Source organism: Devosia sp. Leaf64 (genome assembly GCF_001421945.1).
In the GTDB taxonomy this organism is placed as follows: Bacteria; Pseudomonadota; Alphaproteobacteria; order Rhizobiales; family Devosiaceae; genus Devosia.
In genome coordinates, this window is record NZ_LMLO01000007.1 from 1 (window position 1) to 56,504 (window position 56,504).

General features: G+C 61.2%; 53 protein-coding genes (1 of these 53 running past the window's edge). 28 read left to right on the forward strand and 25 right to left on the reverse strand.

Going from position 1 to position 56,504, the window contains the following annotated elements:
- Positions 1-124: 124 nt before the first annotated feature.
- Positions 125-478, reverse strand: coding sequence for a hypothetical protein (locus ASE94_RS04880; protein ID WP_061908243.1), 354 nt, complete (start codon positions 476-478; stop codon positions 125-127).
- 163 nt (positions 479-641) lie between these two features.
- Here ASE94_RS04880 and ASE94_RS04885 point away from each other — a divergent pair, with 163 nt between their 5' ends.
- The 15 genes from ASE94_RS04885 to ASE94_RS04955 all read left to right on the forward strand — a co-directional run bounded on the left by ASE94_RS04885 (position 642) and on the right by ASE94_RS04955 (position 18,328).
- Positions 642-1,232 carry a hypothetical protein gene (locus ASE94_RS04885; protein WP_061908242.1) on the forward strand — a complete coding sequence of 197 codons (591 nt, stop codon included), beginning with the start codon at positions 642-644 and terminating at the stop codon, positions 1,230-1,232.
- 229 nt (positions 1,233-1,461) lie between these two features.
- A complete protein-coding gene (locus tag ASE94_RS04890; protein ID WP_061908241.1) occupies positions 1,462-2,304 on the forward strand; it encodes a protein-glutamate O-methyltransferase CheR in 843 nt (280 codons plus the stop codon).
- Positions 2,301-3,347: a chemotaxis response regulator protein-glutamate methylesterase gene (locus tag ASE94_RS04895; protein WP_062629443.1), complete on the forward strand. Its 1,047-nt coding sequence runs from the start codon at positions 2,301-2,303 to the stop codon at positions 3,345-3,347. Before ASE94_RS04890 ends, ASE94_RS04895 begins: the two co-directional genes overlap by 4 nt.
- A 106-nt stretch (positions 3,348-3,453) precedes the next feature.
- Complete coding sequence (locus tag ASE94_RS04900; RefSeq protein ID WP_061908239.1) at positions 3,454-3,843, forward strand: response regulator; 390 nt, start codon at positions 3,454-3,456, stop codon at positions 3,841-3,843.
- A 224-nt stretch (positions 3,844-4,067) separates the two neighbouring features.
- Complete coding sequence (locus tag ASE94_RS21445) at positions 4,068-6,575, forward strand: methyl-accepting chemotaxis protein (protein WP_156351869.1); 2,508 nt, start codon at positions 4,068-4,070, stop codon at positions 6,573-6,575.
- Positions 6,576-6,721: 146 nt separating this feature from the next.
- A complete protein-coding gene (locus ASE94_RS04910; protein WP_062629445.1) occupies positions 6,722-8,767 on the forward strand; it encodes a methyl-accepting chemotaxis protein in 2,046 nt (681 codons plus the stop codon).
- A 565-nt stretch (positions 8,768-9,332) separates the two neighbouring features.
- Positions 9,333-10,970, forward strand: a complete 1,638-nt coding sequence (locus tag ASE94_RS04915) for a methyl-accepting chemotaxis protein (RefSeq protein WP_062629446.1) — start codon at positions 9,333-9,335, stop codon at positions 10,968-10,970.
- A gap of 126 nt (positions 10,971-11,096) precedes the next feature.
- On the forward strand, positions 11,097-12,692 hold the full coding sequence (locus tag ASE94_RS04920; protein ID WP_062629447.1) for a globin-coupled sensor protein: 1,596 nt from the start codon (positions 11,097-11,099) through the stop codon (positions 12,690-12,692).
- Positions 12,693-12,749: 57 nt separating this feature from the next.
- The gene (locus tag ASE94_RS04925; RefSeq protein WP_062629448.1) at positions 12,750-13,133 is read left to right on the forward strand and encodes a methylglyoxal synthase; all 384 of its coding nucleotides are present in this window, start codon (positions 12,750-12,752) and stop codon (positions 13,131-13,133) included.
- 156 nt (positions 13,134-13,289) lie between these two features.
- Positions 13,290-14,072 (forward strand): ABC transporter ATP-binding protein, encoded by a 783-nt coding sequence (locus ASE94_RS04930; RefSeq protein ID WP_062629556.1) that lies wholly within the window; start codon positions 13,290-13,292, stop codon positions 14,070-14,072.
- Entirely contained in the window at positions 14,072-14,776 is a 705-nt protein-coding gene (locus ASE94_RS04935; RefSeq protein WP_061908233.1) for an ABC transporter ATP-binding protein, read from the forward strand. The genes ASE94_RS04930 and ASE94_RS04935 overlap by 1 nt, the downstream gene beginning before the upstream one ends.
- Positions 14,777-14,779: 3 nt before the next feature.
- Complete coding sequence (locus ASE94_RS04940) at positions 14,780-15,784, forward strand: branched-chain amino acid ABC transporter permease (protein ID WP_062629449.1); 1,005 nt, start codon at positions 14,780-14,782, stop codon at positions 15,782-15,784.
- Complete coding sequence (locus tag ASE94_RS04945) at positions 15,781-17,070, forward strand: branched-chain amino acid ABC transporter permease (protein WP_062629450.1); 1,290 nt, start codon at positions 15,781-15,783, stop codon at positions 17,068-17,070. Before ASE94_RS04940 ends, ASE94_RS04945 begins: the two co-directional genes overlap by 4 nt.
- 68 nt (positions 17,071-17,138) lie before the next feature.
- A complete protein-coding gene (locus ASE94_RS04950) occupies positions 17,139-17,669 on the forward strand; it encodes an MbcA/ParS/Xre antitoxin family protein (RefSeq protein WP_062629451.1) in 531 nt (176 codons plus the stop codon).
- A 2-nt stretch (positions 17,670-17,671) separates the two neighbouring features.
- Complete coding sequence (locus ASE94_RS04955; protein ID WP_062629452.1) at positions 17,672-18,328, forward strand: RES family NAD+ phosphorylase; 657 nt, start codon at positions 17,672-17,674, stop codon at positions 18,326-18,328.
- 238 nt (positions 18,329-18,566) lie between these two features.
- On the opposite strand, the gene ASE94_RS04960 is transcribed toward ASE94_RS04955, so the two are convergent.
- Positions 18,567-19,763, reverse strand: coding sequence for an ABC transporter substrate-binding protein (locus tag ASE94_RS04960; RefSeq protein WP_061908228.1), 1,197 nt, complete (start codon positions 19,761-19,763; stop codon positions 18,567-18,569).
- Positions 19,764-19,985: 222 nt separating this feature from the next.
- Here ASE94_RS04960 and ASE94_RS04965 point away from each other — a divergent pair, with 222 nt between their 5' ends.
- Positions 19,986-21,032 carry a glycine betaine ABC transporter substrate-binding protein gene (locus tag ASE94_RS04965; protein WP_062629453.1) on the forward strand — a complete coding sequence of 349 codons (1,047 nt, stop codon included), beginning with the start codon at positions 19,986-19,988 and terminating at the stop codon, positions 21,030-21,032.
- Between the two features lie 177 nt (positions 21,033-21,209).
- Positions 21,210-22,745, forward strand: a complete 1,536-nt coding sequence (locus tag ASE94_RS04970) for a bifunctional diguanylate cyclase/phosphodiesterase (protein ID WP_162236045.1) — start codon at positions 21,210-21,212, stop codon at positions 22,743-22,745.
- A 30-nt stretch (positions 22,746-22,775) separates the two neighbouring features.
- Here the strand turns inward: ASE94_RS04970 and proX are convergent, their stop codons facing one another.
- The 3 genes from proX to ASE94_RS04985 form a co-directional block, all read right to left on the reverse strand.
- Positions 22,776-23,792 carry a glycine betaine/L-proline ABC transporter substrate-binding protein ProX gene (gene proX / locus ASE94_RS04975; protein WP_062629455.1) on the reverse strand — a complete coding sequence of 339 codons (1,017 nt, stop codon included), beginning with the start codon at positions 23,790-23,792 and terminating at the stop codon, positions 22,776-22,778.
- Between the two features lie 87 nt (positions 23,793-23,879).
- On the reverse strand, positions 23,880-24,806 hold the full coding sequence (locus tag ASE94_RS04980) for a proline/glycine betaine ABC transporter permease (RefSeq protein WP_062629456.1): 927 nt from the start codon (positions 24,804-24,806) through the stop codon (positions 23,880-23,882).
- Between the two features lie 76 nt (positions 24,807-24,882).
- Positions 24,883-26,130, reverse strand: a complete 1,248-nt coding sequence (locus ASE94_RS04985) for a glycine betaine/L-proline ABC transporter ATP-binding protein (RefSeq protein WP_062629457.1) — start codon at positions 26,128-26,130, stop codon at positions 24,883-24,885.
- A gap of 376 nt (positions 26,131-26,506) precedes the next feature.
- Here ASE94_RS04985 and ASE94_RS04990 point away from each other — a divergent pair, with 376 nt between their 5' ends.
- From ASE94_RS04990 to ASE94_RS05005, 4 genes are all read left to right on the forward strand, one after another.
- Entirely contained in the window at positions 26,507-26,923 is a 417-nt protein-coding gene (locus ASE94_RS04990) for a TIGR01244 family sulfur transferase (RefSeq protein WP_061908222.1), read from the forward strand.
- Positions 26,924-27,032: 109 nt separating this feature from the next.
- A complete protein-coding gene (pyc, locus tag ASE94_RS04995) occupies positions 27,033-30,473 on the forward strand; it encodes a pyruvate carboxylase (protein ID WP_062629458.1) in 3,441 nt (1,146 codons plus the stop codon).
- Between the two features lie 452 nt (positions 30,474-30,925).
- Positions 30,926-32,689, forward strand: coding sequence for an ABC transporter ATP-binding protein (locus ASE94_RS05000; RefSeq protein ID WP_244483979.1), 1,764 nt, complete (start codon positions 30,926-30,928; stop codon positions 32,687-32,689).
- Positions 32,686-34,584 carry an ABC transporter ATP-binding protein gene (locus ASE94_RS05005; RefSeq protein ID WP_062629460.1) on the forward strand — a complete coding sequence of 633 codons (1,899 nt, stop codon included), beginning with the start codon at positions 32,686-32,688 and terminating at the stop codon, positions 34,582-34,584. The genes ASE94_RS05000 and ASE94_RS05005 overlap by 4 nt, the downstream gene beginning before the upstream one ends.
- Before the next feature lie 40 nt (positions 34,585-34,624).
- On the opposite strand, the gene ASE94_RS05010 is transcribed toward ASE94_RS05005, so the two are convergent.
- A complete protein-coding gene (locus tag ASE94_RS05010) occupies positions 34,625-34,924 on the reverse strand; it encodes a DUF1232 domain-containing protein (protein ID WP_061908218.1) in 300 nt (99 codons plus the stop codon).
- Positions 34,925-34,974: 50 nt separating this feature from the next.
- The gene (locus tag ASE94_RS05015; protein ID WP_062629462.1) at positions 34,975-35,940 is read right to left on the reverse strand and encodes an arabinan endo-1,5-alpha-L-arabinosidase; all 966 of its coding nucleotides are present in this window, start codon (positions 35,938-35,940) and stop codon (positions 34,975-34,977) included.
- A gap of 79 nt (positions 35,941-36,019) precedes the next feature.
- Between ASE94_RS05015 and ispG the strand changes: the two genes are divergently transcribed.
- Positions 36,020-37,261: a flavodoxin-dependent (E)-4-hydroxy-3-methylbut-2-enyl-diphosphate synthase gene (ispG, locus tag ASE94_RS05020; RefSeq protein WP_062629463.1), complete on the forward strand. Its 1,242-nt coding sequence runs from the start codon at positions 36,020-36,022 to the stop codon at positions 37,259-37,261.
- Positions 37,262-37,347: 86 nt separating this feature from the next.
- On the opposite strand, the gene ASE94_RS05025 is transcribed toward ispG, so the two are convergent.
- The 5 genes from ASE94_RS05025 to ASE94_RS05045 form a co-directional block, all read right to left on the reverse strand.
- A complete protein-coding gene (locus tag ASE94_RS05025; protein WP_062629464.1) occupies positions 37,348-37,776 on the reverse strand; it encodes a PACE efflux transporter in 429 nt (142 codons plus the stop codon).
- A gap of 105 nt (positions 37,777-37,881) precedes the next feature.
- The gene (locus ASE94_RS05030) at positions 37,882-38,532 is read right to left on the reverse strand and encodes a 50S ribosomal protein L11 methyltransferase (protein WP_244483973.1); all 651 of its coding nucleotides are present in this window, start codon (positions 38,530-38,532) and stop codon (positions 37,882-37,884) included.
- A complete protein-coding gene (locus ASE94_RS05035) occupies positions 38,514-38,981 on the reverse strand; it encodes a YbaK/EbsC family protein (protein WP_062629466.1) in 468 nt (155 codons plus the stop codon). Before ASE94_RS05035 ends, ASE94_RS05030 begins: the two co-directional genes overlap by 19 nt.
- Positions 38,982-38,992: 11 nt before the next feature.
- The gene (locus ASE94_RS05040) at positions 38,993-39,625 is read right to left on the reverse strand and encodes an MOSC domain-containing protein (RefSeq protein ID WP_062629467.1); all 633 of its coding nucleotides are present in this window, start codon (positions 39,623-39,625) and stop codon (positions 38,993-38,995) included.
- Positions 39,626-39,628: 3 nt separating this feature from the next.
- A complete protein-coding gene (locus ASE94_RS05045) occupies positions 39,629-40,531 on the reverse strand; it encodes a polyprenyl synthetase family protein (RefSeq protein WP_062629468.1) in 903 nt (300 codons plus the stop codon).
- A gap of 116 nt (positions 40,532-40,647) precedes the next feature.
- On the opposite strand from ASE94_RS05045, the gene ASE94_RS05050 reads away from it, so the two are divergent.
- Positions 40,648-41,325, forward strand: a complete 678-nt coding sequence (locus ASE94_RS05050) for a transglycosylase domain-containing protein (protein ID WP_244483974.1) — start codon at positions 40,648-40,650, stop codon at positions 41,323-41,325.
- Here the strand turns inward: ASE94_RS05050 and ASE94_RS05055 are convergent.
- The 3 genes from ASE94_RS05055 to ASE94_RS05065 form a co-directional block, all read right to left on the reverse strand.
- Positions 41,322-42,293 carry a prephenate/arogenate dehydrogenase family protein gene (locus ASE94_RS05055; RefSeq protein WP_062629470.1) on the reverse strand — a complete coding sequence of 324 codons (972 nt, stop codon included), beginning with the start codon at positions 42,291-42,293 and terminating at the stop codon, positions 41,322-41,324. The genes ASE94_RS05050 and ASE94_RS05055 overlap by 4 nt on opposite strands.
- Entirely contained in the window at positions 42,290-43,384 is a 1,095-nt protein-coding gene (hisC, locus tag ASE94_RS05060) for a histidinol-phosphate transaminase (RefSeq protein ID WP_062629471.1), read from the reverse strand. The genes ASE94_RS05055 and hisC overlap by 4 nt, the downstream gene beginning before the upstream one ends.
- A gap of 414 nt (positions 43,385-43,798) precedes the next feature.
- Positions 43,799-44,533 carry a class I SAM-dependent methyltransferase gene (locus ASE94_RS05065; RefSeq protein ID WP_062629472.1) on the reverse strand — a complete coding sequence of 245 codons (735 nt, stop codon included), beginning with the start codon at positions 44,531-44,533 and terminating at the stop codon, positions 43,799-43,801.
- Between the two features lie 115 nt (positions 44,534-44,648).
- Between ASE94_RS05065 and gloB the strand changes: the two genes are divergently transcribed.
- Together gloB and ASE94_RS05075 are read left to right on the forward strand one after the other, a co-directional pair.
- Complete coding sequence (gene gloB, locus ASE94_RS05070; protein ID WP_062629473.1) at positions 44,649-45,416, forward strand: hydroxyacylglutathione hydrolase; 768 nt, start codon at positions 44,649-44,651, stop codon at positions 45,414-45,416.
- Between the two features lie 141 nt (positions 45,417-45,557).
- Positions 45,558-45,809, forward strand: a complete 252-nt coding sequence (locus ASE94_RS05075; RefSeq protein ID WP_156351875.1) for a hypothetical protein — start codon at positions 45,558-45,560, stop codon at positions 45,807-45,809.
- A 130-nt stretch (positions 45,810-45,939) separates the two neighbouring features.
- On the opposite strand, the gene ASE94_RS05080 is transcribed toward ASE94_RS05075, so the two are convergent.
- The 3 genes from ASE94_RS05080 to ASE94_RS05090 form a co-directional block, all read right to left on the reverse strand.
- Positions 45,940-46,392, reverse strand: coding sequence for a hypothetical protein (locus ASE94_RS05080; RefSeq protein ID WP_244483975.1), 453 nt, complete (start codon positions 46,390-46,392; stop codon positions 45,940-45,942).
- Positions 46,393-46,463: 71 nt separating this feature from the next.
- Positions 46,464-46,832, reverse strand: coding sequence for a response regulator (locus ASE94_RS05085; protein ID WP_062629475.1), 369 nt, complete (start codon positions 46,830-46,832; stop codon positions 46,464-46,466).
- Positions 46,832-48,850, reverse strand: a complete 2,019-nt coding sequence (locus tag ASE94_RS05090; protein WP_162236046.1) for a GAF domain-containing protein — start codon at positions 48,848-48,850, stop codon at positions 46,832-46,834. Before ASE94_RS05090 ends, ASE94_RS05085 begins: the two co-directional genes overlap by 1 nt.
- A 209-nt stretch (positions 48,851-49,059) precedes the next feature.
- Between ASE94_RS05090 and ASE94_RS05095 the strand changes: the two genes are divergently transcribed.
- A complete protein-coding gene (locus ASE94_RS05095) occupies positions 49,060-49,539 on the forward strand; it encodes a VOC family protein (RefSeq protein WP_062629477.1) in 480 nt (159 codons plus the stop codon).
- An 87-nt stretch (positions 49,540-49,626) separates the two neighbouring features.
- Here ASE94_RS05095 and ASE94_RS05100 read toward each other — a convergent pair whose 3' ends face one another.
- From ASE94_RS05100 to rpmF, 3 genes are all read right to left on the reverse strand, one after another.
- Entirely contained in the window at positions 49,627-50,055 is a 429-nt protein-coding gene (locus ASE94_RS05100; protein WP_062629478.1) for a nitroreductase/quinone reductase family protein, read from the reverse strand.
- Between the two features lie 115 nt (positions 50,056-50,170).
- Positions 50,171-51,571 carry a class II fumarate hydratase gene (gene fumC / locus ASE94_RS05105; RefSeq protein WP_062629479.1) on the reverse strand — a complete coding sequence of 467 codons (1,401 nt, stop codon included), beginning with the start codon at positions 51,569-51,571 and terminating at the stop codon, positions 50,171-50,173.
- Between the two features lie 129 nt (positions 51,572-51,700).
- Positions 51,701-51,880, reverse strand: coding sequence for a 50S ribosomal protein L32 (gene rpmF, locus ASE94_RS05110; protein ID WP_061908829.1), 180 nt, complete (start codon positions 51,878-51,880; stop codon positions 51,701-51,703).
- Positions 51,881-52,073: 193 nt separating this feature from the next.
- Between rpmF and ASE94_RS05115 the strand changes: the two genes are divergently transcribed.
- Positions 52,074-52,475, forward strand: coding sequence for a hypothetical protein (locus tag ASE94_RS05115; protein WP_082460953.1), 402 nt, complete (start codon positions 52,074-52,076; stop codon positions 52,473-52,475).
- 16 nt (positions 52,476-52,491) lie between these two features.
- On the opposite strand, the gene ASE94_RS05120 is transcribed toward ASE94_RS05115, so the two are convergent.
- Positions 52,492-53,463 (reverse strand): DUF2125 domain-containing protein, encoded by a 972-nt coding sequence (locus ASE94_RS05120; RefSeq protein WP_062629481.1) that lies wholly within the window; start codon positions 53,461-53,463, stop codon positions 52,492-52,494.
- 265 nt (positions 53,464-53,728) lie between these two features.
- On the opposite strand from ASE94_RS05120, the gene ASE94_RS05125 reads away from it, so the two are divergent.
- Entirely contained in the window at positions 53,729-54,286 is a 558-nt protein-coding gene (locus ASE94_RS05125; RefSeq protein WP_348270954.1) for a gamma-glutamylcyclotransferase, read from the forward strand.
- On the opposite strand, the gene ASE94_RS05130 is transcribed toward ASE94_RS05125, so the two are convergent.
- From ASE94_RS05130 to ASE94_RS05140, 3 genes are all read right to left on the reverse strand, one after another.
- Positions 54,274-54,621 carry a hypothetical protein gene (locus tag ASE94_RS05130; RefSeq protein WP_061908199.1) on the reverse strand — a complete coding sequence of 116 codons (348 nt, stop codon included), beginning with the start codon at positions 54,619-54,621 and terminating at the stop codon, positions 54,274-54,276. The two genes, ASE94_RS05125 and ASE94_RS05130, sit on opposite strands and share 13 nt — an antisense overlap.
- 106 nt (positions 54,622-54,727) lie before the next feature.
- Positions 54,728-55,543: a lysophospholipid acyltransferase family protein gene (locus tag ASE94_RS05135; RefSeq protein ID WP_062629483.1), complete on the reverse strand. Its 816-nt coding sequence runs from the start codon at positions 55,541-55,543 to the stop codon at positions 54,728-54,730.
- A 289-nt stretch (positions 55,544-55,832) separates the two neighbouring features.
- Positions 55,833-56,504, reverse strand: the 3' portion of a protein-coding gene (locus ASE94_RS05140) for an FtsX-like permease family protein (RefSeq protein WP_062629484.1). 258 nt of this gene lie beyond the right edge of the window; only the last 672 of its 930 coding nucleotides appear in the window; its start codon lies beyond the right edge, outside the window; its stop codon occupies positions 55,833-55,835.

A 56,504-nucleotide genomic window follows, 5' to 3' on the forward strand; every position in this document is an offset into this window, starting at 1 on the left:
TCAGACGAGAAAAGACTAGAGCGGCGAACGCTCGGCGTCACGTGGAAGGTCCGTTTCCAGGGACATCCTCTTCAACAGCCAAAGGCCGCAATGGGGTCGGAAGCCGTCGCCCCTTCGTCTCCGCCTAGAACAGCTCGATGTCGCCGTGGTTTTGGTTGGCCGCTATGCCTGACAGCGACGGGACGCGGAGTTCGTCGAGGGTGAGGCTCTGCCAGATTTCGTCGTAGACGCTTTCGGGGGCGGTTGGGGGGAGGAGCGAGAACTGGCGGGTGGCGAGCGCCATGTTGCGGCAGCGCTGTTCGATGCGGTCTTGGCCCTGGAGCGCCGTGATGATCATCTGCATGGCCTGGCGCACGGACGAGTCACGGCTCAGGGGCGTATCGGAGAGCACTTCGAGGGCCGCGGTGATGCCTTCGAGCAGCGAGGTCGACTGACGCGCCGTTTCGTCCAGCTCTCGTGCCAATTTCTGCAGCGACATACACTTACCCCGCGATAGATACGTTCAACCTAACTCGGTATTTCTAAACCGGTTCTTGCCGACGCAAGTCATAGGAGGGTTGCGCGCTTAGCGTGGTTAGCAATTGGCTAACGACTTATCGCTATTGTCCGACCAATTAGACGACACGGGTAGACCTTCGACTATGGGCCAGAACAGTTCCCTGCCTCCCGAATTCGACAGAGGCGTTGTAACGACGGTCCACCAGGGCGATTGCCACGTCTCCTCCGCTCAGGACGTCACCTTTTCGACCGTGCTCGGCTCGTGCATTTCCGCCTGCGTGCGGGATCGCGTCGCCAATGTGGGTGGCATGAACCACTTTCTCCTCGCCGAACAATCCGGCTCTGCCAAGGATCGCTATGGCGCCTCGGCCCGCTATGGCGCCTTTGCCATGGAGCAGCTGATCAACAAGGTGCTCTCGGTCGGCTCGGGCAAGAAGGGCAATCTCGAGATCAAGGTCTTTGGCGGGGGCAAGATCAATTCCGCGCTCGATGATGTCGGGGCCAAGAACATCGAGTTCGTTCGGCAGTTTCTGTCCGACGAAGGCTATATGGCCTCGAGCGAGGATCTGGGCGGTAATTTTGCCCGTCGCGTGCTGTTCAAGCCCCATTCGGGGCGCGCCTTCGTCAAGCGGCTCGACAGCGATGTCGGTGCCAATGTTGCGCGCGAAGAAATCGCGCTGGCCAAGCGCCGCGTCGTCGTGGCGCCGCCCGTCGACGATATCGAATTGTTCTAAGCCCGTTTTGCTTGGCTGGCTTTTGGGCCAGCCGGCATTTGACACGCTTTCTTTGTCCTTGTTCACAATCGACAAATATTGGCGTCTGGCACGAGGCGAATTTACCCAATCTAAGGAATGACACCCCCAATATCGGTTCTGCTCGCCAAGCGCGGGACCAGCAGGATGATCCGCGTCGGCAGCCTGGGCACCTTGGTTGTTTCGAGCGCGTCGAGTCGGGGAATGTTTCATGGATCAGGGAGAGATTTCCCTCAGCGAGCGCGAGTTTTCGCGGATCAAGGATCGCGTCTATAAGGTCGCCGGCATTTCGCTGAGCGATGCCAAGCGGACCCTCGTCGTTTCCCGCCTCTCAAAGATCGTGCGCGCTCTCGGGCTCAATAGTTTCGACGCTTATGTCGACCATCTCGAAAAGGGTGCGTCGGGCGTCGAGGGGCAGGACTTCGTCAATGCTCTCACGACCAATCTCACGCGCTTTTATCGCGAAGATCATCATTTCGAACACCTGCGGACCCATGTCCAGGCGCTGATGAGCCGCAAGCCACGCGGCCAAAAACTGCGCATTTGGTCGGCCGGCTGCTCGACGGGGCAGGAGCCCTATACGATCGGCATGGACCTGCTTGGCGCCTTCCCCGAATTGAAGCGCTGGGATTTCAAGATCCTCGCCACCGACATCGACACCGCCGTGATCGCCAAGGCGGCACGCGGGATCTATCCCGACAACGAATTGTCCGGGCTTAGCGCCGAGCGCTCGCGGCCGTTCCAGCGCCGCAATGACGGCACGGTGGAAGTGCCGCAGGCGGTGCGCGAACTGGTCTCGTTCAAGCAGCTGAACCTCATCACCGAATGGCCGATGAAGGGCCCGTTCGACGCAATCTTCTGCCGCAATGTGGCAATCTACTTTGACAAGCCGACCCAGGGCATGGTGTTCGGCCGGTTCGGCAAACTCCTGGCGCCCGAGGCCTTCCTTTACATCGGGCACTCGGAAAATCTCGGGTCTGGCGGCGAAGGGTTCCGTCTCGTCGGCAAGACCATCTACCAGTCCCGCGCGCAGGCGAAGCGAGAAGCAGCATGACAATCAAGGTTCTGGTCGTCGACGACTCGGCCCTCATCCGCGAAGTCCTGACACGCATGCTGATGCGTGAGGGCGACATCCAGGTGGTCGGGACGGCGACGGACCCCATCGAAGCGCGCGAGAAGATCAAGCAGCTCAACCCCGATGTGCTGACGCTCGATATCGAAATGCCCAATATGAACGGGCTGGCTTTCCTCGAAAAGATCATGCGGCTGCGGCCCATGCCGGTCGTCATGGTCTCGACGCTGACCAAGAAGGGCGCGAGCGAAACGCTGCTGGCGCTTGAACTTGGCGCGGTCGATTTCGTCGCCAAGCCCAATACCGATCTGTCTGGAGGCCTCGAAGCTTTTGGCGCCGGCCTTCGCGATAAGATCCGCGACGCGGCCAAGACCAATGTGCGCGGTGTCGCTGCGCGCGGCGAAATGCCCAATGTCGGGGTCAAGACTGCAGCAGCGCCCGATGGCGCGCTGATCGCGATCGGCGCATCGACTGGTGGCGTCGAAGCCATCCGCGCCGTTCTGACCAATATTCCCAAGGATTGCCCGCCGATCGTCATCGCTCAGCACATGCCGCCCGGCTTTACTGGCCGGTTTGCGGCGCGCCTCGACGAGCTATGCGCCATCAAGGTTGTCGAAGCCGAGGACCGCATGGTGCTCGAGCGCGGCCATGCTTATGTGGCCAAGGGCGACTATCATCTGCGCGTCGAGCGCAGTTCGGGCCAGCTCAAGTGCCGCCTCAGCCAGGATGAGCTGACGAGCGGGCACCGGCCGAGTGTCGATGTGCTGTTCGAATCGGTCGCCAAATCCGTCGGCTCGATGGCGGTCGGCGCGATCCTGACCGGCATGGGCCGGGACGGTGCGCGCGGGCTCAAGCTGATGCGCGATGCCGGCGCCTATACGGTGGGTCAGAGCCAGTCTTCGGCCCTGGTTTACGGCATGCCGCGCGTTGCTTTCGAGGAAGGCGCGGTAGTGGAGCAGGCTGCGGTCGAACAAATTGCCGCAAAGCTGGCCAATGCGCTGGTTCGCCTGCGTTCGGCAGCGTAAGCGCGACAAGCTTAACCCTCGGGTTGAGAGAATTGTAACGCTTGTTGCCTAGGATGCTGAGAAATACCGGGACACCATGCCCGGCGCATAAGAGGTTAGAAGGTCCATGCCCAAAGCAAGTGCTGTCAGCGTTTTGATCGTTGATGACCAGCAGTCCATGCGTGGTATCTGCAAATACATTCTCAATCAGCTCGGCTTCAAGGAAATCACCGAGGCCAAATCCGGCCGTGATGCCCTTGGCAAGCTCGAAACCACCAATATCGATCTGATCATTTCCGACTGGAACATGGACGACATCGATGGGCTTACCTTGCTCAAGGTGATCCGCAAGCATCCAAAGACCCAGGCCATGCCGTTCATCATGGCGACGGGCCGCTCGGATGCCGAGCAGGTCAAGGAAGCTATTTCGGCCGGGGTGAACAACTACATCATCAAGCCGTTCGACGTTTCGACCATGAAGAAACGTATCGAAGCGGTGATCGGCGCGCTGACCTAAGTCAGTTCTGCCAATAGATTTGATCAAGACGCCCGCAGAGCCCTCTGCGGGCGTCTCGCATTTTGGCGGCATAAACCTGCGATAAGCCTAAGCGTAATAAGTGGTTAAACCTAGATATGTAACGATTGCAGCCATCTAATTTGGTCCGGCCCGGGCGGCGCAGCAGCGCTGTCCGGAGAACGGCTGGCCGAGTGGTTGGGACCATTCGGGATCGGGGGGAAATCGTGAAATTCTTGCCACACCTGCGAATCGCGCAGAAGTTGCCATTGGCTCTGGTGGGTTCGGCCCTTTTGGTAAGCGCAGGCGTCGGGCTTGCCAGCTACAATATCGGGCTCGGAACGGTGCGCGAGCAGCGCGACCAGTCGATGGAGGCTGCGCTCTCGACGGCCGCGAGCCAAGTCAGCGAATATTTCTCGAGCGCGCAGGTCGATCTGCAGCTTTTCGTGCAGCGCTCGGACACGGTGACCGCGACCAAGAATCTGACGCGCGCGCTCGATGAATTGCGCATGGGGCTCAAGGAACGGGCCGCGCTGCAGCTTCAGGCCGCCTATATCACGGACAATCCCAACCAGGAGGACCGCGCCGCGCTCGATAGCGCCAATGGCAAGGGCGCGACCTATGACGCGCCGCATAAGCGCTTCCATCCCGGTTTCCGCACGCTCAAGGTCGAGCGTGCTTATTCCGACGTCCTGCTGATCAGCCCGGTGGGTGATGTCGTTTATTCGGTCGCCAAGAACACCGATTTTGCCGGTAACGTCGTGAACGATCCGGCGCTGGCATCGTCGGGCCTTGGCCAGGTCTTTGCGGCGGCAAAGGATTTGCCGGAGGGGTCGGCGGCCTTTGTCGACTACACCCAATATGGTCCGACCGGCACGCCGCAGAGCTTTATGGCCATGCCCGTCTATGAAAAGGACGAGGCAACCGGCGTGATGGTGCTGTCCATTTCGCCGGCGACGCTGAGTGCGCGGATTTCGAGCCTTTCGGGGCTTGGGCAGACCGGCGAAGTGGTGCTTGTGGGGCAGGACGGTTTGTTGCGCAGCGAATCGCCGCGCACCAATGAGCCGGACGTGCTGACGACGACACTGACCTCCGATGTGGTGGCGGGCGCGTTCTCTGGCGCAACCGGAGAAGGCACGAGCACGGATTATCGCGGCGCGACCATGGTGGTACGCGCGGCGCCGGTAACGGTTTCCGGGGTGACCTGGGCGGTGACGGCTGTGCAGCCGGAGGCTGAAGCCTATGCGGCCGTGGTCGATATGCGCAACATGACGCTTCTTGTCGGCGGGTTGCTGCTTGCGATCGCGGCGGTTGGGGGCTTCTTTTTTGCCCGCTCGATCAGCCGGCCGATTTCGCGCCTGACCGATACGATGGAAAGTCTCGCCGAGGGGGATCTTTCGGTCAGCGTCGAAGGCGGCAAGCGTCACGACGAAATCGGCGCCATGGCGCGGGCGGTCGAAGTGTTCCGCCAGAATGGCGTCCGGATCGCAGAAATGACGGAAGCCGAGGCCGCTTCGATCATTCGCGGACAGGCGGAACGCGCGACGATGATGCAGGATCTGCAGCGCTCGTTTGGCGCGGTGGTGGATGCGGCCATCGCCGGCGATTTTTCGCGCCGGGTGGATGCGGAATTCCCCGATGAGGAACTCAATGCCTTGGCGCGCTCGGTCAATGGTCTCGTCGGGACTGTCGATCGCGGTGTCGGAGAAACCGGCATCGTCCTTTCGGCCCTTGCCAATACCGATCTTAGCCGCCGGATGGAGGGCGACTATCAGGGTGCCTTTGCGCGCCTCAAGTCGGACGTCAATGCGGTTGCCGATCGCCTGACCGATGTGGTCGGCGAATTGCGCGAGACCTCGACCACGCTCAAGACCGCGACGGGCGAAATCCTTTCCGGTGCCAACGACCTTTCGGAACGTACCACCAAGCAGGCGGCGACGATCGAGGAAACCTCGGCGACGATGGAGCAATTGGCTGCAACGGTGCTGCAGAATGCGCAGCGCGCGCAGGAAGCCAGCGCTGTCGCGGCCGATGTGACGCGCTCGGCGGAAGTGGGCGGCCAGGTGATGGCCGAAGCCACCGAGGCCATGGCGCGGATCACGCAGTCGTCCTCGAAGATCTCCAATATCATTGGCATGATCGATGACATCGCCTTCCAGACCAACCTTCTTGCGCTCAATGCTTCGGTGGAAGCGGCGCGGGCGGGCGAGGCGGGCAAGGGCTTTGCGGTGGTTGCCGTCGAAGTGCGGCGCCTCGCGCAAAGTGCGGCAAGCGCTTCGGCCGATGTGAAGCAGTTGATCGAGCAGAGCGCCAGCGAAGTCAAAGGCGGGACGCGCCTCGTCGACGATGCCGCGGCCAAGCTCCATGCCATGCTGGAAGCCGCGCGTTCGTCCAATACGCTGATGACCGGCATTGCGCGGGAAAGCCGCGAGCAGGCTTCGTCCATCGAGGAGGTCAATACGGCCGTCCGGCAGATGGACGAGATGACCCAGCACAATGCGGCTCTCGTCGAGGAGATGAACGCAGCGATCGAGCAGACGGAGGCCCAGGCCACCAAGCTCGATGGTATTGTCGATATTTTCAATACGAGCGGTGGACGGTCTGCGGCTCCCGCGCGGGTCGAAGCGCCGGCAGACGGCGTGCGCGGCCTGCAGCAAAAGCTCAAGTCGGTGGCCAAGAGCTATCTCAGCCACGGCAATGCCGCGGTGAAGGCGGATGACTGGAGCGAGTTCTAAAGGCCTGATGTGAAATAAAAAGGGGCGGTATCGCCCCTTTTGCCTCTCCGCTACCATACAAGAAACCCCGCATTAACCCGTAATTTCCTAGGATTGCGCCCGAGGAAATTTGAGGTGGCGTCCGCTTGGGTGCCATGGGGGGATTCATGAAGGCATTTTCAATATTCGGCAGCATCAAGCTCACGGCCGCGATCGCGGGCCTGGTGCTGACCAGTATCCTGATCACGATCACGGCCTTTTCCGTGAGCAATTATCTGGGCCTGGAGAGCCAGGCGGTAAGCCAGGCACAGATGCAGCAGCGCACTGACCTCAAGACTGCCGCGACGATTCTCGAAAAGCGGCTGGCGAGTTCGATCATCACCTGGAGCGACGACAACAGCATCGGCGCCTTCCAGACCTATTCGATCCCGCGCTTTTACGACAACAGCACCATAGACTCGGTAACCCGCGTCACCGGCGGTCAGGCCGCAATCTTTGCGCTCGATCCGGCGAAGGGCCAGTTCATGGCCAAAACGACGAGCTTTCCGGGCGAGGGCGAGGAGCGGGCGGTTGAGTTCGCGCTCGATCCACAAAGTGCAGCGGCAGCAGCGCTGGCGCAGTCCCAGCCTTATGAGGGCTCGGTCGAGATACTCGGGACGACTTATTGGGGCGGGTTCTATCCTGTGCTCAAGCTCGACAATACGCTTCTTGGCGCATTCTGGGTCGGCGCGGATCTGACGGCCGCGGGTGCGGCAGCGCAGGACGCCGTGCCCGGCATGCTGATGATGGGCGGCATTTTGCTTGTCGTCATGGGGTCGCTGACCATTCTCGTTGCTCGGCAATTGACCAAGCCCGTGCCGCGCCTTGCCGAGACCATGGAGGCGATCGCCGAGGGGCAGTTCGAGACCGATGTGCCCTACCTGGCGCGACGCAACGAAATCGGCGCCATGGCGCGGGCGGTGGAAGTGTTCCGTGAAAATGGGCTGCGCGTCAGCCAGATGACCGAGGCGGAAGCTGCGCGCATCATTGCCGATCAGGCAGAGCGCCAGCAGATGATGACGGAGCTGCAGCGCGCCTTTGGCGATGTGGTCGATGCCGCCATTTCAGGCGACTTTTCGCGGCGCGTGCATGCCGAATTCCCGGATGACGAACTCAATTCGCTGGCGCGTTCGGTCAATGGCCTTGTCGATACGGTCGATCGGGGCGTGGGCGAGACCGGGACGGTACTCGCGGCGCTCGCCAATACCGACCTGACGCAGCGCATGGAGGGCGATTTCGAAGGCGCTTTCGCGCGGCTCAAGACAGACGTCAATGCCGTGGCCGATCGGTTGAGCGATGTGGTGGGGCAATTGCGCAGCACGTCGGGGACACTCAAGACCGCAACCGGCGAAATTCTCTCCGGCGCCAATGATCTCTCCGAGCGCACGACGCGCCAAGCGGCGACGATCGAAGAGACATCGGCCGCCATGGAGCAATTGGCGACGACGGTGTTGGAAAACGCAGCGCGGGCCAAGGACGCTAGCGCCAATGCAGCGCAGGTGACGCGAACGGCGGAAGATGGCGGCGCGGCGATGCAGGACGCGACGCAGGCGATGGAGCGGATTACCCAATCCTCGTCGAAGATCTCCAACATCATCGGCATGATCGACGATATCGCGTTCCAGACCAATCTCCTCGCGCTCAATGCCTCGGTGGAAGCGGCGCGGGCAGGCGATGCCGGCAAGGGTTTTGCCGTGGTGGCCGTCGAAGTGCGGCGCCTGGCGCAAAGCGCGGCGCAGGCATCGTCGGAAGTGAAGGTCTTGATCGAACAGAGCGGCAGCGAGGTTGCGACGGGATCGAAACTGGTCGAAGAGGCAGCGAGCAAGCTGACGTCGGTGCTGGGCGCTATCCGTGAGAATACGAGCTCTCTCGAAGCCATTGCGCGCGAAAGCCGAGATCAGGCGGGCGCGATCGAAGAGATCACCGCCGCGGTCAGGCAGATGGATGAAATGACCCAGCACAATGCGGCGCTGGTGGAAGAAACCAATGCCGCGATCGAACAAACCGAAGCGCAGGCGACGGAGCTCGACCGGATCGTTGATATCTTCAAGATCGATGGCAGGCCGGCGTCCCGGACCGTGGCCGCTACGCGTCCGGCGCCGATGCGTGCCCCTGCGCCAGCGTTCCGCACACAGGGCAATGCAGCGATCTCGACGGATTGGGACGAGTTCTGATCCCGGTTAGTAGTTCCATGCAGACGGCGTCCTCCGGGGCGCCGTTTTTCTATTGATGACAGTGTCATAGCTGTTTACGCCGGATTAACCGTGATGCGGCATCCTGTGCTTGGACGCAGATTTGGACGGCTGGCAGCGATTTCCCTGATCGAACAGGGTATTCCTCCAACGGCCGCTATGACCTCCGGTGGAGCATGCGTCCCAGCATCACCTCCGCACCATTTTCAGAACGGCCGCTTGTTCGGATGCGTTGTCGCCCCGCTGTGCGCGCAAAAAGCGAATATTGTTCTATACTGACAAAATCAATCTCCGTAATTCTACAGAGTTTTTATTGTCGTTTTCGGATTTTTCTACGTGTTTCTGCGAGGAATGTTTTCATTGCTCGCCGGAGCATTGCATCCGGAAAACCATTCCATTGGTGTGAAAGGATTTTTTAACCAGGCGGGCGCAATTTTGTCTCAGGGGGACAAAGCGGCTGTCACCCCGGACAATGGGGCTAATCATGAGAACTCTGGGTTTTGGTCAGAGTGCTTCTATCCGAGACCTGGAAGCGAAAAGTGCGGCTTTGTCCCGCAGCCAGGCAATCATCGAATTCACGCTGGATGGTACCATCATCACGGCCAACGACAATTTCCTCAGCGCGATGGGCTACCAGCTCGAGGAAATCTCGGGCAAGCACCACTCGATGTTCTGCGATCCCGCTTTTGCGGCGAGCGCTGACTACAAGGCGTTTTGGGCGGCGCTGCGCAGCGGCACCTATCAGTCGGCAGCCTATCGCCGGCTTGCCAAGGGTGGGCGCGAGATCTGGATCCAGGCGAGCTACAATCCGGTGTTCGACCGGTCGGGGAAGCCCGTCAAGGTGATCAAGTTCGCGACCGACGTGACCGAACAGATGCGGGTGGCGGCGGATCACGAGGCGCAGATCGCGGCGATTTCGCGCGTGCAGGCTGTGATCGCCTTTAATCTCGATGGCACCATCATCGAGGCCAATGAGAATTTCCTGTCGACGGTTGGCTATCGGCTCGAGGACATCAAGGGCCGGCACCATTCGATGTTCTGCGACCCCAAATTCGTCTCGACTTCGGACTATCGTAATTTCTGGCAGCGGCTTGGCGCCGGGGAATATGTCTCGGCCGAGTTTCAGCGCTTCGGCAAAGGCGGCAAGGAAATCTGGATCCAGGCCAGCTACAATCCGATCTTCGACGCCGCCGGCAAGGTGGTAAAGGTCATCAAGTTTGCGACCGACATCACTGAGCGCAAGCGCGCCGAGGGGATCATCAAGCTTCTTACTGAAAGCCTTGCACGCATGGCGAACGGGGATTTGGGTGGGCGCATCGAGACCAGTTTTACCGGGCAATATGAAGAGCTGCGGCAGGCCTTCAATCAATCGCTGACCCAGCTCGAGGGCATTGTCGGCAATCTGCGCAGCACCTCGCGGTCGTTGAAAACCGCGACCGCTGAAATCCTGACCGGTGCCAACGATCTTTCCCAGCGCACGACGCGGCAGGCGGCTACTATTGAAGAGACCTCGGCAGCGGTCGAGCAATTGGCGACGACAGTAGCCGAGAATGCGCGGCGCGCGGCAACGGCGAGCGAAAAGGCCCGCGTTTTGGCACAGGACGCGACCAATGGCGGCACCGTTATGGGCGAAGCGACCGGCGCGATGACGGCGATCGAAGCCTCGTCGGGCAAGATCTCCAATATTATCGGGCTGATCGACGACATCGCTTTCCAGACCAATCTTCTTGCGCTCAATGCTTCGGTGGAAGCGGCCCGGGCCGGGGATGCGGGCAAGGGCTTTGCCGTGGTCGCCGTCGAAGTGCGGCGCCTGGCGCAGAGCGCGGCGCAGGCCTCGTCGGACGTCAAGGCGCTGATCGAAGCTAGCGCGGGGGAAGTGCGGACCGGGGCGCAACTCGTGGCGCAGGCGGCGCGCAAGTTGGAGGACATCTTGCGCGGGGCCGAGGACAGCTTTGGGCTGATCGAGGCCATGGCCAAGGCCAGCAGCGAACAATCGGGCGCGCTAGATGAGGTCGCCATGGCGATCCGGCAGATGGACGAAATCACCCAGCACAATGCGGCGCTGGTGGAAGAGACCAATGCCGCCATCGAACAAACCGAGGAACAGGCGGCCAAGCTCGACGGCATTGTCGATGTGTTCCGGCAGGAAAGCCGGGCTCCTCGCAAGGAAGCTTATGCGGCCTAAGGAGGGCCGCATCAACTCCAAATTTACCATAACTGACATAAGGTTCGGTGAATGATCGTGATCAAGCTTGGGAACTTGTGCGCGGTTCAAATCGAACTTTCTGATGCACGAGTCGCAGGCTGATCCATGTCCACCAATCCGAACGATTCCCTCCAATCCCGTCTTGATTTCGTCAAGCTCGATAAAGAAGCCCTTGCTGGCATCGCCCGCATTCGCCCGCTGATCGATACCCATCTCGGCGAGGCGCTCGACCGGTTTTACGCCCATCTCTCCACTGTGCCGGCCGTTACGAAATTCTTCGACGGTAAGGGGCAGATGAACCGGGCACAGGGCAAGCAGACCGGACATTGGAATTCGATCGCCGACGGCAAGCTGGATCAGGCCTATTTCGAATCAAGCACCAAGGTCGGCCTGCGCCATGCTCAGATCGGGCTCGAGCCGCGCTGGCATATCGGGGGCTATAGTCTCATCGTCGAGACGCTGGTGAGTGGGATCGTGCGCGACACGATGGCGGCGGCGCTGGAGCCGACCAAGGGCGCCTTCGGGCGCAAGGTGGCGCGCGACCCCAAGGACGTCATGCAGGATGTCGAGGCGATGACCGCTTCGCTCGTTGCTGTCCTTAAGGCGGTGATGCTCGACATCGATATCGGCGTTTCCGCCTATTTCGAAAAGCTCAACAGCGATGCGCGGGCGGCCGACGATGCGGCCAAGGCCAGCATTCAGGCAGCGGTCGCCGCGACCGGATCGGTGTTGCAAGACGTGGCGCGCGGAGATCTTCGCAGCCGTGTGACGCAGAACCTCGATCCGGAATTTGACCAGATCAAGCTCGACACCAATGCGGTGGCCGAGCGGCTGACCTCGATCGTTACGCAATTGCAGGGCACCTCGCGCCAGCTCAAGACGGCGACCAGCGAAATCCTGACCGGCGCCAATGATCTCGCCGAGCGCACGACGCGGCAGGCGGCGACGATCGAAGAGACGACGGCAGCGATCGAGCAGCTTTCCTCCGCTGTGGTCGAAAACGCAAAACGCGCCGCAACGGCCAGCGAAAAGGCGCGCAGCGTCTCGGAAAGCGCGACGACCGGCGGCCAGGTGATGAACGAAGCCAATACGGCAATGGGCGCCATCGAAGCCTCGTCGTCCAAGATTTCCAATATCATCGGCATGATCGACGATATCGCCTTCCAGACCAATCTTCTGGCCTTGAACGCTTCGGTGGAAGCGGCGCGGGCGGGGGAAGCAGGCAAGGGCTTTGCGGTGGTAGCCGTCGAAGTGCGGCGCCTGGCGCAAAGCGCGGCCAATGCGTCGTCCGAGGTCAAACAGCTGATCGAAACCTCGGCGGCCGAAGTGCGCGGCGGCACCCAGCTTGTGGCGCGAGCGGCGGAAATGTTGCTCGATATTCTGGCCGGGGCACAGGAAAGCGCGACGCTGATCGACACCATTGCGCAGGCCAATCGCTCGCAGTCCTCTTCGCTTGAAGAGGTGACGATTGCCGTGCGGCAGATGGACGAGATGACCCAGCACAATGCCGCGCTCGTCGAAGAAACCAACGCTGCCATCGAGCAAACCGAAGGCCAGGCGGCCGAACTCGACAGAATCGTCGAGGTGTTTCGCATCGACGACAGTTCGAGTGGTTCGCAGTATCGGTCTGCGCCGCAGCGCCGGCCGGCGCCGCGTGTCGCGGGCAATGCGGCCATCGCCAATGACTGGGAGGCGTTCTGACCGGCATTGCGCCGTCTCGTTCGCCGTGCTTGAAGACGGCGAACGGGGAGACGGACCATGGCGCATATCGGCCTTGTGGCGCATGACGATAAAAAGGACGATCTTTGCGCCTGGGCCGAACGGCACAAGGCCAAGCTCAGCCAGCATCAGCTCTGGGGCACTGGCACGACCGGCAGCCGCGTCATGGCGGCAACGGGGATGACCGTTACCCTTCTCAAAAGCGGTCCGCTCGGCGGGGATCAACAGCTTGGCGCGATGATCTGCGAAGGCAAGCTCGACATGCTGATCTTCTTCATCGATCCCATGTCGGCCCAGCCCCATGACGTCGACGTCAAGGCGCTGACGCGATTGGCGACGCTTTACGATGTGCCGCTCGCCAATAATCGCTCGACGGCAGACGCGGTTCTGGCCTTCCTGCCGGACCGAACGGATTCGGAATAAAGCGTTCCCACGGGAAAATCGCGCTGCTGGCGGTTTTTTGTCCCGCGCGCCGGCTGCAATGCGTTGACCGCCCGGCCCTCTTGTGAACAGATGCCGCAAATTTGCCCGGATTGAACTGGGCAGGCATGGCATTTCAGGAACATTCGGGGCCGCTTGGTGACCACCGACTTGGTGATTGACGTTCGCAACGTCACAAAACGATTTGGCGGCCTTTTGGCCGTCAACGATTGCTCGCTTTCGGTCCGGCGCGGATCGATCACCGGGCTGATCGGCCCCAATGGCGCGGGCAAATCGACCCTCTTCAATATGGTCGCCGGCAATATCGTGCCTGATAGCGGGCAGGTGATCTTCGATGGTGCAGATGTCACTGGTATGAAGCCATACCAGCTTTTCCGCATCGGCATGTTGCGCACCTTCCAGATTGCGCATGAATTCAGCCAGATGACCGCGCTCGAGAACCTGATGATGGTGCCGGGCGACCAGCCGGGCGAGCATTTGCTCGATACTTGGTTTCGGCCGGGACTCGTTAGAAGCCGCGAGACTGGGGTGCGCAAGAAGGCGCTCGATGTCATCGATTTCTTGAAGCTCGGTCATGTGCGCAATGAGCTTGCCGGCAATCTCTCCGGTGGGCAGAAGAAGCTGCTTGAGCTTGGGCGCACCATGATGGTCGACGCCAAGGTCGTGCTGCTCGACGAAGTCGCGGCAGGCGTCAACAAGAGCCTCCTCAACGATTTGGCTTCGAACATCGAGCGGATGAATCGCGAGCTTGGCTATACGTTCTTTGTCATCGAGCATGACATGGACCTGATCGGCCGGCTCTGCGACCCCGTTATCGTCATGGCGCAAGGCGAGAAGATCGCCGAAGGCCCGATGGCCGAAATCCGCGCCAATCCGCAAATCGTCGAAGCCTATTTCGGCACTCCAGTGGAGGCCGTTTGATGCCTTTGATTGAACTGAAGCACGTCGTCGGCGGCTATGGCGGCGCGCCGATCCTCAATGGCGTCAATATGGCCATCGAGAAGACCGATATCGGGGTCATCGTCGGCCCCAATGGGGCCGGCAAGTCGACGACGCTGAAGGCCATTTTCGGGCTGCTGAAAGTCACCGGCGGGACCATCGAGTTTGGTGGCGAAAACATCGCCAATTCGCTCCCGGACAAGCTCGTGCCCAAGGGCCTGAGCTTCGTGCCGCAGGAAAAGAACGTCTTTACCTCGATGACCGTCGAGGAAAATCTCGAAATGGGTGCCTTTACGCGTCCCGACGATTTTTCCGGCACGATGGAATGGGTCTACGAGATGTTCCCCGTGCTGCGCGAAAAGCGGCGGCAGCCGGCGGGTGAGCTTTCGGGCGGGCAGCGGCAGATGGTGGCCATGGGCCGTGCGCTGATGAGCAAGCCGAGCCTTCTCATGCTCGACGAGCCTTCGGCAGGGCTTTCGCCGCGCTATGTGATCGAGATTTTCGAGACCATCCAGCGCGTCAACAAAGAAGGCGTCGGCATTCTCATGGTCGAACAAAATGCCCGTCAGGCGCTGGCTTTCGCGTCCAAGGGCTTTGTCCTCGCCAGCGGCCAGAACCGCTTCACCGGCACTGGGGCGGAGCTGATCGCCGACCCGGAAGTCGCCAAGTCTTTCCTCGGGGGCTGAGCCGTGACCGAACTCGTTTTCTTCACCAATCAGGTGATCATCTCCGGTCTCGTTCTGGGCTGCATTTATGCGCTCGGGGCCATCGGCATCACGCTGATTTTCGGCATTTTGCGCTTTGCCCATTTTGCGCATTCCGAACTGATGACCGGCGGGGCCTTCATCGCTTTCCTGCTCGCCTCGGCTTTTGCGGCCTGGGGCATTGTGACGCCGATCCCGACCGGCTTCGTCGTGCTGCCCATCGCCATGGTGCTCGCGGCCATTTTGGCGCTCGGTATCGACAAGGGGTTTTATGCTCCGCTGAGGAAGCGTGGCGCCAAGCCCGTGACGCTACTGATCGCCTCGATCGGCGTGACGCTGATGATCCAGGGGCTTATTCGCCTGTTCTTCGGCGCCGGCTCCTATTCCTTCTTTGAAAATGAGCCCAAGGAAGTTTTTCGCTTCGACCTTTCGAGCATCGGTTCGACCCGGCCGCTGGTGATTACCGAGCCGCAGGTGTTGATGATCCTCGTCACTTTCGTGTCGGTGCTGGCGCTGCATTTCTTCCTCACGCGTTCGCGTCTCGGAAAGGCCATGCGCGCCATGGCGGACAATGCCGATCTCGCGCAGGTTTCGGGCATCAATACCGCGCTCGTCGTGCGCGTCACCTGGATCATCGCCGGGGCGCTCGGCTGCATGGCCGGCACGATGCTGGCGCTTGACGTGACGCTGAAGCCCGATCTTGCCTTCAACATCATCCTGCCGATCTTTGCCGCCGCCATCGTTGGCGGGCTCGGCCAGGCCTATGGCGCCATTGCCGGCGGTTTGCTGATCGGATTTGCCGAAACGCTCGCCGTTTTCAACTGGACGATGGTTTTGCGGCCGCTCAATGCAATCCTGCCGGACTGGATGCAACTGCCGCCAACGCTGGCACTGGTGCCGACCGAATATAAGCTTACCGTCGCCTTCGTGATCCTCGTCGTCACCCTTCTTGTTCGGCCGACGGGTATCTTCAAGGGAGCCTCATCATGATCCAGCGTTCCCTGACGCTTTTTGGCGGTCTTTTCGTCCTCATCCTTCTCATGGGATGGGTGATGGGGCTGCCCTTCACCTCCTCGCGTCTCGTCGAGGCAGCGGCCTATGCGCTGATCGCGCTGGGGCTCAATATCCAGTGGGGTTATGGCGGGCTCTTCAACTTCGGCATCATGGGCTTTCTCATGGTGGGCGGGGCGGCCGTGACCTTCATCTCGTTCCCGGTCAATCCGGTGTTTTGGGCCGGTGAAGGTCCAGCCATGCTCGGCAAGGCGCTGCTCGCCTTTGCGGTCGGCGCATTGATCGTGCTGGCGGCGCGGAAATCCGATCGCATCGGCATTACCGGAAAGTGGAAGACGGCGCTGACGATGCTGGCCTGGTTCATCGGCTATTGCCTTTATCGCAGCCAGATCGATCCCGCTGCGGCCTATATCGAATCGGCCGCCGGTGGCGGTTGGGTCGGTGGGCTTGGCGGTCATCCGGTTCTCGGTTGGCTCTTTGGGGGCGTCCTCGCTGCGGGCATTGCCTATATCGTCGGAAAAATCTGTCTTGGCCTGCGGACCGATTATCTCGCGATCGCGACCATCGGTATTTCCGAAATCATCCGCGCGCTGATCAAGAACATGGACTGGCTGACGCGCGGCACGCTGACCGTGTCGCCGATCCCGTGGCCGACGCCGCTGCCGCAAGTCTTCCAGGCCGGTGGCATGGATGGATCGACAGCGCTCCTTGCGGCGCGTTCGGGCTATCTGCTTCTGGCGGTGATCGTCTTGGCGGTAGTCATGTGGCTGATCTCGCGCGCCTATGCCGGGCCTTGGGGGCGCATGATGCGCGCCATCCGCGACAACCACATCGCTGCAACCTCCATGGGCAAGAATGTCACCGCCCGGCAGCTCGAAATCTTCGTCTTCGGTTCGGTTTTGATGGGCATTGGCGGCGCCATGCTGGTCAGCTTTGTCCAGATTTTCGATCCTTCGAGCTATCAGCCGATCAACCATACCTTCCTCATCTGGGTGATGGTGATCGTTGGCGGAGCGGGCAATAATTGGGGTGCGCTGTTCGGAGCGATCCTCCTCTGGCTGATCTGGGTGATCTCGGAGCCGCTGTCGAAGGCTGTTTTTGACTTTGTCAGTACGTGGTCGACCCAATTCGGTTGGGGCGCGATCCCTGAGATCGAAGCCCGATCGGCGCAGATGCGCGTCTTCGTTCTGGGGCTCGTGATCACTATCGCCTTGCGCTTTGCACCCCGCGGTCTGATTCCAGAAGTGGTCAAACGCGAGCGTTAATGTACAAATTTGGACAGGACGCTTGAAACTTTGGGGCTTCTGGGGTATTAGTGTCTCAGGAGACCAAAATGCGCGCTGCGGGATTAGAAGAAAACCAGAGTTCGTTCGTCGGTAAGACGCCTGTCTTGGCGTCGGATCGGTTTTCGTCGGTCAATCGCAAGCGGCTGAGTGGGCCGGCTTTGCGCACATTTCTCAATATCGCCGAAGACTGGGGCTTGAGCGAAGAGCAGCGGCGGCTGGTGCTTGGTTATCCGTCGCGATCGACCTACCACAACTGGATGCGGCTGGCGCGTGACGGCGGGGCGGTGACGCTCGATGTCGATGCGCTGATGCGGCTTTCGGCGCTTCTGGGTGTCCATCAGGCGCTCGGCGTGTTGTTTGCGACCAAGGAGGCCGGGGTCGAGTGGCTCAAGGGGCCGCACCTTGCGCCGGTCTTTGGCGGGCAGGCGCCACTGGCGCTCCTGACCAATGGCAGCATGGACGGGATCATGCTGGTGCGGCGCTTTCTCGATGCGGCGCGGGGCGGGCTTTATATGCCGCCCAATGGCATCGATGCGGTCTTCAGCCCCACGACGGATGCCGATATCGTTTGGCGCTGACGATGGATGTGGCAGCCCCTGACGTCACCTATCGGCTGATCCCTTCGCAGTTTCCGCCAATCGGGCTGTTCGAGACGGTCGCTTCGGCGGATGATCTTGAAGCGGTGATGGAACTGTCCCGCTGGACCAATGACCGGCTGGTGACCGAGCGCATTGCGCGCCTGCCGAAGGCGGATTGGGTTTTTGGGCGGCCCAACGCCTCGATCGTCATGGCGGCCTTTCTCCATGCCCCGCCGATGGGTGCGCGCTTTTCCGGGCCGGATCTCGGCGCTTGGTATGCAGCCGCGCGGATCGAAACGGGCATCGCCGAAGTCGGACACCATCTGCGGCGCGAGGCTTTTGCGCGCGGCAAGGCCGAAGGGCAGCGCACTTTTCGCGTGTACCAGGCGCGGATCGAGGGTGCCTATCGCGATGTCCGGCCTGAGGACCGGCCGGACTGTTTTACCGACGATTATGGACCGAGCCAGGCTTTGGGCGAGGGATTACGGGCGGCCGCGAGGGATGGTCTTGTCTTTCCCAGCCTGCGGCACCGCGATGGTCTTTGCCTCTGCGCCTTCCGGCCACGCAAAATCCTGGATGTAGTGCAGGCCGAGCATTTTTCGATCACGGTACGCACCGATATGCGGCAGGTGGTCGTGGAGCGGCTTTCTGCGGGTTAGGATAAGTGACCATCGATTGTCGGATGTGACCTCTTGGTCATCGTCACTACCCGGCTTGTCGGGGTAGTCCACCTAGCAGCGAAATGGATTGCCCGGACAAGCCGGGCAATGACGGCAGAACAGGCTCTGTGTCTCGACGAGATAGCATAGACGCTGCAATCGGCGTTTTCGGGCTTTTTGCTACCAAACAAAAAGCCCGGGATCACTCCCGGGCTTCGGTTCTTTAGCAAGACCCAGCTTACTGGATCAGGCCCTTTTCAACGAACTTGCCGCCTTCGACGGCGAGTTCGACGATGATGCCGTCGACGTCGCCGGCTGCGTCGAAGTCAAGCGAGCCGCCAGCGCCTTCATAGTTGATGTCGGTGCCGGCCTTGATCAGGTCGACGGCCTTCTTCCATTCGCCGGGGCGGATGGTTTCGCCGGGAGCGGAGGCGACGTCGCGGAGGGCTGCGGAGAGACCTTCGCGGTCGGTCGAGCCGTTCTTCTCGATGGCGAGGGCCATCAGGAAGGCAGCGTCATAGGCCTGGGGTGCGTAGGTGGCGTTGGCTTCAAAACCGTCGGAGGTGAAGGCGTTGTAGAGATCAACGGATTCACCGGTCGGGGCGCCTGCGCGGGTTGCGATCAGGCCTTCGACAGCCGAAGCATCGATGCCGCTGAGGAGGTCGTCGCCAACCATGCCGTCACCGCCGACATAGGTGGTGAAGTTGCCGGATTCGACGGCCTGGCGGAGGATCGTGTTGCCCGAGGCGTTGGCGTAGGCGAGGACGACGAGGTTCTGCGAAGCAACAAGGTTGCCAAGCTCGGCGCGATAGTCGGCCTTGCCTTCTTCGTGCGCGAGGTTGGCAGCAACGGTGCCACCGCCAGCGGTGTAGGCAGCGGACAGTGCGTCGGCAAAGCCCTTGCCGTAGTCATTGTTCACGTAAGTAATGGCGATGTCCTTGATGCCCTTGGCGAGCAGCAGGTCGGCCATCTTGACGCCCTGGAGCGCGTCGGACGGGGTCGTGCGGTAGACGAGGTCGTTGTCTTCGAGCGTCGTCAGGGCCGGAGCGGACGAGGCTGGCGAGATGAAGACGACATTGCCCGAAAGACCCGAGCCGTTGAAGGCGCCGATGGTTTCGCCGGTGCAGAGGGCGCCGACGACGCCAGTGACGTTGTCGGTGTTGATCAGGCGGTCGGCAGCGGCTGCGGCTGCGGTCGCGTCGCACGCGCCATCGGCCGAGACGATCTTGAATTCACCGCCCAGGATCCCGCCCTGTTCGTTGACCTGCTTCACGACGAGTTCGGCGCCCGCAAAGATCGGCGGCGTGAGCGATTCAATCGGACCGGTGAAGCCACCGATGAAACCGATGGTGGCGCCGGTGTCCTGGGCGATTGCCGGTGCGGCAACGCTAAGGGCAGTGGCGGCGACCGCCAGGGTCAGGGTTTTCTTGAACATGGACGTCCCTCTGTTGGCGTTGCACGCAGGATGGCCTTGCTGGCCTCATTCTTGCGACGTGCAACGGATGCTGGGGGCGCCACACGCGCCCCGCTGGCACGGACTGTTGCACAATTTCAAAACAGTTGTCACCGGGGGTCTTGCGCCAAATTGCCAAGGCCTGTCGGTTGCTTAAGGCATGATGTTTGCGCATAGACTGGAGGGGAGGGAATGAGGACGCCAATGGCCTTTCGCACCACCATCATTCTTGCCCTGCTGCTGACCTCACCAGTCGTTCCGGCGCAGGCGCAGTTCACCATGCTCGATAGTGCGCAGGATGCCGAAGTCGCGCCTGTCGACGGTGCTGCCACTGGCGCATCGCCGACTCCCGCGATCGCAACGCCTTGCGGCACGCAGCCGATGACGATCGCGCGAATGACCTGGCCATCGGCCGCACTTTTGTCGGAAATTCACGCGCGCGTCCTCAAGCAAGCGTATGGCTGCGATGCGCGGGTCATTCCCGGCGATCTTGCGGCAACGACTTCATCCATGGGCTCGACCGGGCAGCCGGCGATGGCGCCGGAAATGTGGGTGACGCGCATTGCCGATGTCTGGAATGGCGCGGTCGATGCACAGATGCTGCGGAGTGCGGCGCCCACATACGATACGACGACCTTCGAAGGCTGGTTCGTCCCCTCCTATATGAATGCCAGCGATGGCAGCGCCTTGACGGCAGCGGGACTGACGACGCTCCTCGCCGGGGCAGGCACGACCCCGGTGCGCTTTATTTCCTGCCCGGCGGATTGGGCCTGTTCAGTCATCAATCGCAACCTGATCAAGGCGCAGGGTTTGGCGGATCGTCTCGAGATCGTCGAGCCGGCCAATCGGTTCGAAATGGATGCGCTGATTGCAGAGGCGGTGAGCCGGCGCGAGAATTTCGTCTTTTATTATTGGCAGCCCAATGCGGTTTTGGCGCAGCTCGATTTCAAGGCGCTCGATATGGGCGCATTTGATGAGGCGGCGATGAAATGCCTTGCGGCGGCGACGTGTGCGGATCCAAAACCGTCGGCCTTTCCAAGCGAATTGGTGGTGAGCGCCGTGGCCGAATGGGTCTTTACCGAGGCCCCCAATGTCGCGGGATATTTTCAGCGCGCCACCTTGCCAATCGCGGAAATGAATCGGCTCCTGGCGCAAGCCAATGAGCCGGGCGCGACCATCGAAGGTGTGGCCGAGCGGTTTGTCGCCGAGCATAGCGATATCTGGCAGGCCTGGACGGGCGGCACGCCCTGACCGGGGTTTTACCAGCTGTTCACCACGACCCGATGTGCCGTGCAACTTGTCTTGGTTTTGTCACCTGAGAAAACTAGGGTCGCGGCTAATTGTGGCGTCACCTATACCCCTGAACTCAATATGAATTTTCCGCCGAGAGAGCGAACCCGGCTGCCTGGAGCGCGTCTCGCGCGGCGGGTGCAGCCTGTTGGAGAAAAAGCGCCGCGCCGCGCCAATCATCTCGCCCCGATCCTCGCCAGCTACCGCAAGGTTGCACTGGGACTGGCGCTGGTTCTTCTGGCGATCAGCGCGATTGCGTTAATGGCCCTCGATCGGCCGGCCTATGTGGTTGCGCCTAATCCGACACTTTTATTGGCTGGGGTCGCGTCGCTCCTGTCCGGAGTGGGTCTTCTCATTGCGGGCCATCGCAGCATTCGCCGCCAGCTTGCCAAGGCCGCGCAGGACACCCAGGAAATCGTCGCATCCGTCCATCGTGACGCGCTGACGGGAGTCTTCACGCGCTCCTATTTCATGCAGGCGCTGCGCGACGAAATCTTTCATGGCTCGTCGCGGTCCCTTGGCTATCTGCAGCTCGACATGGATAATCTCAAGGTGCTGAACGACGGCGCAGGACATGGCGCGGGCGATGCGGCGCTGGTGCATTTGGCCAAGGCGATTGCCGAGGTGATGCCAGGCGCGGTGATCGGCCGGCTTGGCGGCGACGAATTCGGCATTGCCGTGCTCGATTGCGATAATCGCGGCGCGCTCAAGCGGCTCGGCGAGGAATTGCTCCGCCGCCTCGATCAACCGATTACGATTGCCGGGCGGCCGACGCGGCTTTCAGCGACGATCGGTTTCTCGCTGGCGCCGACGGATGCCAGCGATGTCGACGATCTCATCGCCAAGGCCGACCTTGCGCTTTACAAGGGCAAGCGCGCCGGGCGGCGGCAGGTGATTGCCTTTGATCCCGATATGCTGGGAGATGAGCGGCATCGCCGGTTCATCGAGCGGGAACTGCGCGCAGCGCTGCTGATGGACGAGTTGGAACTCCATTACCAGCCGGTCGTTGGCGCCGACATGAAAGTGCGTTCGCACGAAGCGCTGTTGCGCTGGCGGCACAAGGTGCGCGGCATGATCCCGCCTGCGCAGTTCATCGGTATTGCCGAAGAAAGTGACCTGATCGACAAGCTCGGTGAATGGGTTTTGCGGCGCGCGCTCAACGATATCCCGACACTTGGCACGCCTGTGGCGATCAACGTCTCGGCAGCGCAACTGCGTCGCGGTGATTTCGCCGCAAAATTCGCGACCATGGTCATGGATAGCGCGGTCGAGCCGGGCCGGTTGATTATCGAAATCACTGAAACCGTGCCGCTTGGGGCAGGGCTGGTCGAGCAGGGCAATCTCGAAACGCTGCGCAGCCTTGGCTTCAAGGTGGCGATCGACGATTTCGGCGCCGGTCACGCCAGCTTGCAATATCTGCGCGGCTTTGCCTTCGACGTCATCAAGATCGACCGGACCTATGTCGCCAATATCGGGGAAAGCCGGATCGATGCGATGATCGTCGAAGCCATCTGCGATATTGCGCGCTCGCTCGAGGTGGAAGTGATTGCCGAAGGCGTCGAGACGGAGGTTCAGCTCGACCTGTTGCGCCGGGCTGGCTGCACCGCGTTCCAGGGCTATCTGCTGGGACGGCCAGGGCCATTGAAGCCGGCCAAACTTGCCGATGCGGCATAGGACCGGGCCTGAGCCCGGTCCCGAGTTTATTTAGGACGCGGCTGCGCGGGCAGCGTCGAGCCAGCCATCGACAGCGGCACGATTCTCCTCGATCCAAGCGGCGGCCTGGGCTTCGATATCGGTGTCGCCGTCATTCATCGCCGAATTCTGCGCAAAGATATCTTCGAGCGGAATAGCGACTTCGTTGAGCAGAGCGCCCACGGCCGGGTTGTCGGCGAGGAACTCGGAATTGACGACCGGCACGATGTCATTGGCCGGGAAGCCGAGCTTGCACGGATCATTGATGCAGCCCTCAACGCCTTCGAGCGTCGCGGCATCGGCAAGACTCATATCGGGCAGGTCAACTTCTGGCACTTCGATCCAGACGACATCCTTGCCGGGCACTAGCTGGTTTGCGGTCCAGTTCGGCGTCCAGGTGTAATAGAGGATGTGCTCGCCACCCTTATAGGCCGCAAGTGCGTCGGCCATGGAGGCGGAATAGCCCGCCTTGATCGTGTTGATATGGTCGCGCAGCTCATAGGCATCCATGTGATGCTCGATATTGATCTCGCAGCCCCAGCCCGGTGGGCAGGCGACCATATCTGCCTTGCCATCGCCATTGCGATCGAACGCGGCCTTGACCTCGTCGCGCTTGAAGTCTTCGAGCGAAGTGATGCCGAACTCGTCGGCTGCAGCCTTGTCGATCAGATAGCCTTCGAGCGCGCCGCCCTTGGCAACCGCACCGACGATTTCAGCGCCGCTCGAAAAGATCGGCTCATAGGTGGAGTGGAGCGGGAACCAGCCATCGACCCACATGGTCACATCGCCCATGGCGACCGACTGATAGAACGGCGGGTTGTCGAGCGTGATGGCCGGAGCAACGTCATAGCCAAGCTCCTGGAGAAGCTGGCGGTAGATTTCGGTGTGGAACCAACCAGTGTCCCAGGTGGGCTGGGCCATGGTGATCGCGGTGCCGGCGCCTGGGCTGTCCTGTGCGATTGCCGGCAGGGCTGAGGTGGCGAGAAGGGCGGCGGCGAGGAGAGGAAGGCTCTTATCGAGACGGAACATTGCTGTTTTTGTCTCCTTGTTTTTGCTTTTCGGTGTTCCGCTTGTGCGGAGGCGAATGGGGGCAGAGCGCCCCCAGCGTGGCGGCGATTAAGCCGCCTTTCCCGCTTGGGCCGGCGCCGGGGCGCCTGGCTTAAACAGGGAAATGATGGTCTGGCGGAGCGAGGTGGTTTCGAGCCTCTTCTGCTCGCCAAGGCCTTGGGTGATGCGATCGAGCACGATGGCAAGGATGACGATGCCAACGCCGCCGGCGGTCGCGCCGCCGACATCGAGGCGGCCGAGGCCGGTATTGACGGTGAGGCCGAGGCCACCGGCGCCGATCAGGGCGGTGATGACCACCATCGAGAGCGCCAGCATCAGGGTCTGGTTGAGGCCGGCCAAAATCGTTCGCATGGCGAGCGGCAATTGCAGCTCGAACAGCATCTGCATCGGCGTCGAGCCGAAGGCGGTCGAGGCTTCTATGAGGTCGGTCCGCACATTGCGGATGCCGAGATTGGTGAGCCGGATGATCGGGGGCAGGGCAAAGATGATGGTCGCGATGATCCCGGGGGCCATGCCGACGCCGAAGAGCATGACGATGGGTACGAGGTAAACGAAACTGGGGATCGTCTGCATGATGTCGAGCACCGGGCGCGCGATCTTCCAGGTGAGATCGCTGCGGGCGGCAAGAATGCCGACGGGCACGCCGATGATGGTGCAGAACAGCACCGAGGTGAGGATCATCGAAAGGGTCGTCATGGTCTCGGGCCAGAGGCCGATCATGTCGATGAAGGCAAAGCCGATAAGAGTGAAGATGGCCATGCCGCGCCCGGCATATTTGAAGGCGAGGAGCGCAAAGACCAGGGTCGTGACCACCATGGGCACGAAGGCGAGAAAGTCATCGAGGCCGTTGAGCACCACGCTAATAGGCACCTGCATGGCGCGGAAGAAGGGCCGGAAATTGGGAACAAGCCAATCGCGGACGAGGAAATTGACCCAATCGTCAAAGGGAATGATGAGGAAATCGGACGGGCTCAAGGCACGTCTCCTTGTCTTGGCGGCAAGCCCAGAAGGGCTCGCGCAAAATGGGAATTTTTAGCGGGGGGGCGCGGTTTCAGGCAGTGGGCGCGAGTTCGCGCTGCTCGCCCTCGGCCTGCGGCTCGGGATCGGGGGTGACTGGATCGGCCGAAAGCTGAGCAAAAACCGCTTCGGGCTCGATGACGCCGATCAGGCGATTGTCCGCATCGGTCATGGCGATGGGGAGGCCTGAAGATGCTGGGGCGTAGAGATCGGCGAGCTGAGTATCGCGATCGGCCGTCGGGAAATCGGTGATGAGCACATCGGCCAGCGGCACATCGGCCGTGCCGCTTTCGCGATCGGCGGCGGCGGCTTGCTGATAGGTCACGACGCCGGCGATATCCTCGCCATCGAGCACATAGACCGCGCTGCGGTTCTGCTCTTCCATGGCTTTGACGGCATCGCCCGCCGTATCGCCCGTCAACTGCATGGGTAGGGCATCAGTGGCGACGGTTGCGGCGGTGAAGACGCGGCCCCGATCAATATCGGCCACGAAGGCGGCCACATAATCATTGGCCGGCTGCGAAACGATATCCTGGGCGCTGCCCACCTGAACGATCTCGCCATCCTTCATGATGGCGATGCGATCACCGAGCATCAGTGCTTCATTGAGATCGTGGGTGATGAAGACGATGGTCTTTTTCAGCGTGCGCTGGAGCACCAGCAGCTCTTCCTGCATTTCCTTGCGGATCAGCGGATCGAGCGCGCCGAACGGCTCATCCATAAGGAGAACCTGCGGATCGGTCGCGAGCGCCCGGGCAAGCCCGACGCGCTGCTGCATGCCGCCCGAAAGATCGGCGGGTAGAGAATCGGCCCAGGAGGAGAGGCCCACCTGTTCGAGGGCGATCAGCGCCTGTTCGCGGCGCTCGTCGCTCGATACGCCTTTGACCTTGAGGCCATAGGCCGCGTTCTCGGCAATGGTGCGATGGGGGAAAAGAGCGAAATGCTGGAAGACCATGGCGATCTTCTGACGGCGGATTTCGCGCAGTTTAGCGGGAGAACAGGAGGCGACATCATCGCCATCGATCAGTATTTCGCCGCTGGTGGGGCGGATGAGGCCGTTGAGCATGCGGACGAGGGTGGATTTACCCGATCCCGAGAGGCCCATGACCACAAAGATCTGGCCTTCTTTCACATCAAATGCGGCATTCTGGACGCCGATGGTCTGGCCGGTCGCTTCGAAAATGTCATTCTTGCTTTGGCCGGACTTGAGCATCTCAAGGGCGCGGCCGGGCTTTTCGCCAAATATCTTGAAGACGTTCTTTACGCTGATCTTGCTGGTCATAAAACCTCGTCGGTTTATGCCGGGCAATCCAATTTGTCGGCGTGCCAGTCATTCAATAGAGCTGGCGAAAGACAAAATAATATCGGCGCTGATACATGAAATGTGTCAACGCTCAACCCAGGCATGTTGCTGTTCTGAAGCCAACTTAACCGCGGATAATCTGCATTTCAACCTTGCGGTGGCGAAATTTGGCATTTTTCAAGGCAAGAAAATTTTAGCATCATCCATGGAACCAATTTCCAATACGACTGAAAGCGCCGGATTTACTGGTGACTCAGCAGCAAGATTTGTCGCGATCGTCGTGCATACGTCGTGGTTGCATGGCTCCCAAGCCGGTGGATATAAGGGGAGGCACAGGCGAACGGGGAGTAGCGACTTGGACTTGAAGCGGATCAACGATCACGTCAGCGTTTCGGGGCAGATCAACCCGGAAGATGTCGCCACGCTCAAATCCCTCGGCTTTGTCGCCATCGTCAACAACCGTCCTGACGGTGAATCGCCCGACCAGCCGGCGGGTGCCGAGATCGAGGCTGCCGCCAAGGCTGCCGGTCTCAACTACTATGCCATTCCGCTGGGACGAGAAGGGGTCAATCCCGAACTCGTCGAGAAGACCAAGGCCGCGCTCGAGGGGAACGACGGCCCGGTATTCTGTTTCTGCCGCTCCGGCACGCGCTCGACGACCCTTTGGGCGCTGAGCCAGGCTGGTGAAACGGACGCATCCGAGATCATCTCGCAGGCGGCCGAGGCCGGCTACGACATGAGCCATCTCGCCGGCATTCTGTCGAGAAGCTGACACGAACGACTATGGCGGCATGGATGGCCCGCCATCCGAGCCGCAGAACAAGCTGAGCCGGACCCTCTAGCCTAGGGTCCCAACCCTCTCCTGCTCGGAATTTAAATCGATGCCAATCAAGAAAATCCTCGTCGCCAATCGCAGCGAAATCGCCATCCGCGTGTTTCGCGCTGCCAATGAACTCGGGCTTAAGACCGTCGCGGTCTACGCAGAGGAAGACAAACTGGCGCTGCACCGGTTTAAGGCCGACGAGGCCTATCTGATCGGAAAGGGCAAGGGCCCGGTCGAAGCCTATCTGCAAATCGAAGAATATATCCGTATCGCGCGGATTTCCGGCGCCGATGCGATCCACCCCGGCTATGGGCTTCTGTCTGAATCACCTGAGTTCGTCGATGCCTGCGACGATGCCGGGATCATTTTCATCGGCCCGCGCGCCCAGACCATGCGTGATCTCGGCAATAAGGTTGCCGCGCGCAATATGGCGATCGCGTCCAAGGTGCCGGTGGTGCCCGCGACCGAAGCGCTGCCGGACGATCCGGAGACCATCAAGAAGCTCGCGGCCGAAATCGGCTATCCGCTGATGCTGAAAGCCTCATGGGGCGGCGGCGGGCGCGGCATGCGCCGGATCATGGATGAAAAGACGCTGCTTTCCGAAGTTTCGGAAGGCAAGCGCGAAGCCAAGGCTGCCTTCGGCAAGGACGAGATGTATCTCGAAAAGCTGATCGAGCGCGCCCGCCACGTCGAAGTGCAGCTGATCGGCGACGATCACGGCAATCTCGTGCATCTTTTCGAGCGCGACTGCTCCGTGCAGCGCCGCAACCAGAAGGTCGTCGAGCGCGCGCCGGCGCCTTACCTCTCTGATGCCGTCCGCACCGAACTGACCGATGCCGCCGTGCGCCTTGGCAATGCTGCGAACTATCGTGGTGCCGGTACGGTCGAATTCCTGATGGATGCTGATACCGACAAGTTCTACTTCATCGAAGTGAACCCGCGCATTCAGGTCGAGCACACGGTCACCGAAGAGGTGACGGGTATCGACATCGTCAAGGCGCAGATCCACCTGCTCGATGGCGCCGTGATCGGCACGCCTGAGTCCGGCGTGCCGCTACAAGAGAACATCAAGCTCAACGGCAATGCCATTCAGTGCCGCGTGACGACCGAAGATCCGGAACAGAATTTCATTCCGGACTACGGCCGCATCACCGCCTATCGCGGCGCAACGGGTTTTGGCGTGCGTCTCGACGGCGGCACGGCTTATGCTGGCGCGGTCATCACCCGATACTATGATCCGCTTCTCGAAAAGGTCACCTGCTGGGCGCCATCGGCTGAAGAGGCCATTGCCCGCATGCATCGCGCCTTGCGCGAATTCCGTATTCGCGGTGTCTCGACGAACTTGGCATTCCTCGAAAACATCATCACGCATCCCGATTTCGTCGAAAACCGCTATACGACGCGCTTCATCGATACGACGCCGGAACTCTTCAACTTCAAGCCGCGCCGCGACCGCGCGACCAAGCTCCTGAGCTATATCGCCGACGTGACCGTGAACGGGCATCCCGAAGTGCGCGATCGTCCGCGGCCTCCGGCCGATGCCGCCGCGCCCTTCGTGCCGGATTTCCCGCCGCTTGCGACGATCGATGGCAGCCGGCAGGTGCTCGATCGCGATGGTCCGGCCGGTCTTGCCAAATGGATGAAGAGCCAAGAGCGCGTGCTTTTCACCGACACCACCATGCGCGACGCGCACCAGTCGCTGCTCGCGACACGCATGCGCTCTTTCGATATCACGCGGATTGCCCAGGCCTATTCGCGCGGGTTGCCAAACTTGCTCTCGCTCGAATGCTGGGGCGGGGCGACGTTTGACGTCTCGATGCGCTTCCTCAATGAGGACCCATGGGAGCGCCTAGCCAAGGTGCGCGAAGGCGCGCCGAATATTCTCACCCAGATGCTGCTGCGCGGCTCCAATGGCGTCGGCTACACCAATTATCCCGACAATGTCGTCAAATTCTTCGTCAAGCAGGCAGCCAAGGGTGGCGTCGACATTTTCCGCATTTTCGACTGTCTCAACTGGGTCGAAAACATGCGCGTCTCGATCGATGCGGTGGCGGCCGAGGGCAAGGTGGCCGAAGGCGCCATCTGTTATACCGGCGACCTCTTCGATCCTGATCGCTCCAAATACGATCTGAAATACTATGTCGGTCTCGCCAAGGAACTGGAGGCCGCAGGCGTCCATGTGCTTGGGATCAAGGACATGGCGGGGCTCTTGAAGCCTGCTGCGGCCAAGAAGCTGATCGAAACGCTGCGCAACGAGACTGACCTGCCGATCCATCTCCACACCCATGACACCTCGGGCGCTTCGGCGGCAACAGTGCTGGCGGCAGTCGCGGCAGGTGTCGATGCGGTCGATGCGGCCATGGACGCCCTCTCGTCGACGACCTCGCAGCCGACGCTCGGCTCGCTTGTGGCGGCGCTTGAGGGCGACGCACGCGATCCGCACCTGGACGCCAAGGCGATCCGCCAGATTTCCTTCTATTGGGAAGCCGTGCGCACGCAGTACCGCGCGTTCGAGAGCGATCTCAAGGGTGGCGCTTCGGAAGTCTATCTCCACGAAATGCCGGGCGGCCAGTTCACCAATCTCAAGGAACAGGCGCGTTCGCTCGGGCTTGAAACGCGCTGGCACGAGGTTGCCCAGACCTATGCAGACGTCAACAAGATGTTCGGCGATATCGTCAAGGTGACGCCATCGTCCAAGGTCGTGGGCGACATGGCGCTCGCCATGGTCTCGGCGGGTATCGCTCGCGCCGATGTCGAAAACCCGGACAAGGACATTGCCTTCCCCGATTCGGTGGTGGGCTTCTTTGCCGGCGATCTCGGCCAGCCGCCCGGTGGTTTCCCGGAAAAGCTGCAGAAGAAAGTCCTCAAGGGACGCACGCCGCTGACCGAGCGGCCGGGTTCCTATTTGAAGGATGTCGATCTCGAAGCCGAGCGGAAGAAAATCTCGGAAGAGGTCGGCGTGCCGGTCGATGATTTCCGCCTCGCCTCGTACCTCATGTATCCAAAGGTCTATTCAGACTTTGAAAAGACTCAGGATCGTTACGGCCCGACCGAAGTGCTGCCGACCCCAGTCTATTTCTACGGGCTCGAGGAAGGCGACGAATTGCTCGTCGACATCGAGAAGGGCAAGACCCTCGTCGTCAACTATCTCGGCCGCGCCCCGACCAATGAAAAGGGCGAAGTCCGCGTGTTCTTCGACCTCAATGGCCAGCCGCGTACCATTGCCGTGCCCGATCGCTTGAAGGCGGGCGAGGTCAAGGTCCGCGCCAAGGCAGCCGTCGGCGATCCCAAGCAGGTTGGTGCGCCCATGCCGGGCGTCATCTCGACCCTCGCCGTCAAGGAAGGCCAGAGCGTGCAGGCGGGCGATGTGCTCTGCTCGATCGAAGCCATGAAAATGGAAACGGCGATCCATGCCGAGGTCGATGGCGTGGTGGCGGAACTGCTGATCCGCCCAGGCGATCAGATCGATGCGAAGGATCTGTTGGTTCGGTTGGAATAGGGGCGGGCCCCCACCTAACCTCCATCTAATAGGGGGAGGGATCTAGCGGTGGCTCCCGAGCATCGCGCCAAGCTCAATAGGTCCCTCGCCTTTTAAGGGGAGGCTAGGTGGGGATGACACTTCCCTCGCCGCCTGTGCATGCCATTCGACCATAGGTCTCATGGCCTTTTCGGCTTGAAAGGCTCCACTGGAGCCTTTCACCCGCGTAGCGGGACGCCGAAAAGTTGCAAAAATTGCGCAATTTGCACCTTGAATGGTAGGCGCAATGCGCATTTTATAGGCGGGCTTTGATTTGCCCGATCGCTGGCCGACGGTTTTTCCCGCCTCCCCTTCGGGCCTCATTTTTATGTCTGGATACTGTCTTGGCTACCCTCAAGGCCGGCCGCGCCCGTTCACGCGGCGATGCACGGGTTCACGTTGCTGCCGTCCATGACGGTGTAGGCCGGAGCCCCCTGATACGGATCACGCTGTTCTCGCTGCGGCATTATTGGCAAGCGAGTCTGGCTATCGGCGCGACCATTATCGCGGCTGTCTTGCAGCTTATGATTCCGCGGCTGCTCGGCCACGCCGTCGATCAGGCGCAAAATGTGATCAGCGTTGCAGCCGATGGCGCGCAACAGGCGCTGCTCTGGAGCGCGGCGACATTGCTGCTGGTCTCGGTGGCGCGCGGGTTCTTCACCCTGGTGCAGAACTATTATTCGGAATCGGTCGGCCACCATGTCGGCTACGAATTGCGGCTCGCCTTTTACGATAAGGTGCAGCGCCTCTCCTATTCCTATCACGACCGCGTCCATTCGGGCGATCTGATCACGCTCGGTCTCCTCGATCTCGATGGCGTCCGCATGTTCTTTTCGACCGGTTTCGTGCGCACGATACTCTTAACCGTCTTGATCGGCGTTGGGGCCTATATGCTGCTGACGACCGATGTGGTCCTCGGCCTTCTGGCGCTGAGCTTCGTGCCGTTCGTCGCCTGGCGGTCCTCTGTCGCGCAATTGCTGCTGCGCGGCACCTGGATCGTCTTGCAGGAAAAGCTCTCGGTGCTGACCCGCGTGATGGAAGAAAACCTTGGCGGTATTCGTGTCGTCAGGGCATTTTCGAGCCAGACGCATGAACTGGGCAAATTCGACACCGCTTCTGCGGCGGCGCTCGACCTTGCGCATGAGCGCGTGATGATCCGCGTCAAGAATACGTCGATGATGACCCTGTCGTTCTTCGTTGCCATGGGCCTCGTGCTCTGGGTCGGGGGGCATAAGGTCATCGCCGGTGAAATGACGGTCGGGACGCTCGCGAGCTTTCTGACCTTCATGACCATCCTCCAGATGCCGGTGCGCCAGCTTGGGCTGATGGTCAATTCTTTCGCTCGCGCCGATACCTGCGGGCAGCGGTTCTATTCCTTCATCGATCAGGCCGAAGAGATCATCGACAAGCCCGGGGCTCTGCCGCTGGAGATCACCAAGGGCACGCTGCGTTTCGAGGATGTGCATTTCACCTATCCCGGCGCCGCGCATCCCACACTGACCGGGGTCACCTTCGAGGGACGTGCCGGCCAGACCATCGGCATTGTCGGCGCGCCGGGGAGCGGGAAATCGACTGTGGCTCACCTTATCCCCCGCTTTTACGATGTCACCTCGGGCCGTATCACGCTCGATGGTCAGGACATCAGCCAAGTGACGCTCGAAAGCCTTCGGCGCCAGGTTGCCGTCGTGCAGCAGGATTCGTTTCTCTTTACGACGACCATCGAAAACAACATCGCCTATGGCGATCCGTGGGCCAAGGAAACCAAGATCGAGCGCGCCGCAGAAAGCGCGCAGCTCCACAATTACATCATGGGCCTGCCCTCCGACTATGACACGGTGGTGGGCGAGCGCGGCGTATCGCTGTCGGGTGGCCAGCGGCAACGCCTCGCCATTGCCCGAAGCCTGGTTTTGCGGCCTGCGGTGATGGTGTTCGACGATTCGACCGCCGCCATCGATGCCGGCACGGAGCATCGCATCCGCTCGGCCATCAAGGCCTATGCGAGCGATCGCGTGACGATCATCATCGCCCATCGCCTTTCGTCGCTCATGCATGCGGATCTGATCCTCTTTCTGGACGACGGGAAAATCGTCGAGCGCGGTAGCCATGCCGAGCTTCTGGCCGAGGGCGGGCGGTATCGCGCGCTCTATGATCTGCAGACGCGCCCAACGGATATCGATATCGGGGAGGCCGCCCAATGAGCGTCATTGAAGAAGACGAACGCGACAGCGCCACTTTCCCCGGCCAGCGGCCGCCGCGCGCCAGCGTTGGCAGCCATAAGATCGAGGAAGAGGTTTTTGGGAAGGCTTACGACCCCAAGACCGTCCGCCGGATCTGGGCCTTCGTAAAACCCTTTCGCGGCAAGATCTATCTGTCGGTCGCTGCGGTGCTGGTTTTCACCGCGACCCAATTGGCAATCCCGCTCATCATCGGCTGGGCCATCGACGGGGCCATGGTTGCGGGCGGCAATGCCAATAATCTCATGGTCGCCGTCGGCGCTTTTGCCGTGGCGGTCCTGCTCAATTTTGGCGCGTCCTATGTGCAGGAAACGCAGGTGGGGCAGGTTGCGGAGAACGTGCTCTTTGAAATGCGACGGGCGATGTTTGCCCAGCTCCAGCGCGTGTCGCTCAGTTTCATGGACAAGACCGAGGTTGGCCGGCTGATGAGCCGGTTGCAGGGCGACGTCAATTCCATGCAGGAATTTTTGGAGACCTCGGTCATTTCCGTGGGCGACATTGTCCTCTTGATCGGCATCGTCGTCGTGCTGTTGACGCTCGATCCATGGCTCGGGCTGCTGACGCTCGTCACCATGCCAATCCTCTTCATCGTCCGCATCTTCTGGTTGCCGCCGGCCAAGCGCGCCTTCTGGGCGGCGCATGAGACGAATTCCCTGACCAATGGCGCCATGGCCGAGGGGATCAATGGCGTGCGCACGGTGCAGAACCTCGAGCGCCAGCAGGTCAATTTCGATCTCTATGACGACAAGGCCTACCACAATCTCGAAACCCAGCTTACGGGCTCGAAATTCGCCCAGGTCATGGTACCGATCGTCGATAGCCTCACCGGTATCTCGATGGCGACCGTGGTTCTGGTCGGTGGCTCGCTCGTGCTCAATGGCTCGCTGCAGGTCGGCGTTATCGTCGCGTTCCTGTTTTATATCCAGCGCTTCTTCGATCCGATCCGGTCGCTGACCATGCAGTATTCGATCATGCAGCGCGCCATGACCTCAGGCCGTCGCATCACCGAAGTCTTGGACCTGCCGGTGACCATCACGGACAAGCCGAACGCGGTGGAGCTCAAGAGCGACATGGATGGCTCGGTCGCTTTCCACGATGTGGTCTTTGGCTATGATCCCGAGCGGCCAGTGCTCAAACACGTGTCTTTCCGGGTCAATCCGGGCGAGACGGTTGCCCTTGTCGGGCCAACGGGCTCGGGCAAGACCAGCGCAATGGCGCTCGTTCATCGCTTTTATGAAGTGCAGGGCGGCGCGGTGCTGGTCGGCGGCCACGATGTGCGCAATGTCACCCAGGAGAGCCTTGGCGAACAGGTCGCCATGGTGCTGCAAGAGCCGTTCCTGTTCACTGGCACCGTCTTCGACAATATCCGCTACAACAAAACGTCCGCAACGCGCGAGCATGTCATCGCGGCGGCCAAGGCCGTGGGTGCGCATGAATTTATCGAGCGCTTGCCGGATGGCTATGACAGCAAGCTCGAACAGCGCGGCTCGAACCTGTCTCTGGGACAGCGGCAGCTTCTCAGCTTTGCCCGCGCGCTAGTGGCGGACGCGAAAATTCTCGTCCTCGACGAGGCAACGGCCAATATCGACAGCTATACCGAGCGGCAGATCCAGAAGGCGCTGGAAACGCTCCTCGAAGGACGCACGGGGCTCGTGATCGCGCATCGTCTGGCGACCATTCGCGGGGCCGATCGGATCATCGTGCTGCAAAACGGGGAAAAGATCGAAGAGGGCAATCACGACGCGCTCATGGAGCTCGGCGGGCTTTATTCGCGGCTCTACAACATGAACTATGCCAGCTTCGACGATATTCCCGATGAACTCGTCGCCGAGGCCAATGCCAAGGCGGCAAGCACATAAGGAAAAGGCGCCCAGCAGGCGCCTTTTTTATTATCAGCGATCAGACGCGGCGGGCGCGACCATCAACGGTCTTGCCATACTTGCCGGCATAAACGCGGGCCGGAACAGGCAGGCGGGAGACGATCCAGCTCACCATCAGCGGCACGAGGACGATATCATCGACCCAGCCCACGAACGGGATGACGTCGGGAATGATATCGAGCGGATTGATCAGATAGAAGGCAACGAACAGGGTCGCCGCCTTCAAATAGAGCGGGGTCTCAGCAGCCCAAAAAGCCTTCCAGAGCTGCACAACTTCCTTGCGGAACAGAACGAGGCGGGGGAGGAGCATCTTTATCATGATCAATAAATGGTCTCGCCCGGTTTCGGTTCAAGGGGTGGTCGATCACATCATTGCAACGGGTCGATTTCTGGCCAGCCATCGGCCCATTTGATCGGGGCGAGGTAGAGGTTGGGCGTGCCGCCATCGTCCTTGTTGTAGAAATGAAAGACCAGCCATGGCTCGCCATTGCGCATGAAAACTTCCTGCCCGCCGGGGCCAACGAAACGGCCGGTGGTGCTGACGAGTTCGGTGCCGCCGCCTTCAAGGAGCGGCTTGCCCGCCTTGTCGAGATAGGGGCCGGTGACGGCGTCGGCGCGACCAACCATGATGCGATAGCTCGAGCCAATGCCCCCGCAGCAGGCGTCGAACGAGACGAAGAGATAGAACTTGCCCTCGTGTTCCAGAATGGCCGGCGCGTCGATGGCATCGCCCTGGCGCGAGGCGATGAACTGCGCCTCGCTGTCTGGCAGTGGCATGCCGGTTTGAGGATCGATCTCGATGAGCTTGATGCCATTCCAGAACGAGCCAAACGCGAGCCAGGCCTTGGTGCCGCTATCGATGCGGAAGGGGTCGATGGCGTTGAAATCGTCACCCGCGCGGGAGCGAAGCACCAGGCCTTGATCCGTCCAGCCTTCGGTCGGCGTTTTCGCCTTGAGAGCGGCATTGGTCATCAAGCCGATGGCGCTGTCGTTCTTGCCGAAGGAGGAGACCGAATAATAGAGGTAATGCGTGCCATTGTGCTCGGTGACCGCTGGCGCCCAGATGTTTTTTGGCGTGAAGCCCAGTTCGGTCTCGACCCAGGCGGGCATGCCACCGGGGAGGGCGCCGGTCTCCTGCCAATCTACCCCATCGGGCGATGTCTTGGTGCGGATCTGTCCGCCATCGCTCGCGCCTTCGACGCCTGTCGCAAAGGACGCAAAGCCATCACTAGGGACCGCGATGGATGGGTCATGGATGGCTATATTGCCGGTCAATCCTTGGGCCAGCGCAGGCGCAGCCAGGAGCCCGGCGACAAGCAAGGCAAGAAGGCGCATGATTCCTCCAATCACTGAACCGTAACATTGCTCTTCTAGGTTCATGAGCTTATCTGTGACGCAAACACGAGGTGGTTTGATGGCGGGTCCGGCACCACGCAGAAAATCGGTAGGCGTCAATGTCGGCGGGGTCATGGTCGGCGGGGGCGCGCCTGTCGTCGTCCAGTCGATGACCAATACCGACACAGCCGATATCGATGCGACCGTGAAGCAGGTGATGCAACTGGCGCGCGCCGGTTCAGAAATCGTCCGCATTACCGTCGATCGTGACGAGAGCGCGGCGGCTGTGCCTATTATCCGCGATCGTCTGGCCTTCATGGGCTACGATGTGCCGCTTGTTGGCGATTTTCACTATATCGGCCACAAGCTTCTTACCGACCACCCCGCCTGCGCCGAGGCGCTGGCGAAATATCGCATCAATCCAGGCAATGTCGGCTTCAAGGCCAAGCGCGACACGCAATTTGCGACGCTGATCGAGATCGCCAACAAATACAACAAGCCGGTGCGGATCGGGGTCAATTGGGGCTCGCTCGACGAAGAACTGCTCACCAAGCTGATGGACGAGAACGCCATGTCGGAAACGCCGATTTCGGCTGCAGCCGTACAGCGCGAGGCGATCATTCAATCCGCGCTCCTCTCGGCGACGCGCGCCGAAGAGCTGGGCATGCGGCGCGATCAAATCCTGCTCTCGACCAAGGTGTCGGATGTGCAGCACCTGATCGCGGTCTATCAGGACCTTGCGGCCCGCTGCGACTATGCGCTGCATCTGGGGCTGACTGAGGCCGGCATGGGCTCAAAGGGCATTGTCGCCTCGTCGGCTGCGCTCGGCATCCTGCTGCAGCAGGGGATTGGCGACACGATCCGCATTTCCCTGACGCCCGAGCCCGGTGGGGATCGCACGACCGAAGTGAAGGTCGCGCAAGAATTGCTGCAGACCATGGGTTTTCGCCAGTTCCTCCCTGTTGTGGCCGCGTGCCCCGGATGCGGGCGCACCACGTCGAGCACGTTCCAGACGCTGGCCAAGGAAATCCAGGATCACCTGCATGTCTCGATGCCCGAATGGCGCGAGCGCTATCCTGGGGTCGAGAGGCTGTCGGTCGCCGTCATGGGCTGCATCGTCAACGGGCCCGGGGAAAGCAAGCACGCCAATATCGGCATTTCGCTGCCCGGCACCGGGGAAACTCCGGCTGCGCCTGTGTTCGTCGATGGCGAAAAGGTCGCGACGCTGCGCGGGGCCGACGTCGCTGACCAGTTTAAGGTGATGGTGGCCGATTATATCGAGCGCAAATTCGGCACCGGCAGGCAGAACGCGGCCGAATGAACGAACGCAATACCCGCCGGCTCTTCTGGCTCGCTATATTGATCCTCGTGCTCGGAACGTTAAAACTGACCGGGCACTTGGGCTGACTAGGCCGCTTCCTTCCACTCGGGGAGCGGGAAGACACGGTCATAGGCCCAATTGAAGACGAAGGCGTAGGCCATGTAGAAAAGGGCCAGTGCGATATCCATGATCAGCGCCTGCCAGATTGATATCTGCAAATACCAGGCGACGAGCGGCAGCATGATGGCAAGCAGGCCAAGCTCGAACAGCACCGCATGAAGGATGCGAATGCGTGTCGTCTTGGCGGTGCCGCCAGTCCAGCGCTGCATCACGTGGTCAAAGCCAAGATTGTAGATGTAATTCCATGCCATCGCGACGGTGGCGCTGGCAATGACGATCACAGCCGAGTCGCCGCCCGGTAGATGGAAGGCAAAGGCCGCAAGCGGCGTGGCGATGATGATGCCGATCGCTTCAAAGCTGATGGCGTGACGGATACGATCTGCGGTGGTCCGCATGGGACTTCCCCTAAAATGTCGGGTCGTCCCGAGCGATAGCCCAGTCAGGGGGAGGTCGTCCTCGCTTGCCCCCGATATAGAATTTGCCCGGTTTCCCGGCAAGGCCTATGGGGCATTTCCGATATTCTCTGACCGCAGGGCGAAGACGCCCGCCCGCACCGGCTCGCCACCGCCCATGTCCGGCACCTGATATTCGGCCAGGAGGTCGAGGTGGTCGAGCGGCAGGTCGCGGCGGAAGGGATCGCCAACGAGAACCGGGGTTTTGGCAACTGCTGCCGAGAGGGCGCGCAGCGTCTCCTGAGCTACTCTCGCGTCATAAAAGACGTCGCCGGCGAGGATCAGGTCGACCTCGGGCATACCGAGCTCGGTCCAGGCGTGCAGCGTTGCTCCATTGGCTTCGGCATTGAGCAGCATGGCGGCATGCGCGAGGGGATCGGGCTCCATGGCCCAGACATGCGCGGCGCCAGCCTTGGCGGCGGCAATACCGACGAGACCGGAGCCAGCGCCAAAATCGAGCACCGTTTTTCCGGCAACAAGTTTTGAATTTTGCGAGAGATGCACGGCTAGGACGGCGCCACCGGCCCAGGCATAGGCCCAATAAGGCGGTTCGTCGGCGCGGCCTTCTTGAGCCAGAAAAGAGATCAGCCCGCTCTTGGGCGTGGGGCGATAAAGCGAAATATCCGGACGGGCCGAAAGGGGCGTCAGCGCGAAGTGGTCAAGGATATAGTCCCTGGCGCTCACTTGGGGAGCTGGCACGCATCCACCCATCTGTTGCCGCAAAGCTCGGCCAGCCGCGCGACGGTGAGGCGCACTGAAGCGTGGGTATCGCCGCCGGCGGGAATGACCACGTCATAAATCTTGAGCGAGGTATCGAGATAGATCGGCAATGGCGCGGGAAGGCCGAAGGGGCAGACGCCGCCGACGGGATGGCTCGTCAGCCGCAACACATCCTCGGCGCCGAGCATGCGCGGACGACCGCCGAAGGCTGTTTTCGATTTCTGATTGTCGAGCCGCGCATCGCCGCGGGTCACGAGCAGCACTTCTTCGTCGCGGATGCGGATGCAGAGCGTCTTGGCGATCTGGCCGGGTTCGACGCCATGCACGGCCGCGGCAAGTGTCACGGTGGCGGTCGATTCCGCAGTGACTTCAACCGACAGGTCGGGCGCGCGGTTGGCAAGGTCGATGCGAACGGAATCAAGGCTCATCGGGAAAAGACTCAGAACAGGTCTGCGAGACGGGTTTCGTATTTGAACCGTGTCTGTTCGCGGATCGGCGTTGTCACGGCGCGGCGGAGAAAGTCGAGCGGGATGTTTTTCGTCGTGTCGAAGGCCATGAGCTCGGAGACAGTGACCCGCTCCCCGGCATAGGGCGTGACGGTGACATCCATGCCGGCTTCGACACTGCCGGGCTGCAGCACGCGGCAATAGGCGCCGGGGCGGTTGGCGCGGTGAAAGCGCTTGACCCAGAACTTGTCGCCCATCTTGGCGGCAAAGGTCATGCACGGGGTGCGGTGATAGGCGACTTCGAGGAGGCAATCGCCGATCTGGTAGCGGTCTCCGATGGCGGTTTCGGCGCTGACCGGACCGTCGATGACGAGGTTTTCGCCGAAGAGACCCGGCGTGTTCGCCACCCCGTCTTGGGTCCACCAATCGTAATCGCCCTGGAAATAAACGTAGATGGCTTGGTCATTGCCGCCGTGATGTTTGCGATCAAGCACGGCGTCTTCGGCGATGCCGTGCATTTCGATCGCTACTGGCCTAGCGACCGGGCGCTTGTTGATGCCGGTCAGGGGGCGATAGCCCTCGATATGTTCAGCCTTGCCGATGCAGACAGCGAGCAGTTTTGCCATTTCTCAGTTCTTCCGGCTGGCAAAGAATTTTGCGGTGGCGCGGAGGCCATCGGCCTTGGGGCCGAAGGTGCGGAGCGCGAGGAGCGCTTCATTGACGGTATTGTCCAAGACCTTCCTGGCGCCTTCAAGGCCGAGGGTCGAAACGAGCGTCTGCTTGCCGGCCTCAGCGTCTTTGCCGGTCGCCTTGCCCATGGCTTCGGGCGTGGCGGTGACGTCCAAGATGTCATCGGCGAGCTGGAAAGCGCGGCCAGCCGCTTCGGCATAGGCGGTGAGCGCCGAGAGCGCGCGCGGATCGGCGCCGCCGATGATGGCGCCCATGCGGACGCTGGCGCGGATGAGGGCGCCGGTTTTCATCGCCTGCATGATGGCAATCTCACCATCAGAAAAGCCGCCCTTCTCGCCTTCGATATCGCGCATCTGCCCACCCACCATGCCGCCAGCGCCGGCGCCGAGGGCCAGTTCGGTGACGAGGCGGATGCGGACGGCGGGGTCGGCATGAGTGGCCGGCTCGCCGAGAAGAGCAAAAGCTTGGGTGAGGAGGGCATCGCCGGCGAGAATTGCGGTGGCATCGTCATAAGCCTTATGGACCGTCGGGCGGCCTCGGCGCAGATCGTCATTGTCCATGGCGGGCAGATCGTCATGGATCAGCGAATAGCAATGAATCATTTCGACCGCGAGGCCGGCGGGGAGAGCGGCCTCCGGCGGCACCGAAAAGATCGCGGCGGCCTGGCGCACCAGCAGCGGGCGCAGGCGCTTGCCGCCTTCAAGGCTGCCGTGGCGCATGGCAGCGACAACGCGATCGGCGGCCGGGCCGGGGCCGGACAGCCGTGGGCCAGTCAGGTAATCAGAAAGGCCGGCTTCGACGGCTCGGGCGCAAGCGGCGCTGTCGGTGGAAAAGTCGTACATAGCTTGTTGCTAACCCGTTGCCCCAAAAGCGGCAAGGGGACTCCGGCCTTGGCCGCAGCGCCAACTGCCGCTATCACCGGATCATGGCACGAAAGGCAAAAGGTTTGAGGCGGGCATTGCGCCTTTTGGTCACCGCGATTGCGGTGCTGATCGCCATTCCTCTTGTCCTGACGCCGGTTTACCTGGTGGTCGATCCGATCTCCGTGCCGATGATCGAGCGCTATCTGACGGGACGCCCTGTGACGCGGGAGTGGCGGGATATCGATCAGGTCTCGGACCGCCTCAAGGCGTCGATCATCCTCTCAGAAGATGGACAATTCTGCCGCCATTGGGGCGTCGATTTCGGGGCGCTGCGCGCCGAGGTCGACAATTATCTCGAGGGCAAGCCGACGCGGGGCGCTTCGACGCTGACCATGCAGGTCGCCCGCAATCTCTTTCTCTGGAACGATCCGAGCCCGATCCGCAAAGTCCTCGAAGTGCCGCTGGCGCTTTATATCGACCTCGTCATGCCCAAGAAGCGGATCATGGAGATCTATCTCAATATCGCGGAATGGGGGCCGAATGGCGAGTTCGGGATCGCCGCCGGGAGCGAGCGGGCCTTTGGGCGTGAGCCGCAAAATTTAGATTGGCAGACGGCGAGTTTGCTGGCCGTGACGCTGCCTAATCCGCTGGTACGCAACCCGGCGCGGCCGAACAATGGGCTGCTACGAGTGGCGGGGATCGTCGCGGAGCGGGCGCAGCTGTATGGCGAGCGGGCGAATTGCGTCGGCAGCGGCGGGCGGCTGGCGCTTTAGGCGTCGTCGCCGCCGCCATGTTCGCGCACGAACTTGGTCTCCGGCTCCGGTGGGGTATCGTGCGGGCGACCGAAGTCGGGGGCCGCGGTTTCCTGGCCCGCATTGATGATCGAACGGCGGATGGCGCGGGTGCGGGTGAACATGGCTTCGAGCGCGTCGCCATCGCCGGTGCGCACGGCGCGCTGCAGCACCGAGAGATCTTCGAGAAAGCGGCCCAGCATTTCGAGCACGGCATCACGATTGGTGAGGAACACGTCGCGCCACATCACCGGATCGGAGGCGGCGATGCGGGTGAAATCGCGGAAGCCGGAGGCGGAAAACTTGATGACTTCGGATTGGGTCGCGGTTTCAAGATCGGCGACCGTGCCCACGATATTATAGGCGACGAGATGGGGAATGTGGCTCGTGATAGCGAGCACCATGTCGTGGTGCGCGGCATCCATGCTTTCGACCTTCGAACCCATGGCGCGCCAGAAGGCGGCGAGCTTTTCGGTTTCTGCGGCTGGCACTTCAGGACCTGGAGTGAGCACGCACCAACGGCCGGCAAAGAGTTCCGGGAAACCGGCGGACGGGCCGGAATGTTCGGTGCCGGCGATTGGGTGACCGGGAATGAAGTGCACCATGGCCGGCAGGTGTGGCGCCACGACCTTGACCACATGCTCCTTGACCGAGCCGACGTCGGAAACGATGGCGCCGGGTTCGAGTGCGGGTCCGATGGCGCGGGCAAGCGCGTCATAGGCGCCGACAGGGGCGCAGAGAATGACGAGATCGGCGCCGCGCACGGCTTCGGCAGCGTCGAGCGTATAAATATCACCGAGCTTCAGGTCGCGCGCTTCGTCGAGCGTTTCCTGGCGGCGCGTTGCGATGGAAATGACATCGACCAAGCCTTGGCGCCGAGCAGCGAGGGCGATGGACGAGCCGATGAGGCCGATGCCGATCAGGGCGAGCTTGCGAAAATGGGCGCTCATTGGGCGGCTTCCATGGATTTGAGAATTTTGGCGACGCCCTGCATGGCTTCATCGGAGCCGATGGAAATGCGCAGGCCATTGTGGATGTCGTAGGACTTGCCGACTTCACGCACAACATAGCCACCCGCGAGGAGAGTATCGAAGGCACGGGCCGCGGTCGCGGCATCGGGAAACAGCACGAGGATGAAATTGGCCTGGCTCGGCAGCACGCGCATGGCGTTGCCACTGAGTTCGGTCGTCAGCCAGTCGCGCCACTTGGCATTGTGGGCGCGCAGCTTTTCGTTAAAGTCGACATCGCGCGTCGCCGCAGCGCCCGCAAGCTGGGCCGGTAGGTTGACGTTGAACGGCCCCCGGATGCGGTTGAGCGCGTCGATAATGTGGTCGGGGCCAACCATCCAGCCGATGCGCGCGGCCGCGAGGCCCATCTTGGAGAAGGTGCGGACCATGACGACATTGTCCGCCTCGCCGACCAGTTTTAGCCCTACGGAAAAGTCAGCCGCGGTGACATATTCGGCATAGGCATTGTCGACGACGAGCAAAATATCGGGGCGCAGCGCGGCGTGAAGCCGGCGCACTTCGGCGTCCGAGAGATAGGTGCCGGTCGGGTTATTGGGATTGGCGAGCCAGACGATCTTCGTGCGGTCGGTAACGGCGGCCAAGATGGCGTCGACATCGGCGGTATAGTCGGTCTCTTCGACCATGACGATCTTGGCGCCGGTGGCCATGGTGATGATCGGATAGACCGAAAAGCCATAGCGGTTCATCACCGCCTCGTCGCCTTCCCCGAGATAAGTCTGGGCGATCAGGTGAAGGAGGTCATCCGAACCATTTCCGCACATGATGCGGGCGGGATCGATGCGGTGCACTTCGCCGAGGGCTTCGCGCAGGATACGCGAGGAACCTTCAGGGTAAATCGCAAGATTTTCTGCAGCGCCTGCGAAGGCCGCGACGGCCTTGGGGCTGGCGCCAAGCGGAGATTCATTGGCCGAGAGTTTGACCGTCGTGCTGCCCGGCGCGCCGGATTTGCCCGGCAAATAGGGGGCGATATCCAAAATTCCGGGCTGCGGCGTGGGGCGATTGGGATTGGTCATGACGCACTTTTATGACGGGCAGGAAAGGCCGCGCGGACCATATGCAAAAGGGGTCTGAAAGGCAAAGCCTGTCTTGCCTGGATGGTGATGGTTGGGTCGGGGGAAGGGCACACTTATCCCGTTTATCCCCGCCACCCCGGTTTCACGCTATTCTTTAGGTCCAACCTCGCACGGACGGTCTGCAGACGACAGTGGCGAGGGGGCCCGGCGATGGATCGTCTCCATCGCACGTTCGGGGATTGGCCGCCTCGCGACGAGCGATCAAAGGGGCGCTGTGAATCCTGTCCGAAAAGCGGGCGCCCCGGAGCGGTTTCCGCTTCATAAAACTCTAAATTCCTTCGAGGCGAATGCCGCTCCGGGGTCCGTCCACCACGTCAACCGGAGGCTCAGGCCATCCGGCGCCCCGTCATGTCCTCAAGAGCTGGATCGCGCCGTTGCCGGGGCCATGCCGGGAAGGCGCACATAGCGCTCGGCGCGTTTGCGGCGGGGGATGGCCGGGAAGGCTTCCTTGCGGGCGCGAACGCAGATGACGCCGCTCATCGGCGGGCCGAAAAGGCGGCCCATGCGCTCGAAAAAGCGGGCGGAGCGGAGGAACAGCGAGGACTGGACCGGGGGCAAAAAGAGGCCGTCGCGCCAGGCTTCGGGCACGAAGGAGTGATCGCGGAGCAGCTTTTCGAGTTGTCCGCCCGAATAGGGATTGCCCTGGCCAAATGGGGTCACATCGCGCTGGGCCCAGATGCCGCGGCGGCGGGGGACGATGATGATGAGATGGCCGTTGGGCGCGGTGATGCGCCAGAGTTCGCGCATCAATTCTTCAGCATCGGCAACATGTTCGAGGGCATGGACGGCGATGGTGAGATCGATCGCGGCATCGGTCAGCGGCATCTCGAGGGGATCGCTGAGGACGGTGCGCGACGGACCTTCACGCGGCCAGGCCGAGGCGCCCTGGCGGGCCGGCATAAGGGCGACGACGCGTTCGGCGGGTTCGAGCGCGAAGCGTAGATAGGGGGTGGCAAAGCCAAGACCCAACACGCGCTTGCCGGACAAATTGCCTGACAAAGCAATGATTTGCTCGCGGATCAAGGCGCGAGAAATGCGCCCGAGCGGGGATTTATAATAGGAGATCAGGCGGGTGACATCGCTGGTCATGGCTTGAGTTTAGCCATTGGGGCGTGGACTTGTCCAATGCGGCGGTTGTGTTCGGCCCTTGGGCACCCTAGCTTTGGTACCCGAACCGAATTTTGAAATTGCAAGGAGCCGCTAAATGGCTTTGGTCGTCGATGTTTTTTCCGCCCGGACCGATAATTTCGGCTATTTGCTGCATGATCAGGCGACCGGCAAGACCGCGGCGCTCGATGCGCCCGAAGCGAATGCGATCCGCGATGCGCTGGAGCGCACCGGCTGGACATTGACAGATATTTTTATCACCCATCACCACATCGACCATGTGGAGGCCATTGCCGAATTGAAGGCGGCGTTTGGGTGCCGGGTCGTAGGGCCGCGGGCCGAGGCGGACAAGATCGATGGGCTCGATGAGCTGGTGGGCGATGGCGACACCGTTACGCTCGGCGAGACCTCCTTCAAGATCATCGCGACGCCGGGCCACACGCTGGGGCATATCGTTTACTTCGAACCCTTTGGAAAACATCTGTTTTCTGCCGATGCGCTGTTCTCGCTCGGGGTCGGGCGGATGTTCGAAGGCACGCCCGGACCGATGTGGGAAGGGGTCAAGCGCCTCCGCGAATTGCCGGACGATACGCTCGTCTATTGCGGCCATGAATATACCCAATCCAATGCCAAATTCGCGCTCAGCATCGATCCCAACAACCGAGCGCTGCAGCAGCGGGCGGATCTCGTGAACTCGCTGCGCAATGGGGGCAAGCCGACGATTCCGTTCGAATTGGGGGAGGATAAACGCGCCAATCCCTTCCTTCGGGCCGATGCGCCGGAACTGGCGGCGCATTATGGTTTGGAGGGCAAGGACCCGGCCGAGGTGTTCGCCGCGATCCGCAAGGGCAAGGATAATTTCTGACGTCTGACGACGATTTGGGATCGTAATCGGTTAACATTCCGTTAACATCTGGCACGCCCGTTGCTCCTATAGGGGCATAGCAGTGTTGTCCCGTCTCAAAATGGGACAGCCGGCTCGCAATGAGACAGGCGAGGGTTCCAGATGACCGAGACTGAGACATATCGATCCCAATTGCCCGCGCTGATGACGCCGGCTGCAGCGCGTCCATCGCTCGCGAGCGGCGCGCCGACTGTCGAATTCATCAGCCAGCTGATTGCGGCGCGGGATCGGTTGCCGCCGCAGCGCGAACGGCGCCGGGCGAGTGTCGATCGCGCCGTCGGGGCCTATGCGCAAAGCGCGGCTATCGCGGTGCGCCGGATGCCGGAAGGTTATCGAAAGACGGTTGTCGCCTGAAGATCCGACCAGAGGTTCAAAAGAATGATCCCCGCTGATGAGGCGGGGATTTTTTGTTTTTTGGGGATGGTCAGTACATTTTAGGATGGGCCTGGGCCTTCGCCGGGGTGACATTCGGCAGCAGCCCAAGTCAGTTCATCGACACGTCGCGGCTCGCGCTGGTGATGGAGACGGTGAAGCCGGCGACGACGTCGATCAGGCTCATGACCATCAGAAGGAAGAAGACCGAGCTGGCGGCGGCGCCGACGAGCAGGAATTCGACGAGGAAGATGACGAAGAGGAACATCGAGAGCATGTGCTCAATGATCGAATTGCGCGCCGTCTGGGTCGATTTCAGCACTTCGAAGAAAAGCATGATGACGCCGATGACGAGGAGAAGATCGCCCGCCGTCACGGCCCAGGGCATGCCTGAGGGCATGGGAATGGAAAAAAGCCCGGCCGCCCAATTGATCGGATTGCCGCCGATGAAGAGGAACACGACGAGATTGTAGATCAAGAAGGGGATGATCAGCAGCGGCACGATGAAGCCATTGCGGCGGCGGCTGGTGACGGTGTGAGTGGGCAGGACGACGGTTTCCGTCATGGCGGATCTCCGATTGGTCGCACGAGCATGCCAGAGGTTTGATTGAGGCGGAAGAAGACTATTCGACTGCCTCAGGACTTTGCGACGAGTTTCCTCAGCGCCCGAGCGATGGCAGGCGGATCGTAGGGTTTGGGAAAGAACAGGCTGCCGTGGGGGAGTTCTTCGTTTCCGACGAGGCGGAAGCCGGAGGTGACGGCGAGCTTGATATCGGGCCAGCGCTGCCGGACGATATTCGCGAGCTCTATGCCGCCCATGCCACCGGGCATATCGACATCGGTAAAGACCACGGTCACATCGAGGCTACGCTCGAGAAGTGCGATGGCTTGATGGCCATTGCCTGCTTCGAGGACCACAAAATTCTCGTCTTCAAGGTGATCGACAATGCCCATGCGCAGAAGCGGTTCGTCTTCAACGACAAGAACTTTGATCAGCCTATCCATCAGGCCGAGACCTCGACAAGGTCGGCATCGGTCGGCGGTACATCCACTGTATCCCAAGCCGGACAGGTAAGAGTGCAGACAAGGCCGGTTGGGGGATAGTCGATGGCGACTTCACCGGCAAAATCCGATGGCAGCACGCGGGAAATCAGCCGCGAGCCGAAACCCGAGCGCTGCGGCGGGGCGACGATGGGGCCGCCTTTTTCCTGCCAGGTCCAGCCAAACATGGGCTGGCCAGTTTCGGACCGGAAGAGACTCCAGCCGATCGAAATTTTGCCCTCGGCCTCGCGAAGGGCCCCATATTTGATGGCATTGGTCGCAAGCTCGTGGACCGCAAGCGACATGGACAGCGACTGCTTGGGGCTGAGATCGAGCGTGGGACCCGAAATATGGAAGCGGTGCGCCTCGCCGTGGGGCAGGAGGGCGGACCGGATGGTCTCGTCGAGCGGCGCGCTATGCCAGGTGCGCTTCAACAAGAGCTCATGCGCATTGGCGAGCGCCGAGAGGCGCGCGGTGAAGGCGGCGCGGCGATCTTCGATGTCGGCGCCCTTGAGCGTCTGCATGGCGATGGCCTGAACCATAGCCATGGAATTCTTGAGGCGGTGGCTGATTTCGCCCTCGCGCAATTTTTCGGCGGCGACGGCTCGGGCCTGCTTGAGGGCGGCCTGGGTGCGGTCCGCGACGGCGCGAACGAAATCGGCCTCGACCTTGCCGAATGGCCGGGGCTTATCGAAATGCAGCAGCATCAGCCCGGTCATGACGCCGCTTTCCATGATCGGGATATTGACCAGCATGCGGATATCATGGGCGAGCAGCAGCGCCTCGGAGGCTCGGGTGCGTTCATCCTGCGAAACATCGAAAATCAGCACATCGTCGCCGCGCTTCAAATCCTCGATAAAAGACCCGTACTCGCGGAAATGATGCATGCCGGCCATCGAGACGGCGCTGCCCGCTGTCCAATCCTGACCGACCTCGACAGTGTCGGTCAAAGGATCGACCTGCCCATACCCTGCACGCGTGCTGCCGAGCGCCTTGCCGAGGACTTCGGCGGTGCTTGCAAGGATCAGATCGATATCGATGGTGGCGCGGGTTCTATCGCCAATCTCAAGGAGAGCGGCCTGGCGCAGCGTCGTGAAATCCTGGCTCGCCCGCAATTCTTCTTCGGCTTTGACGCGAGCCGTGACGTCCATAAAGAGCATGACGAAGGTATCGGGGCCCGTCGACTGGCACGATCCCTCATACCACCGATCAAAGCCGCTGAACTGGCGGAGGAAGCGGGCAGGCTGGTCCGTTTCGACGACAGAGGCGACTTCATCGAGCCATTCACGTTCGATGGCTGGAAAAAGCTCACGAAGGGTTTTACCGGCGATCTTGCGATAATCGATGCCGAGCATCCTGCCGCAGGCTGGGTTGACCTCGCGATGGCGCCAATCGTGAACGTGGCCCGCTTCATCGCGGAGGACCTCGCCCATGATCATGCCTTCATGCAACTGGGCGAACATGGTCTCCCAATTGAGATCGGAAATATAGGCGCGGATCTTGTCGCTGACGACTTCGGCAATGGATTCAAGAAGGAGACGATCTCTCTCGCTCCAAGCGCGCGCATTGGTATCGATGGCGGCGAGAGCGCCGACGACCTCTCCCGTCGGCAGCCGGAGGGGCGTGCCGAGATAGGCGATGACGCCGAGATCGCGAATGGCGAGATTGTCCTTGAGAACCGGATGGAGGCGGGCGTCGGCGACCGAAAGATTGGCTTCTTCGCGCACGACATATTGGCAAAAGGAATGGGTGAGCGGGGTTTCGCCCTTTTCGGCCCAGACTTTTGGCAGACCGGCATGAGCGGCAAAAACCTGGCGATCTTCTTCGAGCAGCGAGACGATAGCCACGGGGACGCCGAGCGCGTTGCGCACGAGCTGAATGTGCTTTTCGAAGTGATCGTCGCCGGCTGCGCTGAGCAAACCGGACTGACGAAGAGCGCGGACATGGGGCGCCACACCCGGCGCTCTGTGGCTTTCAGTCAAGATCGGCATCCGATACGCGGAAATAACACGGGTTAACACTGTATCGGCAACTACCACTTGGGCCAACGAGTTCCCAGCGGCTTGGTGGATTATGGGAAAAGTGGTGATTGGACAGGCTTTGAAAAAGAGCCAGACTGGGTGTTGAAGACGCCAAGGCTCAGGCGTCGTATTGGTGATCCCGCTCGGCGGGCTGGTTTGAGGAGACAATCATGACGATCGCCAAAAATACGATTTGCATCTGGTTCGATAAGGATGGCGAAGCGGCAACGCGGTTTTATGCCGAGACTTTTCCCGATACCGTCGTCAAGTCCGTGCACAGGGCGCCGAGCGATAATCCATCGACCGACGCTGGAGCCGTATTGACGGTCGAGTTCGACCTGATGGGCATTTCCTGCATCGCGCTCAATGGCGGACCCGCTTTCAAGCACAGCGAAGCGTTCTCTTTCCAGATCGCGACGGACAGCCAGGAAGAGACCGACCGCTACTGGGACGCCATTGTCGGCAATGGCGGCGAAGAGAGCATGTGTGGCTGGTGCAAGGACAAGTGGGGCATTTCCTGGCAGATCACGCCGCGCGCCCTGTCCGAAGCCATGCAGAAGGGCGGGCCGGGGGCCAAGCGGGCCTTTGAAGCGATGATGACGATGAAGAAGATCGATGTCGCTGCAATCGAGGCGGCGGCGCGGGGCTAGGCTTCAGGCTCGACATCTCAGGATGGGCCCCGGGTCGAGCCCGGGGTGACATCTGGTGGGATGGGGGAGAGGTGGGGATGTCCTGCCTTAGTGGCGTGGGGTCAATTCGATGACCGGAATGGCCTCGCGGGTGGTCTTCTTTTCGTAATCGGCAAATTGCGGGAAGAGGCTCGCCTGGCGCGCATAGATCGCGTCGCGCTCTTCGCCTTCGACGACGCGGGCATGAATGGGAAGGCGGCTGATGGTCGTGCCGTCACCTACGGAAATGTCGAAATCGGGGTGGGCGATGAGGTTGTGATACCAAGCCGGATTGTTGGGGGCGCCGGCATAGGAGGCAAACACATACCAGGGGCCGGTGTCGTTTTCGCGCAGATACATCAGCGGCTGCGTGCGTTCGAGCCCCGACTTTGCGCCGATCGAATGCAGCAGGAGCACCGGGGCGTTTTCGAAATAGCCGCCGGGCTTGCCGCCATTGGCGTTAAAGTCGGCGATGACCTGGTCGTTGAAATTGCTCATGTCGGACCTCGTGTCTGGGGTGAGGCTAGAGCTAGGTGTCGCGGACCCATTGAACAAGACCGGTAAAAACAAATGCCGCCCGGTTGGGGCGGCATTTTTTTGAGGCTGACGAAGCTTACTTCTTGATCGTCAGTGGACCGACCATCTGCTCGGGCTTCACTTCGGCGTCGAATTCTTCGCCTGTCAGGAGGCCAAGGTCGATGGCGGTTTCGCGCAGCGTCGAGCCGTTCTTGTGTGCGGTCTTGGCGATCTTGGCCGCGTTATCATAGCCGATCTTGCGGTTGAGCGCGGTCACCAGCATCAGCGACTGATCGACGAGCTGCTTGATGCGCTTGCGGTCGGGTTCGATGCCGACGGCGCAATTGTCGTTGAACGACTTGGCCGCATCGGCAAGGAGGCGGACCGACTGCAGGAAATTGTAGGCGATGACGGGCTTGAAGACGTTGAGCTCGAAATTGCCCTGGGAGGCGGCAAAGCCGATGGCGGCGTCATTGCCCATGACATGGGCGACGACCATGGTCATGGCTTCGGACTGCGTCGGATTGACCTTGCCCGGCATGATCGAGGAGCCGGGTTCGTTTTCCGGAATGGTCAATTCACCGAGGCCGGAGCGGGGGCCGGAGGCGAGCCAGCGCACGTCATTGGCGATCTTCATGAAAGCGACAGCCAGCTGCTTAAGGGCGCCCGAAGTGCCGACAAAGGCGTCGTGGCCGGCCATGACGGCATACTTGTTCGGCGCGGTGATGAACTCGTGGCCCGAGAGCGTCGAGATTTCAGCAGCGACGGCGACGGCGTAATCGGGGTGGGCATTGAGGCCCGTGCCGACGGCAGTGCCGCCGAGGGCGAGTTCGCGCAGCTGGGGCAGGGTGACTTCGATGGCTTTTACCGCGAGGTCGATCTGGGCGACCCAGCCGCTCATTTCCTGGCCGAGGGTCAGGGGCGTCGCGTCCTGGAGATGGGTGCGGCCGATCTTGACCACGTCCATGAACTCTTCAGACTTGGAATGGAGCGTATCGCGCAGGATTTTGACGCGCGGGAAGAGGTAATTGACGACTGCTTCGATGGCGGCGATGTGCATGGCCGTCGGGTAGGTGTCGTTGGACGACTGGCTCATGTTGACATGGTCATTGGGGTGCACCGGCTTTTTCGAGCCCATGGTGCCGCCGGCCATCTCGATGCCGCGGTTGGAGATGACCTCGTTGACGTTCATGTTCGACTGGGTGCCCGAGCCGGTCTGCCAGACGACGAGCGGGAAGTGGTCGTCGAGTTTGCCGTCGATGACTTCATCGGCTGCCGCAACGATCAGGTCGCGCAGCGCTGGGTCGAGAAGGCCAAGCTTGGTATTGGTGATCGCGGCGGCTTTTTTCAGGATCGCGAAGGCAGTGATGATTTCCTTGGGCATCTTTTCCCCGCCAATGTCGAAATTGGCGAGGCTGCGAGCCGTCTGAGCACCGTAATACTTGTCGGTCGGGACATTGATGGTGCCCATCGTGTCCGATTCAATACGCATGGTCATATCTGGCTCTCCGGCTGTGGCCGCTCTTGTCGGCGGTCCCTTGGACAAAACAAAAAGGCCGACCCTCTTGCAAGGATCGGCCAATACATCATTTCAGGTCGCGCGCATTCGCGTCGCCAGCCCTAAGGCTTAGCTCTTGACGGCGAGGATCTGACGACCGCGATACATGCCGGTCTTGAGGTCGACGTGATGCGGACGACGCAGCTCACCCGAATCCTTGTCTTCGACATAGGTGGGGTTTGCAATCGCGTCGGCCGAGCGGCGGAAGCCGCGCTTCATCGGCGAGGTCTTTCGTTTTGGCACTGCCATGGTCGGTACTCCGAATTCAAAATCGTTGCGCCGCCGAAAGCGGCCCAGAGACACGTCTCTGTTGGGATTGGGGGCTCTATAGAATAGTTGCCCGCCTTTGGCAACACGGGCTTTGAGGGATTCGGTGGGCGGGGGCGTGGTTGTTGTGGCGCCCTTTGTCGTCAATTCTAGCGCAAGCCGTAAGGAGCTGAAAGTGACTCATGACGAGGTGATCTCGCGGGCGGTGGCACTGCTGAAGCCACATTGGGTCGATGGCCGCGTGCATGGGGATGTCGCGTCGATCGTCGTGGCTGAAGATGGGGGCGTGTTTGCAGGCGTTTGCGTCGATACGACCAGTTGGGGGCTTTGTGCCGAGCGGAGTGCGTTGGCCGCGATGATTACGGCGGGGCAGTATCGTTTTACGAAGGTCGTGGCGGTTTGGCGCAATAAGGACACAGGCCAAATTCATGTCCTGCCGCCATGCGGCGTGTGCCGAGAATTCATGCGGCAGATTGCATCGGACAATCTCGATGCGGAGGTCGTGCTGGGGCGGGATAGGTCGATGACCCTCCGCGAGCTTTTGCCTGAACATGAATGGCCGGCGCCGCTTGTTTGAGGCGCCGGCAGGATTTCTAGAACAGCGGCGGCAGGGTTGTGATGGGGAGGAGGCCGGAGGAGAGCGTGCCGGCGCGGAAGTTGAGTTGGTTGGTGTGGCGGCCGTCGGCGCCGGGGACGCCGAGGACGAGGGTGCGCCAGGGTTCTTCGATCATGGGGCCGATGCGTTCGGCAACGCCCTGGGAATCGATGTTGATGGTGCCATCGACGAGACCGGTAGGGCCAAGGGCGAGGTTGCCGCTGGCATTGAGATCGGCGGTGTCATCGGTCATCTTGACCGAGACGATCTTGAGTTCGCCGCCGGCCTGCTGCCAGGTGGGGAGGATCGGCGTGAGGCCAATGGTCGAATAATCGTCGGGAATGCCGGTGAGTTCAGCTTCGACTTCGACGGCCGTGTTGGTCAGCGTCGCAGCGGGCAATTCGAGAGCATCGGCGCGCATGTAAAGCGCGAGCGCGGAAAGATTGCGCTCGGCATTGTGCGCCTCGGGCATGTCGAGAAGGTGGAATTCGGCATGCTTGGTCCGCGCGAGGAGCGTGTCGCCGAGCAACAGATCGTTCCAGCCAATGTCGTCGCCAATCAGGGAAAGGCGCGCGATGCGGTTGTCGGTCAGCCGGAGGCTGCCTTCAAGGGCCGTCCAGGACACCGCGGAGCGTTGGCCGGTAAAGGCATCGGAGATTTCCGCTGGGCCCTTGGCCGAGCCGAGGAAATGATTGAGTTCATAGACCATGGCGCTGGCGCGAAGGCCGGGAACCTTGATCATGACATCGCCCGTCGTGACGACGGCATCGGTGCAATCGACATCGAAGGCGAAAGGGAAGCCGCTGACGCCGAGATTGGCGCAGGTGAGGCGCGGGGACGTCTCGCCATCGGCAAAGGCGAGGAGCTCGATTTGCTGCCGCAACTGGCCGGCAAAATAATACCAGGCGCCAGCGACGGCGGCGATGACGAGCAGGATGACGGCGCCAAGGGCGATGATTCGATTCTTCATGGGTCGGTTTTATCTCCAAAGCGCGTCGCGATCTCCGAGATTCGCATCGCGCGCTTTAGCTCTTTGTTTTCCGCATGTCGTCATCCTGAACCCAAGGCCATTTCGGGCGGCATGCTACGGGATTGGCAAAATGCAAAAGCGGGTCGCCTTGAGACCGCCTTTGTTGGCATCAGATTATCTGCCCCATGGTTGTGGCCGGGGCGAGGCCGGGATTAAGTTTGTGCACCGCCGTGAAGGTGGGTGTGGGACTGAAGCGGAGATGGTGATGACGGAAACGACTGCAGCAAGCCACTGGGTGTTTGGCTATGGTTCGTTGATCTGGAACCCGGGCTTTCCGTTCGTTTCAACCCAGATCGGGCGCCTCAAGGGGGCGCATCGCTCGCTCTCGATCATTTCGCACCATCACCGGGGCACCAAGGAACAACCGGGTCTGGTTTTCGGCCTCACGCGGGGCGGTTCCGTGCGCGGCATGGTGTTCGAGGTGGCCGACGAAAACTGGGCTGACGTTCGCGCCTATCTCGAAGAACGCGAGCAGGTGACGATGGTCTATCGCGACGTGATCCGGCCGGTCGTGCTCGACGATGGGCGACGGGTTTCAGCGCTGACCTTTATCGTCGACGAGACCCACGAGCAGTTTGCCGGCAATCTCGATCTCGACGCGCAACTGGCCATGGTGAAGGTCGGTGTCGGGATTTCGGGGCGGAATGTCGACTATGTCATCAACACCGCACGGCATCTTGAAAGCCTCGGCATTCATGATCGGGTGCTGATGGATCTGGCGCGGCGGCTCGAAGCCAATGAAGCGACGAGTCAGGCGGCCTGATCGATCCTTGCGGGCACGGCGCCTTCTAGATCTGCAATGACCGAGAGCCGGCCATCGTCCAGCATGGGGCGGGCGAGGCGGAACACACCATCGGCGCGGTTCATGGCTTTGCGAAAGCGCAGGCGAATGGCGGGTTCGGCAATGAGATCGAGACCGCAGCCGACCCAGAGAACGCTGTTGCCGCGCGCGATCAGATAGAGATCGGCGCCGTTGAGAACAAAGTCCCCCAGATTCTCATGTTCCAGAGCATAGGCATGGCCGGACAGGCCGAGCCACTGGCTGGTCTTCTTATGGCGAAGTGGCGGTTCGAAACCCGCCTCGATCCAAGAAAGCATCCTGTCCCTCCCTGCACGGAGTAGAACAAAATTAGAACAAATACCGCGAATCAGTCAAGCGGCGTTTTCACTCCTACTACATCTAGTAGCGGGTGGCTCTAGAGGGTCAAGATGCGGAAGTGCGCTGTCGGGCAGCAGCAATCCGCTCGGCAAGTTCGGAATCGATCGGGCGAACGAGGCCTTTATCGACGGCAGCGAGCGCCAATGCATCCGAGCGCGGCTCGATGGCTTGGCGCAGCCGCTCGGCAAAAACGTCGGGAGCAAGCCCAGCTTCGATCGGCGGCATGATCTCGGCTTGGGCAAGGCCTGGCCAGATGATGAGCGAATTGCGACCCCAGAAGAGGCCTGAATTGAGCGCCACGGGGACTACCGGCACATTGAGCTCGCCATACATCCGGACGATGCCCTGGCGATAGGTGGGAGCCGAAAGTGGCGCCTTGCGGGTGCCTTCGGGGAAGATGACGATGCGGCAGCCGCGATTGATGGCGTCACGGGCGCCGCGCATCATGGCCGGGATCGCTTCGGCGCCCTTCTTGCGATCGACCGCGATACAATCGAGCGAACGCGCGGCCCAGCCGAAGAAGGGAATGTTCATCAGCTCCTGCTTGACGATGTAAGCAGGGCGGCCGGTATAGGGGAAAATAGCAAAGACGTCCCAATCGGACTGGTGCTTGCTCGCAATGATGCAGCCGCCGGGTGGGATATTTTCGGCGCCGGTGACCTTGGTGTGGAGCCCGGTGATGCCGCGCAGCAACTGGACGTTCGACCAGCACCAATAGCGCGCCAAAGCCCAGGTGAAGCGGGTGGGGCCTGCAATCAGGCCGACAATGCCGATGATGATGGCAATGATCGCCGTCTGGCCGATGAAGACGAAATAGAAGAGACCCGTGCGGATCGCCTGGATGGCTATTCTCAGTGGCATGCGTGCTCCTGGCGTCGGCTTATCCTTAGCGGGATAGGGGCGACATGACGAGGGGGGCTTTTTTGGGGTTTTGGAAGATCCCCCTCACCGACCTGCGCTTCGCCTAGCCTGCCCTTCCGGGCCTTGTTCGCTGAAATCGCTCCACTGGAGCGATTTCCGGGCGCTTCCAAGTCTCCCCGAGAGGGAGAGGAATAGGAAGGGCGCGCTGGGCTATTCTTCTCCCTCTCGGGGAGAAGGTGGCCCGAAGGGCCGGATGAGGGGGCTCTGCAGCGACCGTTAAGTGCGATGACTAAGAGGCTTCGCTGAGGTAGCGGCGGACGGTCATGCGGGAGGTGACGGCGGTCAGGACGGCGATGACCGGAATGACGAGGATGACGAAAATGGTGCCATCGATGCCGAGGACGAAATTGCCGAAGATGAAACCGACCTGGGTCGTCGCCTCTGTGGGGAGCACCGAACCGGCAGCGGTGCCGATGAGGATGAAGAACAGCGTGCCGAGGAGCGCGCCGAGAAGCCCGCCCTGTAGACCGATGGTGAGGAAGCGGCCCTGGAATTCTCCGGCGATGAACTTGTTGGAGGCGCCGATGAAGTGAAGGACGTCGACGATCTCGCGATTGGTGGCCATGGCGCCGCGCGTCGCAAAGATAATGGCGAGGACGGTCGCGACGCCGATGAGCCCGAGAACCAGCAGACCGGAAATGACGACTGTGCCGGCCATGGTGTTGAGCTGCTGGCGCCATGCAGCGTGCGTATCAAGGCTTGCGCCCTTGATGGCCTGAAGATTGCGCTGGAGCTGATCGATATCGGCGTCGACCGGATCGCCCAATTGCACGACGATGAGACGTGGCACGGCAATGGCGGAGAGATCGAGACCCGCGCCGAGCCAGGGCTCGAGCAGGGCCTGGCTTTCTTCAAGGCTGAGGGCGCGCGCACCGGCGACGCCGGGCGTTGCTTGCGCGAG

What these genes read in the sequence shown, in the direction of transcription:
- ASE94_RS04880 (WP_061908243.1), bottom strand. Translation starts at nt 478, where the DNA reads ATGTCGCTGCAGAAATTGGCACGAGAGCTGGACGAAACGGCGCGTCAG.
- ASE94_RS04885 (WP_061908242.1), top strand. Translation starts at nt 642, where the DNA reads ATGGGCCAGAACAGTTCCCTGCCTCCCGAATTCGACAGAGGCGTTGTA.
- ASE94_RS04890 (WP_061908241.1), top strand. Translation starts at nt 1,462, where the DNA reads ATGGATCAGGGAGAGATTTCCCTCAGCGAGCGCGAGTTTTCGCGGATC.
- ASE94_RS04895 (WP_062629443.1), top strand. Translation starts at nt 2,301, where the DNA reads ATGACAATCAAGGTTCTGGTCGTCGACGACTCGGCCCTCATCCGCGAA.
- ASE94_RS04900 (WP_061908239.1), top strand. Translation starts at nt 3,454, where the DNA reads ATGCCCAAAGCAAGTGCTGTCAGCGTTTTGATCGTTGATGACCAGCAG.
- ASE94_RS04910 (WP_062629445.1), top strand. Translation starts at nt 6,722, where the DNA reads ATGAAGGCATTTTCAATATTCGGCAGCATCAAGCTCACGGCCGCGATC.
- ASE94_RS04920 (WP_062629447.1), top strand. Translation starts at nt 11,097, where the DNA reads ATGTCCACCAATCCGAACGATTCCCTCCAATCCCGTCTTGATTTCGTC.
- ASE94_RS04925 (WP_062629448.1), top strand. Translation starts at nt 12,750, where the DNA reads ATGGCGCATATCGGCCTTGTGGCGCATGACGATAAAAAGGACGATCTT.
- ASE94_RS04935 (WP_061908233.1), top strand. Translation starts at nt 14,072, where the DNA reads ATGCCTTTGATTGAACTGAAGCACGTCGTCGGCGGCTATGGCGGCGCG.
- ASE94_RS04945 (WP_062629450.1), top strand. Translation starts at nt 15,781, where the DNA reads ATGATCCAGCGTTCCCTGACGCTTTTTGGCGGTCTTTTCGTCCTCATC.
- ASE94_RS04950 (WP_062629451.1), top strand. Translation starts at nt 17,139, where the DNA reads ATGCGCGCTGCGGGATTAGAAGAAAACCAGAGTTCGTTCGTCGGTAAG.
- ASE94_RS04955 (WP_062629452.1), top strand. Translation starts at nt 17,672, where the DNA reads ATGGATGTGGCAGCCCCTGACGTCACCTATCGGCTGATCCCTTCGCAG.
- ASE94_RS04960 (WP_061908228.1), bottom strand. Translation starts at nt 19,763, where the DNA reads ATGTTCAAGAAAACCCTGACCCTGGCGGTCGCCGCCACTGCCCTTAGC.
- ASE94_RS04965 (WP_062629453.1), top strand. Translation starts at nt 19,986, where the DNA reads ATGGCCTTTCGCACCACCATCATTCTTGCCCTGCTGCTGACCTCACCA.
- proX (WP_062629455.1), bottom strand. Translation starts at nt 23,792, where the DNA reads ATGTTCCGTCTCGATAAGAGCCTTCCTCTCCTCGCCGCCGCCCTTCTC.
- ASE94_RS04985 (WP_062629457.1), bottom strand. Translation starts at nt 26,130, where the DNA reads ATGACCAGCAAGATCAGCGTAAAGAACGTCTTCAAGATATTTGGCGAA.
- pyc (WP_062629458.1), top strand. Translation starts at nt 27,033, where the DNA reads ATGCCAATCAAGAAAATCCTCGTCGCCAATCGCAGCGAAATCGCCATC.
- ASE94_RS05005 (WP_062629460.1), top strand. Translation starts at nt 32,686, where the DNA reads ATGAGCGTCATTGAAGAAGACGAACGCGACAGCGCCACTTTCCCCGGC.
- ASE94_RS05010 (WP_061908218.1), bottom strand. Translation starts at nt 34,924, where the DNA reads ATGATAAAGATGCTCCTCCCCCGCCTCGTTCTGTTCCGCAAGGAAGTT.
- ASE94_RS05015 (WP_062629462.1), bottom strand. Translation starts at nt 35,940, where the DNA reads ATGCGCCTTCTTGCCTTGCTTGTCGCCGGGCTCCTGGCTGCGCCTGCG.
- ispG (WP_062629463.1), top strand. Translation starts at nt 36,020, where the DNA reads ATGGCGGGTCCGGCACCACGCAGAAAATCGGTAGGCGTCAATGTCGGC.
- ASE94_RS05025 (WP_062629464.1), bottom strand. Translation starts at nt 37,776, where the DNA reads ATGCGGACCACCGCAGATCGTATCCGTCACGCCATCAGCTTTGAAGCG.
- ASE94_RS05035 (WP_062629466.1), bottom strand. Translation starts at nt 38,981, where the DNA reads ATGAGCCTTGATTCCGTTCGCATCGACCTTGCCAACCGCGCGCCCGAC.
- ASE94_RS05040 (WP_062629467.1), bottom strand. Translation starts at nt 39,625, where the DNA reads ATGGCAAAACTGCTCGCTGTCTGCATCGGCAAGGCTGAACATATCGAG.
- ASE94_RS05045 (WP_062629468.1), bottom strand. Translation starts at nt 40,531, where the DNA reads ATGTACGACTTTTCCACCGACAGCGCCGCTTGCGCCCGAGCCGTCGAA.
- ASE94_RS05055 (WP_062629470.1), bottom strand. Translation starts at nt 42,293, where the DNA reads ATGAGCGCCCATTTTCGCAAGCTCGCCCTGATCGGCATCGGCCTCATC.
- hisC (WP_062629471.1), bottom strand. Translation starts at nt 43,384, where the DNA reads ATGACCAATCCCAATCGCCCCACGCCGCAGCCCGGAATTTTGGATATC.
- ASE94_RS05065 (WP_062629472.1), bottom strand. Translation starts at nt 44,533, where the DNA reads ATGACCAGCGATGTCACCCGCCTGATCTCCTATTATAAATCCCCGCTC.
- gloB (WP_062629473.1), top strand. Translation starts at nt 44,649, where the DNA reads ATGGCTTTGGTCGTCGATGTTTTTTCCGCCCGGACCGATAATTTCGGC.
- ASE94_RS05075 (WP_156351875.1), top strand. Translation starts at nt 45,558, where the DNA reads ATGACCGAGACTGAGACATATCGATCCCAATTGCCCGCGCTGATGACG.
- ASE94_RS05080 (WP_244483975.1), bottom strand. Translation starts at nt 46,392, where the DNA reads ATGACGGAAACCGTCGTCCTGCCCACTCACACCGTCACCAGCCGCCGC.
- ASE94_RS05085 (WP_062629475.1), bottom strand. Translation starts at nt 46,832, where the DNA reads ATGGATAGGCTGATCAAAGTTCTTGTCGTTGAAGACGAACCGCTTCTG.
- ASE94_RS05095 (WP_062629477.1), top strand. Translation starts at nt 49,060, where the DNA reads ATGACGATCGCCAAAAATACGATTTGCATCTGGTTCGATAAGGATGGC.
- ASE94_RS05100 (WP_062629478.1), bottom strand. Translation starts at nt 50,055, where the DNA reads ATGAGCAATTTCAACGACCAGGTCATCGCCGACTTTAACGCCAATGGC.
- fumC (WP_062629479.1), bottom strand. Translation starts at nt 51,571, where the DNA reads ATGACCATGCGTATTGAATCGGACACGATGGGCACCATCAATGTCCCG.
- rpmF (WP_061908829.1), bottom strand. Translation starts at nt 51,880, where the DNA reads ATGGCAGTGCCAAAACGAAAGACCTCGCCGATGAAGCGCGGCTTCCGC.
- ASE94_RS05120 (WP_062629481.1), bottom strand. Translation starts at nt 53,463, where the DNA reads ATGAAGAATCGAATCATCGCCCTTGGCGCCGTCATCCTGCTCGTCATC.
- ASE94_RS05125 (WP_348270954.1), top strand. Translation starts at nt 53,729, where the DNA reads ATGACGGAAACGACTGCAGCAAGCCACTGGGTGTTTGGCTATGGTTCG.
- ASE94_RS05130 (WP_061908199.1), bottom strand. Translation starts at nt 54,621, where the DNA reads ATGCTTTCTTGGATCGAGGCGGGTTTCGAACCGCCACTTCGCCATAAG.
- ASE94_RS05135 (WP_062629483.1), bottom strand. Translation starts at nt 55,543, where the DNA reads ATGCCACTGAGAATAGCCATCCAGGCGATCCGCACGGGTCTCTTCTAT.